This is a genomic window from Enterococcus sp. AZ035 (genome assembly GCF_050548325.1).
GTDB classification, from domain to species: domain Bacteria; phylum Bacillota; class Bacilli; order Lactobacillales; family Enterococcaceae; genus Enterococcus; species Enterococcus faecalis.
In genome coordinates, this window is sequence record NZ_CP172958.1 from 1,973,429 (window position 1) to 2,031,099 (window position 57,671).

51 protein-coding genes, 1 tRNA gene and 2 other annotated features (1 of these 54 cut by a window edge) are annotated in these 57,671 nt (G+C 36.0%); of the genes, 9 read left to right on the top strand and 43 right to left on the bottom strand.

Annotated features, from left to right (window positions below; genetic code table 11):
- Together IGL32_RS09425 and IGL32_RS09430 are read right to left on the bottom strand one after the other, a co-directional pair.
- On the bottom strand, positions 1-1,160 hold the beginning of the coding sequence (locus tag IGL32_RS09425) for a SpaA isopeptide-forming pilin-related protein (RefSeq protein WP_156210121.1). 3,376 nt of this gene lie to the left of the window's left edge; 1,160 of the gene's 4,536 nt are visible here — the first part of the coding sequence; it begins with the start codon at positions 1,158-1,160; the stop codon falls past the left edge of the window.
- Entirely contained in the window at positions 1,144-1,497 is a 354-nt protein-coding gene (locus IGL32_RS09430) for a hypothetical protein (protein WP_002356669.1), read from the bottom strand. The genes IGL32_RS09425 and IGL32_RS09430 overlap by 17 nt, the downstream gene beginning before the upstream one ends.
- Positions 1,498-1,594: 97 nt before the next feature.
- Here IGL32_RS09430 and IGL32_RS09435 point away from each other — a divergent pair, with 97 nt between their 5' ends.
- Entirely contained in the window at positions 1,595-1,927 is a 333-nt protein-coding gene (locus IGL32_RS09435; RefSeq protein WP_002356667.1) for a helix-turn-helix domain-containing protein, read from the top strand.
- Positions 1,928-2,007: 80 nt separating this feature from the next.
- On the opposite strand, the gene IGL32_RS09440 is transcribed toward IGL32_RS09435, so the two are convergent.
- The 7 genes from IGL32_RS09440 to IGL32_RS09470 form a co-directional block, all read right to left on the bottom strand.
- Positions 2,008-2,508, bottom strand: coding sequence for an HD domain-containing protein (locus IGL32_RS09440; RefSeq protein ID WP_002356666.1), 501 nt, complete (start codon positions 2,506-2,508; stop codon positions 2,008-2,010).
- A gap of 155 nt (positions 2,509-2,663) precedes the next feature.
- A complete protein-coding gene (gene argS / locus IGL32_RS09445; protein ID WP_002370456.1) occupies positions 2,664-4,355 on the bottom strand; it encodes an arginine--tRNA ligase in 1,692 nt (563 codons plus the stop codon).
- A gap of 73 nt (positions 4,356-4,428) precedes the next feature.
- Positions 4,429-4,632: a binding site (T-box leader), on the bottom strand.
- Between the two features lie 42 nt (positions 4,633-4,674).
- Complete coding sequence (gene tsaD, locus IGL32_RS09450; RefSeq protein ID WP_002370457.1) at positions 4,675-5,721, bottom strand: tRNA (adenosine(37)-N6)-threonylcarbamoyltransferase complex transferase subunit TsaD; 1,047 nt, start codon at positions 5,719-5,721, stop codon at positions 4,675-4,677.
- Positions 5,718-6,182 (bottom strand): ribosomal protein S18-alanine N-acetyltransferase, encoded by a 465-nt coding sequence (gene rimI / locus IGL32_RS09455; protein ID WP_002370458.1) that lies wholly within the window; start codon positions 6,180-6,182, stop codon positions 5,718-5,720. Before rimI (IGL32_RS09455) ends, tsaD begins: the two co-directional genes overlap by 4 nt.
- 7 nt (positions 6,183-6,189) lie before the next feature.
- Positions 6,190-6,744 (bottom strand): ribosomal protein S18-alanine N-acetyltransferase, encoded by a 555-nt coding sequence (gene rimI / locus IGL32_RS09460; RefSeq protein WP_002387121.1) that lies wholly within the window; start codon positions 6,742-6,744, stop codon positions 6,190-6,192.
- Positions 6,716-7,435 (bottom strand): tRNA (adenosine(37)-N6)-threonylcarbamoyltransferase complex dimerization subunit type 1 TsaB, encoded by a 720-nt coding sequence (gene tsaB, locus IGL32_RS09465; protein ID WP_002356660.1) that lies wholly within the window; start codon positions 7,433-7,435, stop codon positions 6,716-6,718. Before tsaB ends, rimI (IGL32_RS09460) begins: the two co-directional genes overlap by 29 nt.
- Positions 7,436-7,550: 115 nt before the next feature.
- On the bottom strand, positions 7,551-9,593 hold the full coding sequence (locus IGL32_RS09470) for a penicillin-binding transpeptidase domain-containing protein (RefSeq protein ID WP_002356658.1): 2,043 nt from the start codon (positions 9,591-9,593) through the stop codon (positions 7,551-7,553).
- A 207-nt stretch (positions 9,594-9,800) separates the two neighbouring features.
- Between IGL32_RS09470 and IGL32_RS09475 the strand changes: the two genes are divergently transcribed.
- The 4 genes from IGL32_RS09475 (at position 9,801) to IGL32_RS09490 (ending at position 14,051) form a co-directional block, all read left to right on the top strand.
- The gene (locus IGL32_RS09475; RefSeq protein WP_002356656.1) at positions 9,801-11,033 is read left to right on the top strand and encodes an SPFH domain-containing protein; all 1,233 of its coding nucleotides are present in this window, start codon (positions 9,801-9,803) and stop codon (positions 11,031-11,033) included.
- Positions 11,034-11,136: 103 nt separating this feature from the next.
- Positions 11,137-12,276, top strand: a complete 1,140-nt coding sequence (locus IGL32_RS09480; protein ID WP_002362218.1) for a hypothetical protein — start codon at positions 11,137-11,139, stop codon at positions 12,274-12,276.
- The gene (locus IGL32_RS09485; protein WP_430600035.1) at positions 12,273-13,085 is read left to right on the top strand and encodes a TPM domain-containing protein; all 813 of its coding nucleotides are present in this window, start codon (positions 12,273-12,275) and stop codon (positions 13,083-13,085) included. Before IGL32_RS09480 ends, IGL32_RS09485 begins: the two co-directional genes overlap by 4 nt.
- 222 nt (positions 13,086-13,307) lie before the next feature.
- Positions 13,308-14,051, top strand: a complete 744-nt coding sequence (locus IGL32_RS09490; protein WP_002379690.1) for a DUF3862 domain-containing protein — start codon at positions 13,308-13,310, stop codon at positions 14,049-14,051.
- A gap of 360 nt (positions 14,052-14,411) precedes the next feature.
- On the opposite strand, the gene IGL32_RS09495 is transcribed toward IGL32_RS09490, so the two are convergent.
- From IGL32_RS09495 to IGL32_RS09615, 25 genes are all read right to left on the bottom strand, one after another.
- Positions 14,412-15,143, bottom strand: a complete 732-nt coding sequence (locus IGL32_RS09495; protein WP_002379691.1) for an HAD family hydrolase — start codon at positions 15,141-15,143, stop codon at positions 14,412-14,414.
- A gap of 147 nt (positions 15,144-15,290) precedes the next feature.
- The gene (locus IGL32_RS09500) at positions 15,291-15,518 is read right to left on the bottom strand and encodes a hypothetical protein (protein WP_002362220.1); all 228 of its coding nucleotides are present in this window, start codon (positions 15,516-15,518) and stop codon (positions 15,291-15,293) included.
- An 87-nt stretch (positions 15,519-15,605) separates the two neighbouring features.
- A complete protein-coding gene (locus IGL32_RS09505; protein ID WP_002372215.1) occupies positions 15,606-16,256 on the bottom strand; it encodes a diphthine--ammonia ligase in 651 nt (216 codons plus the stop codon).
- Positions 16,257-16,918: 662 nt separating this feature from the next.
- Positions 16,919-17,731: an ABC transporter permease gene (locus IGL32_RS09510; RefSeq protein ID WP_002362627.1), complete on the bottom strand. Its 813-nt coding sequence runs from the start codon at positions 17,729-17,731 to the stop codon at positions 16,919-16,921.
- On the bottom strand, positions 17,731-19,116 hold the full coding sequence (locus IGL32_RS09515) for an ATP-binding cassette domain-containing protein (protein WP_002387127.1): 1,386 nt from the start codon (positions 19,114-19,116) through the stop codon (positions 17,731-17,733). Before IGL32_RS09515 ends, IGL32_RS09510 begins: the two co-directional genes overlap by 1 nt.
- Positions 19,100-20,239, bottom strand: coding sequence for a UDP-galactopyranose mutase (glf, locus tag IGL32_RS09520; protein ID WP_002376666.1), 1,140 nt, complete (start codon positions 20,237-20,239; stop codon positions 19,100-19,102). Before glf ends, IGL32_RS09515 begins: the two co-directional genes overlap by 17 nt.
- Before the next feature lie 58 nt (positions 20,240-20,297).
- Positions 20,298-20,696, bottom strand: a complete 399-nt coding sequence (cpsH, locus tag IGL32_RS09525) for a lipoprotein CpsH (RefSeq protein ID WP_002387128.1) — start codon at positions 20,694-20,696, stop codon at positions 20,298-20,300.
- 17 nt (positions 20,697-20,713) lie between these two features.
- Positions 20,714-23,167, bottom strand: a complete 2,454-nt coding sequence (gene murB, locus IGL32_RS09530) for a UDP-N-acetylmuramate dehydrogenase (RefSeq protein WP_002359685.1) — start codon at positions 23,165-23,167, stop codon at positions 20,714-20,716.
- A 26-nt stretch (positions 23,168-23,193) separates the two neighbouring features.
- On the bottom strand, positions 23,194-24,045 hold the full coding sequence (gene cpsF / locus IGL32_RS09535) for a casular polysaccharide biosynthesis protein CpsF (protein WP_156210119.1): 852 nt from the start codon (positions 24,043-24,045) through the stop codon (positions 23,194-23,196).
- 23 nt (positions 24,046-24,068) lie between these two features.
- Positions 24,069-26,579 carry a glycosyltransferase family 2 protein gene (locus tag IGL32_RS09540; protein ID WP_156210118.1) on the bottom strand — a complete coding sequence of 837 codons (2,511 nt, stop codon included), beginning with the start codon at positions 26,577-26,579 and terminating at the stop codon, positions 24,069-24,071.
- Between the two features lie 69 nt (positions 26,580-26,648).
- Entirely contained in the window at positions 26,649-28,115 is a 1,467-nt protein-coding gene (locus tag IGL32_RS09545; RefSeq protein ID WP_156210117.1) for a glycosyltransferase family A protein, read from the bottom strand.
- Between the two features lie 18 nt (positions 28,116-28,133).
- The gene (locus IGL32_RS09550) at positions 28,134-29,303 is read right to left on the bottom strand and encodes a CDP-glycerol glycerophosphotransferase family protein (RefSeq protein WP_010823873.1); all 1,170 of its coding nucleotides are present in this window, start codon (positions 29,301-29,303) and stop codon (positions 28,134-28,136) included.
- Between the two features lie 472 nt (positions 29,304-29,775).
- Entirely contained in the window at positions 29,776-30,576 is an 801-nt protein-coding gene (locus IGL32_RS09555; protein WP_002359680.1) for a phosphatidate cytidylyltransferase, read from the bottom strand.
- Entirely contained in the window at positions 30,573-31,388 is an 816-nt protein-coding gene (locus IGL32_RS09560) for an isoprenyl transferase (RefSeq protein ID WP_002356646.1), read from the bottom strand. The genes IGL32_RS09555 and IGL32_RS09560 overlap by 4 nt, the downstream gene beginning before the upstream one ends.
- Before the next feature lie 347 nt (positions 31,389-31,735).
- A complete protein-coding gene (locus IGL32_RS09565) occupies positions 31,736-32,554 on the bottom strand; it encodes a MetQ/NlpA family ABC transporter substrate-binding protein (protein ID WP_002359679.1) in 819 nt (272 codons plus the stop codon).
- A 14-nt stretch (positions 32,555-32,568) separates the two neighbouring features.
- On the bottom strand, positions 32,569-33,255 hold the full coding sequence (locus tag IGL32_RS09570; protein WP_002356640.1) for a methionine ABC transporter permease: 687 nt from the start codon (positions 33,253-33,255) through the stop codon (positions 32,569-32,571).
- Positions 33,248-34,285: a methionine ABC transporter ATP-binding protein gene (locus IGL32_RS09575; RefSeq protein WP_002356639.1), complete on the bottom strand. Its 1,038-nt coding sequence runs from the start codon at positions 34,283-34,285 to the stop codon at positions 33,248-33,250. Before IGL32_RS09575 ends, IGL32_RS09570 begins: the two co-directional genes overlap by 8 nt.
- A gap of 113 nt (positions 34,286-34,398) precedes the next feature.
- Positions 34,399-34,646 (bottom strand) — a binding site (T-box leader).
- A 53-nt stretch (positions 34,647-34,699) separates the two neighbouring features.
- Entirely contained in the window at positions 34,700-35,014 is a 315-nt protein-coding gene (locus tag IGL32_RS09580; protein WP_011109554.1) for a glycine cleavage system protein H, read from the bottom strand.
- 5 nt (positions 35,015-35,019) lie between these two features.
- Entirely contained in the window at positions 35,020-35,379 is a 360-nt protein-coding gene (locus IGL32_RS09585) for an arsenate reductase family protein (protein WP_002359675.1), read from the bottom strand.
- Positions 35,380-35,403: 24 nt separating this feature from the next.
- Complete coding sequence (locus IGL32_RS09590; RefSeq protein ID WP_002356636.1) at positions 35,404-36,591, bottom strand: FtsW/RodA/SpoVE family cell cycle protein; 1,188 nt, start codon at positions 36,589-36,591, stop codon at positions 35,404-35,406.
- A gap of 243 nt (positions 36,592-36,834) precedes the next feature.
- Positions 36,835-38,271: a helix-turn-helix domain-containing protein gene (locus IGL32_RS09595; protein WP_002356635.1), complete on the bottom strand. Its 1,437-nt coding sequence runs from the start codon at positions 38,269-38,271 to the stop codon at positions 36,835-36,837.
- Positions 38,272-38,973: a bacterial Ig-like domain-containing protein gene (locus IGL32_RS09600; RefSeq protein ID WP_002379695.1), complete on the bottom strand. Its 702-nt coding sequence runs from the start codon at positions 38,971-38,973 to the stop codon at positions 38,272-38,274. It abuts the gene before it with no gap.
- A 198-nt stretch (positions 38,974-39,171) separates the two neighbouring features.
- Positions 39,172-44,127, bottom strand: coding sequence for a fibrinogen-binding MSCRAMM adhesin Fss2 (gene fss2 / locus IGL32_RS09605; protein WP_430600036.1), 4,956 nt, complete (start codon positions 44,125-44,127; stop codon positions 39,172-39,174).
- Between the two features lie 175 nt (positions 44,128-44,302).
- Positions 44,303-45,634, bottom strand: coding sequence for a hypothetical protein (locus IGL32_RS09610; protein WP_002367110.1), 1,332 nt, complete (start codon positions 45,632-45,634; stop codon positions 44,303-44,305).
- Between the two features lie 112 nt (positions 45,635-45,746).
- Entirely contained in the window at positions 45,747-46,298 is a 552-nt protein-coding gene (locus IGL32_RS09615) for a helix-turn-helix domain-containing protein (protein ID WP_002362234.1), read from the bottom strand.
- Between the two features lie 213 nt (positions 46,299-46,511).
- Between IGL32_RS09615 and IGL32_RS09620 the strand changes: the two genes are divergently transcribed.
- Complete coding sequence (locus IGL32_RS09620; RefSeq protein ID WP_002356628.1) at positions 46,512-47,219, top strand: AzlC family ABC transporter permease; 708 nt, start codon at positions 46,512-46,514, stop codon at positions 47,217-47,219.
- On the top strand, positions 47,206-47,532 hold the full coding sequence (locus IGL32_RS09625; protein WP_002362235.1) for an AzlD domain-containing protein: 327 nt from the start codon (positions 47,206-47,208) through the stop codon (positions 47,530-47,532). Before IGL32_RS09620 ends, IGL32_RS09625 begins: the two co-directional genes overlap by 14 nt.
- A gap of 49 nt (positions 47,533-47,581) precedes the next feature.
- On the opposite strand, the gene IGL32_RS09630 is transcribed toward IGL32_RS09625, so the two are convergent.
- Positions 47,582-47,654 (bottom strand) — tRNA-Thr (locus IGL32_RS09630).
- Positions 47,655-47,812: 158 nt separating this feature from the next.
- Here IGL32_RS09630 and IGL32_RS09635 point away from each other — a divergent pair.
- The gene (locus IGL32_RS09635; RefSeq protein ID WP_002381528.1) at positions 47,813-48,049 is read left to right on the top strand and encodes a hypothetical protein; all 237 of its coding nucleotides are present in this window, start codon (positions 47,813-47,815) and stop codon (positions 48,047-48,049) included.
- Between the two features lie 73 nt (positions 48,050-48,122).
- Here the strand turns inward: IGL32_RS09635 and IGL32_RS09640 are convergent, their stop codons facing one another.
- The 8 genes from IGL32_RS09640 to IGL32_RS09675 form a co-directional block, all read right to left on the bottom strand.
- Positions 48,123-48,395: a membrane protein gene (locus IGL32_RS09640; protein ID WP_002362236.1), complete on the bottom strand. Its 273-nt coding sequence runs from the start codon at positions 48,393-48,395 to the stop codon at positions 48,123-48,125.
- A gap of 105 nt (positions 48,396-48,500) precedes the next feature.
- Positions 48,501-49,130 (bottom strand): uracil phosphoribosyltransferase, encoded by a 630-nt coding sequence (upp, locus tag IGL32_RS09645; protein ID WP_002356624.1) that lies wholly within the window; start codon positions 49,128-49,130, stop codon positions 48,501-48,503.
- A 131-nt stretch (positions 49,131-49,261) separates the two neighbouring features.
- The gene (glyA, locus tag IGL32_RS09650; protein WP_002356623.1) at positions 49,262-50,500 is read right to left on the bottom strand and encodes a serine hydroxymethyltransferase; all 1,239 of its coding nucleotides are present in this window, start codon (positions 50,498-50,500) and stop codon (positions 49,262-49,264) included.
- Positions 50,501-50,575: 75 nt separating this feature from the next.
- A complete protein-coding gene (locus tag IGL32_RS09655; protein ID WP_002356622.1) occupies positions 50,576-51,598 on the bottom strand; it encodes an L-threonylcarbamoyladenylate synthase in 1,023 nt (340 codons plus the stop codon).
- A 43-nt stretch (positions 51,599-51,641) separates the two neighbouring features.
- Positions 51,642-52,475, bottom strand: coding sequence for a peptide chain release factor N(5)-glutamine methyltransferase (gene prmC / locus IGL32_RS09660; RefSeq protein WP_002379699.1), 834 nt, complete (start codon positions 52,473-52,475; stop codon positions 51,642-51,644).
- Positions 52,468-53,541 carry a peptide chain release factor 1 gene (gene prfA / locus IGL32_RS09665; RefSeq protein WP_002356619.1) on the bottom strand — a complete coding sequence of 358 codons (1,074 nt, stop codon included), beginning with the start codon at positions 53,539-53,541 and terminating at the stop codon, positions 52,468-52,470. The genes prmC and prfA overlap by 8 nt, the downstream gene beginning before the upstream one ends.
- An 11-nt stretch (positions 53,542-53,552) precedes the next feature.
- Entirely contained in the window at positions 53,553-54,137 is a 585-nt protein-coding gene (locus IGL32_RS09670) for a thymidine kinase (protein WP_002356618.1), read from the bottom strand.
- A 226-nt stretch (positions 54,138-54,363) separates the two neighbouring features.
- Positions 54,364-55,881 (bottom strand): flavocytochrome c, encoded by a 1,518-nt coding sequence (locus IGL32_RS09675; RefSeq protein WP_002356617.1) that lies wholly within the window; start codon positions 55,879-55,881, stop codon positions 54,364-54,366.
- 369 nt (positions 55,882-56,250) lie between these two features.
- On the opposite strand from IGL32_RS09675, the gene IGL32_RS09680 reads away from it, so the two are divergent.
- Entirely contained in the window at positions 56,251-57,666 is a 1,416-nt protein-coding gene (locus IGL32_RS09680) for a Ktr system potassium uptake protein D (RefSeq protein ID WP_002385738.1), read from the top strand.
- Positions 57,667-57,671: the final 5 nt, after the last annotated feature.

Here is a 57,671-nt window from a genome sequence, read left to right on the forward strand (position 1 = left end):
CCAGCTAAACGAATTTGACCTGCTTGATTGGTGGTTAATGTTTCTTGAACAACTTGTTGTGTTTTTGTGTTCACGACTTTGAAAACAGCACCTTCTAAAACTTTAGCAGTTACTGCATCAATTTTTTCTAAAACGACACCCCCTCGACCTGTTCCATCACTACTCTCGTCTGCTGTGATGTAGGCAATATCATCATCTTCCCAAGCATCGAATCCCTCACTAGAAATACGCATATACGTGTAATTTGATAGCACGGCATCACTTGGAATATTTTCATTTGGAATCGTTTCTAAATAAATATAATAGGCATTTTTATTGGAAAGATAACTGCCCGTGGCTGTTGGTATTCCTTCAAATTTCTCTGCTTCATAATTAAATCCAGATTCAGAGGCATTTTTTTGGAAAAATTGACTGGCATCATAGCTATATTCGTCATGTTCCAAATTCCGAATCATTTCACCATTTGTTTCTAAAATAGGCTGCTTGGTGAGATATGCAGCAATACTGTCAATAGCTAATGTTTGGTTTGGACCTACATTATCTAAAAATTTAAAGGTTGTTTTTTCTGAACCTGAAAGACCTGCTTGATTATAGTTAAAATAAATGACCCAAGCAATTCTTCCCTCTGAGGTAAATCCTAACGGGACTTTTCGAACCAGTTCAGTTGGCGGAACTTTCTCCACGTATTGCCCGATATTAATTTTGACAATTTTTTGTGAATCCCCAAAAGTAAAAACGACTTGATCTTCAAAATCTTCTGATAAATTTTGATTATATCGTAGCTTCAGTTGCAAATCTGCTGAGTAATCTGTAAGCGTTTGTAAGGCTTTAATCGTCCAAGTACCATCATCGTTTGGAATCACTTGAAGTGCGTCTCCAATTTCAAAAGGTGTCATTGAATAGGAATATTTTTCGCTAGCCATCCTTAATGTCATCGTCTCTCCGCTTGCTAATTCAGAGATTCCTAATGACAAAGAAACTGTCGCCCAATCTTTTGTAGCAACAATTTCCGTTTTTTCCCCCGGATATTCAACAGCTATAGACCGGATTTGTGTGCCACTTTCATTATCCATTGCATAAGAAATAATACTTGTATTAGATCCTATAATAGTAAAGATAATTAAACAAATCGAAAATAACTTATTAATACTTTTTTTCATTCATCACAATCCTTTCAACACTAATATGTGTCTTTTTAGACACTAGCTCACTAAAAAAAATAGTCATAATTTCTTCATTATTAAAATCCAACAATTGTGAAATCAATTTAATATCCGATGCTTTGAAAACAACTTCTCCTTTTAATTTTTTGTAAATCGTTGAAGCGGATATTGGTTGCCCGTATGCAGTCATTTCATTTGCCAACCACTCAACATTTTTTCCTTTCATTTTCAATTTTGAGTGAATTAAATTTGATTCCATTTTACTCTCCCCCTTTTCAGTGTCTAATAAGACACTGAAAATTATATCATTTTGTGAAAAAAACGTCAATATCATTAAAAAATGCTGATTTTTCTATTATATTCGTTACTTTCATTTTGAAAAAAACATGTTTCTTTTGCGACACTTTTTGTGCTAGAATGTTTTTACGGAGGTGGTTTTTTTGAAAGAAAATTTTTTGAAGCAAAAAAGGATGGAGAAAAATCTTACATTAGAACAAGTTGGAAATTTTGTTGGTGTTGGAAAAAGTACCGTCAGGAAATGGGAAACTGGAATGATTGAAAATATGGGGAGGGATAAAATTGTCGCCTTATCTAAAATTTTAGATGTATCACCTCTTGAAATCTTAGGTATTCCTGAAACGGAAGAAACGCCATTTGTTGTCCCAACCAATATTATGAACATTTACAAACAGTTAACAACTGAAAATCAAGAAGCAGTCTTTCGATACGCTCAAAAGAAATTAACAGAACAAAATTACTTTTAATATTTATTTTAAATAGATGAATGCTAGACTTTTTAGTCAACGTCAAACAAAAAAAGCTTATCCTTACGGATAAGCTTTTTTTAGATTGACTGTTGACCAAAATACTGACGCCATTTGGTTTTCATGGCTGTCGTCATCGGCAACGCCGCTTCTTTGACAGCACAATATTTGTCAACAAAGGTTACAATGTAGCTTTCTTTGTATTTTGGTGGTGCAATAGTTGCGCCCCACATATGTTTAATAATAATGTCTCGTTCTAAATCAGACAACTCTGTAATTTTTTCAGCATTTTTGGCTGCAATTCGTGGATGAACATAGGCATGAGAGCCTTCGTCAAACTTTGTTGTGCGCCAATCATAGTAAAACAAATCATGCAATAAACCAGCACGAGCTGTTGCACGAGCATTGCCGTTCCAACGCTTTGCTAATTTATAGCTATGATAGGAAACACTAATTGAATGTTCTAAACGAGTTGAATGCATATGTTGTGTGTATTCTGCTAATTTTTGGACTTCTTCGGTTGCTAATAAATCTTCTACATAAGAAAGATATTCTTCGTCTTCACGCCATTTTTCTGTCATATAATTGGGTGCCACCTTTTCTAATCCTTTTATAACTTGACTCGAGTATAGCACCCCAGCTATTTAATTACTATGAATTTCTCAATCTGTAACTTAACTTTAATATTTGCTTAATAAGTTTAGCGTTCAACGCAGTAAAATTTTCACAAAAACTTCTACATTTCTTCTGGTGCATGTAACCCTAGTAAACGTAAATCTTCTTTTAGAACAGTAGCTACTGCATAAACTAACGCTAAGCGTGCCTCTTTTTGAGCATCTTCATCCAAAATCCGAACATGGGCATAATATTTATTGAACGCTTGTGCTAAATGAATGCTATGTTTCGCAATAACAGATGGTTCATATTTTTCAGCAGCTTGCATCACAGTTTCAGGGAATTTTTGTAACAACTTCACGACTTCCCAGCTATCCTTGTCATTTAGTGCATAACGTTGTGTAGCGTCTGGTGTAAAGTTTGCTTTACGTAAAATACTCATCGCACGAGCATGTGTATATTGAACATATGGCCCAGTTTCTCCTTCAAAACGAACAACTTCATCTAATACAAAATCGAAATTATTTAGACGATCATTTTTAAGGTCATGGAAAATAACTGCACCTACACCTACTTGTTTCGCCACTTCTTCACGATTTGCTAAGTCTGGGTTTTTCTCGTTAATTTGATTTCCTGCTAAAGTAACAGCTTCATTCAATACTTCTTCTAATAAAACGATTTTCCCTTTACGTGTGGATAATTTTTTACCGCCTTGAGTAATTAAACCAAACGGAATGTGTTCCATATCATCTGACCAGTCAAACCCTAGTTCTTTCAAGACTGCTTTTAATTGTTTGAAGTGATTGCTTTGTTCGTTGCCGACTACATAAAGCGATTTGGCAAAATCATACGTCCGTTTACGGTAAAGCGCAGCAGCTAAATCCCGTGTGATATATAACGTCGCACCATCTGATTTACGAATAAGTGCTGGATTTAAATTATATTCTGTCAAATCAACAATTTCTGCACCTTGATTTTCTGTTAATAAATGTTTTTCTTCTAATAAAGTAACAATTTCATCCATTTTATCATTATAAAAGGCTTCGCCATTATAAGAATCAAATTCAACTTCTAACATGGAATAGATTTTATCAAATTCTTTTAGAGACTCGCTACGGAACCATTTCCATAATTCATTAGCTTCTTGGTCTCCTTCTTCTAATTTTTTAAACCATGCACGTGCTTCGTCTTCTAATTCTGGTTTTTCTTCTGCTTCTTCATGAAATTGCACATATAAGCGCAATAATTCATTAATTGGTTGTTGGCGGACTGCTTCTTCAGAACCCCATTTTTTATAAGCTACAATTAACTTACCAAACTGTGTACCCCAGTCACCTAAGTGGTTAATCCGAATTGGCTGATACCCAATTTTTTCTAAAATAAAGGCAATTGAATTCCCGATTACCGTAGAACGTAAGTGCCCCATAGAAATTGGTTTAGCAATGTTTGGTGAAGACATATCAATAGGAACATTGCCATTATTGCCAAAGGTACTGTTTCCGTAGTTATTTTTTTCTTTGACTACTTCGCCAATGACAGCTTGACTGACTGCTTCTTTATTCATGAAGAAGTTTAAATAAGGTCCCACCACTTCAATTTTTTCAAAATTTGTGCCATCAATTTTTTCTGCTAATTCTGCTGCAATTTGTTGTGGTGCTTTACGATAAATTTTAGCTAATGAAAAGGCTGGAAAAGCAACATCTCCATGATCAACAGATTTAGGATTTTCCAATAATTGTTCGATTTGATCCATCGTTAATTCTTCATTTAAAACATCATGTAACGCTTTTGCTACGATTTCTTTGTTGTTCATAAGAACCCTCCTGATTAATTTGTAAGTATTAAAAAAACAAAAACGTCTCTGACAAAACAAAATAATTTGTTTTGTCAGAGACGAGAATTTACCCGCGGTACCACTCTAATTGTCTATACTACTTGGATAGACCTGCTTCATCGATAACGGTGATTGCCGTCTGCTTTCAGCAGAATTCTAAAAGTGCGCTTCCTCATTCCGATCACTCTTGGCTCCCACCTTCCCAAGATCGCTAAGCTGACGTTGAAATAAGTACTCTCTTTATCATCGAATGTCATTGTTAAACTGGCTTCATTATAGCAAATTTTTGTCTAGCTGGCTAGCCTTCTTCACTAATTGTCATAAAACTAACGCCAGGTTCTGCATTTAAGTTATACGAAGCAAAGTGATTCTTTTCAGCTTCGATAAAGGCGGCAGCGCCAATCATCGCCGCGTTATCCCCACAAAGTTTTAATGGCGGAATAAGTAATGTCACTGCTGGTAATTGTTCACTGATTGCATGTCTCATTGCTTCTCGTAATCCTTGATTCGCAGCAACGCCCCCAGCGATTAGCAATTGCTTAACAGGATATTCTTGACAAGCACGAATGGTTTTAGTCACTAATACTTCTACCACACTCGCCTGAAAACTTGCGGCTAAATCCTTTGTAGACAGTGCTTCACCACGTTGCTCTGCATTATGAACCGTGTTAATAAACGCACTTTTCAAACCACTAAAGCTAAAGTCATAGTTATCCTCTTTTAGCATCGCCCGTGGAAATTGATAGGTATCTGTGCCTTCATGGGCCAAAGCATCAATCTCTTTGCCACTAGGATAAGGCAACCCTAACACACGTCCGACTTTATCATACGCTTCACCAGCTGCATCATCACGTGTTTCACCAACAATTTCGAAAGAGCCATCTTCTTTCATGTAGACCAATTCCGTATGTCCTCCACTAACGAGTAAGGCCATCAATGGAAATTCGAGCGGTGCCACAAAACGGGCAGCATAAATGTGCCCAGCCATATGATTGACTGGAATAAGTGGTAATTGGTGCGCCCAAGCAAATGCTTTTGCTGCAGAAAGTCCTATTAATAAAGCACCGACTAACCCAGGCCCATAGGTCACAGCAACGCCACTGAGTTCTTCTGGTGTGACTTTTGCTTCTGTTAATGCTTCTTCAATACAGATCGTCACTTGTTCAACATGATGACGACTCGCAACTTCCGGAACGACTCCGCCAAAACGTTGATGGCTCTTAATTTGCGAAGCTACGATATTGGAAAGAATTTTGTCGCCATCTTCAATGACAGCCACACTTGTTTCATCACAGCTACTTTCCACAGCTAATAATAATTTACGTTCTTTTGTAAAAATTGTCATTGGGCTTCCTTCCTTAATTTCGCACACATTACAAAGGCATTTTCTTGCGGTTCTTTATAATAATTTTTTCGAACAGCTACTTTCCGAAAACCTGTTTTCTCATAAAGTTTTTGAGCTAGTATATTCGATTCTCTGACCTCTAAGAAAATTTGTGTAATGTCACGACTTTTAACATATTCTTTAAAAGCTTTCATTAACTGACAACCAATTCCTTGGTGTTGTTTCTGACCATTCACAACAACGTGACTAATTTCTGCTTCATCTAAAATAAAATGATAGGCAATATAGCCTAACCACTGGCCATTTTCAACTAAAAAAAGATATTCGCTATTTTCCTGAGCAAAATCTTCCGCGAATTGTGTTTCTGTCCAAGGGGAGCCAGTTGTATAAGAAGAATTACTAAAACGCCATAATTCTTCACCAATATTTGCTACAGATATTTCTTTTTTTGTTACTAACATTTTTTCTTCACTCTTCTTTTAAATCAATTATCATTTCTAGTGCGTCTTCATTATTTTCGTCATAATAGCCTTTTTTCACCGTCTGTGAGACAAAGCCAATTTTTCGATATAAACGTTGGGCTTTAACATTACTCATTCGTACTTCTAGCGATAAGGTTTCACACCGATTTTTCTTGGCAAAAATTCGCGTTTCTTCTATTAAAGAACGACCTAAACCTAAGCCTTGGTATGCTGTGTGAACAGCGACATTCGTAATGTGTGCATCCGTTCCTTGAATCCGACAACCAATAAAGCCAACTGTTTTTCCGTTAATTGCCGCTAACAAATAGAGATGCGGCGCTTTTGAGCCAAGTTCTGCCATGAAAGCAGACATCGTCCAAGGAAGTTCCCCAGCATAAACTTCACGTTCAATTGCTAGTAAATCCTTAATATCTTGGTAGGTGATTTCACGCAATTGAAATTCTTGCTGGTTCATTGCAATGGTTTTAGTTATATACCGTTGCCGTCTTTTTGTAAAGTATTTTGTCACAAAATTAAAGTTTTTCCACATAGCTTTCTCCATTAGGCGTGTGTGTCTTCAACCAATTTTCTTCCGCTTCTACTTTTTTCAAATACGCAGGTAAGAACCCATGAACATTCTCAACAGGTTCAGCCACACTACCTAACGCAGCCAAAACTGCGGCATTAGGAATTTGCCATTGTGGAACATCACAAATTTCTCCATGAGGAATGATTTGAGCTATTTCTTCAGTGAATTTTTCAACATCTTCACCAACAAAAAAAAGATTTGGTTCATTTTTTAGTTGTTCTAATAACTCCCGCAGGGAAATATGTTGGTCCGGTAACTCATTTTGCCACACGCCATTGACAAACCGATAAGCACCAGCATAGACGTTTTTACGACGCGCATCAAAAAGAGGCACAATTAAACCAGTTTGTCCAACACAATTGGCAGCTAACGTTTGTAGACTGGAAATGCCTACTAGCTCTTTCTTTAAAGTATAGGCCAATGTTTTGGCAGTCGTCACGCCTAAACGTAAGCCAGTGTATGATCCAGGTCCTTCTGCTACGACAAAACGATCAATTGCCGTTGGCGCCAAGTTCAATTGGCTCATCAAATAGTCAATTGCCGGCATTAATGTTAAGCTATGATTTCTTTTAACCGTTGCTGTATAACTTCCCAGAATTTTTTGATTTTCACACACAGCAATACTCAATGTTTGGTTAGATGTATCTATTGCTAAAATTCGCACACGAATCCCTTTCCTTCTACAATTTAGTCGCTTCATTGTAGCACACTTTCCTTTTTCTAAAAAGGGAAAACGAGGTTTCTTTTTACAGAAACCTCGTTTCGTTCATTTTCTCTTTTTATTTAATGGTTGCTTCTAAGTAATCAATTAATGGTTTACTGATATCTGTTGCAGAACCATTTTCTCCTGAATTTTCAACCATAATCATTGTTAAGAATTTATTGTTACTACGATCTAACGTTAGAAGGAAACTGTTTTCTTTGCCATCTGTATCTTGTTTATCTTTTATTTCAGCTGTTCCTGTTTTAGCAGCCAATGAGAAGTTCGGATTGTACATATTATAAACATAACCTGAAGGATCTTCCACACTACCTAAAAGATCTGTGGCAATTGTATTCGCTGCGTTGGCGCTGATTACATTGTCTTTTTTCTTCGTTTCTTTGTCTAAAACTAGTTTTGGATAGACTAATGTTCCATTATTTTGGAAAACACTATACATGGTAGCTTGCTGGATTGGCGAAATTAACAATTGGCCTTGACCGTAGCCCGTATCTGCTAAAAGAATTTCAGAATTAAATTTATCTTCATTTGAAATTTGAGCAGGCGTCATGGCAATTGGTAAATCTAGTTCCTCACCGAAAATGAATTTATTAAGACCCGCTCTAAATTTGTCTTCCCCCATACGTAATGTTTGTTGGGCAAAATAAATATTATCTGAATTAACTAAAGCGGTACGCAGATTGACTGGACTTGCTTCTTTTACACGTGTCGCAAAATAGCCGCCCCAAGATTTATCTTTTTGCCATTTCAAACCATTAATTTCTAGCTCTTCATCTGGCTTCAATGTCCCTGCATCTAAACCAATGGCACCGGTAATTGTTTTAAAGGTAGAGCCTGGTGCATAGCCTGTCGCAAAACGTGCTGTGAATGGTAAATCTTTGTTGTTATTGTAAGCATCATATTCTTTTTGAGAAATGCCATTGGCCATTTTATTAGGATCATACGAAGGTGAACTAACCGTTGCTAATAAATCGCCTTTTTGAGGATCGGTAATGACCGCACTACCAGGGCGTTTGTCAAATATAGCAAAAGCTTGTTGTTGTACGCCACTGTCAATCGTTAATTTAATCGTTTGACCATCTTTTTTCTCTTTGGTTTGTAAAGCTTTTTTGACATTCTCTTTGTCATCTAAAATAACTAGTGAGCCACCATCTTGCCCTCTTAATTCTTTATCAAACGCTCGTTCTAAGCCAGTTTTACCAATTACGCCCGTACTACTTAACTCTGGATTTTTTTCAATATCTTCTGCAGTAATGGTGCCCGTATACCCGATTAATTGCGCAGCTGCTTCCCCCAGCGGATAATAACGTGACTCTGTATCTTTTGTCGCAGCCCCTGTTGGTAATTCTGTCACTGGTTCAGAAGCGACTGTGATTGGTACAAAGGAGTCTGCTTGGACCCATCCTTGGCTTAACTTTTGATTGATTTCATCAACAGAAACGCCGAATTTATCACTAAAAGCTTTGATATTGGCTGTTTTTTCTGCGCCAGAACCGAGTTTGCCAGGCACTACGCCCACTTCGTCAAACACTTTGTTAATTGCTAGCCCACTACCATTACGATCGACAATTTCTCCACGTTTGGCATTATCTACTTGAATCGAAATTTTATCATTTCCTGACATATCTGGAAAAATTAAAGACGGCTTCCAAGCGATTTGGTAGGTATCGCCTTTTTTGGCGATACTTGATTGATAAGACAAATCTTTCATTTCGCCTAAAGGGGTACTCATCGATAATTTATAGGTAAATGTGTATTGATTGTCTTTCGCCTTTTTGACTTGAACATCACTAGCTTTGACTCCTTCTGCTTGAATCCCTGAATAAATTGCTTGGTATTTTTCAACAACAGATTTAGTATCATAGCCATTTTTCTTTAAGCTAGCTTCTTGAACAACGGACGGTAACTTATCAAATTCCTGTTTTGACAATACGTTTAAAAATGTAGTAGCTGTTTTCTTCGCTTCGGCTAATTCTTGTTTGGCTTGCCATTGACTATAAGCATAATACCCGCCACCGGCAGCAGCGATTAGAACCAAGGCAGAAACACCAAGAATAAGTGGTTTTTTTGAAGACTTTTTATTACGATTGCTTCGTTCCATTCAATAATCCCCTAACTATATAATATGTCTTTTCTTCTATTATACGTAACTTTTTTTAAAATGCTTGTGTTTCACCTATACTTTTTTTAATTTCTTAATAAAGTTTGATCAATTTTTTCCATTTCATCAGGCTTTCGTTGGATTTCTCTGCATTCATTGTGTGGTATACTAGCTTTAACAATTAGTTTTTTATTAGGAGGAATGAACATGGGACTTATTAAAGCAGCAACAAGTTCAGTTGGCGGTGGCTTGGCCGATCAATGGCTAGAGGTTATTGAACCTGATAATATGGGGGACACAACCGTCATGACAAAAGGTGTTTTTGTGCGGAAAGATGATAAACGTGGTTCTAATCGTAAAGGAACGGACGATGTTTTAACAGATGGTTCTGTTGTACATGTCTATCCCAACATGATGATGCTTCTTGTCGATGGGGGCAAAATCATCGATTACACTGCTGAAGAAGGCTATTATACAGTCAAAAATGATTCTGCGCCTTCAATGTTTAACGGTTCTTTAAAAGATGCGATTGCAGAGACCTTCAGTCGTTTCAAATTTGGTGGCGTAACTCCACAAAAACAACAAGTTTTTTATATTAACTTGCAAGAAATTAAAGGCATTAAATTTGGAACACCTGCGCCATTAAACTATTTTGATAATTTTTATAATGCCGAACTTTTCTTACGTGCACACGGAAATTACTCAATTAAAATTACAGATCCTTTGCTATTTTATACTAATGCGATTCCTAAAAACCAAACGCAAGTAGATATTAATGATATTAATGAACAATATTTGGCAGAGTTCATTACAGCATTGCAAGCAGCAATCAATCAAATGTCTGCTGATGGGCAACGTATTTCTTATGTTCCCTCAAAAAGTGTTGAATTAAGCAAATATATGCAAACTGCGCTTGACGAGGATTGGCGCACCAATCGCGGCATGGAAATTGTTTCTGTAGCAGTTGCAAGCATTTCTTATACAGATGATTCAACAAAATTAATCAACATGCGAAATGAAGGTGCTATGCTCAGCGATCCAGGTGTTCGCGAAGGCTATGTTCAAGGTTCCTTGGCTCGTGGTATGGAGGCTGCTGGTAAAAATGAAGGTGGCGCAATGAGCGGCTTTATGGGCGTTGGTATGGGCATGAATGCGAATGGCAACTACTTTGCGCAAGCATCTCAAACAAACCAACAACAAATGCAAGAAAAACAAAACCAGCAAAATGCACAAGGGGCTACAGACACTTGGACTTGCCCACAATGTGGGACTGAAAACACTGGGAAGTTTTGTTCAAACTGTGGTACACCAAAACCAACAAACGAGAAACCAAAATTAGAAATGAAATGTAGTGAATGTAGCGAAATTGTTGACTTAAGTAATGGTATTCCTAAGTTCTGTCCACATTGTGGTAAACCATTCCAAGGGGTTCCTTTATAAGCAAGTAGTGAACAATTAAAGAAAAGGGTCAGGCACAAGTCTACCCTTTTTCTTTGAATCAGATTCCTGTTATTTACTCACTCTATTAGAAAGGACGGTTGCAATGGAAACAACATTTACCCATAAATGCCCCAACTGTGGCGGCCCGCTCTTATTTAATCCCAAAGATCAAAAATTTCATTGTGAATATTGTTTAAATATTTACACGGAAGAAGAAGTGACTCGTTATGAGCAACAGCAACATGAGGCGCATTTAGAGAATCCCTCAACAACGACTGCCGAGGAAAATTTGACTTTCACGGCGGAAGAAGAAGCCTCCGCTACGCAACAAACAGAGACCACTGAGAATGAAGCAGCTGCAGGCACAATGGAAATTTTTAATTGTCCAAGCTGTGGCGCTCAAATTGTCACCGATGCAACAACGGCTGCCACATACTGTTATTATTGCCATAATCCAGTTGTCTTGGCTGGTCGATTAAGTGGCGAATTTTTACCAGAAAACGTCTTACCCTTTACAATTGAAAAAGACGAAGCGATTGAAAAATTTCTCGCTTGGACCAAGAAAAAATGGTTCATTCCCCGAGATTTTTTCAGCAAAAATCAAATCGATAAATTAACTGGGGTTTACTTCCCCTATTGGGTCGTTGATGCAGAAGTCGACGGACAACTGCAAGCTACTGGCACAAGTATTCGCATTTGGCGCGTAGGTGATATTGAATACACCGAAACAAAACGTTTCAATGTGGGACGTTCAGGAAAATTATCGTTTAAAGAATTAGTTAAAAATGCCTTGTCAAAAAACGTCCAACAAAAAATGGTGGAAGGCGTTCAACCATTTTTAATTGATCAAGCGGTGCCTTTCAAAAGCCAATACCTAGCAGGTTTCCAAGCAGAAAAACGCGATATTGAATATGAAGCAATCAAAAAACACGTCCAACAAGAATTACAAGATTATTCGGAATCATTGTTACGGGACTCTGCTTCTGGTTATACTACGTTGACAAATGTTCGCACGGATATTTCTCTAAACCAAGAAAATAATCACTATATGCTTTTGCCAATTTGGTTAGTCACCTATCGCAGTCAGGAACAATCAAAAAAAGTTTATTATTATGCCATGAATGGACAAACAGGTAAAGTAAGCGGTGTACTTCCAATTAGTTACACTCGTTTAGGGCTAGCAACGTTAGGCATTTTCGCTGGACTCTTAGCACTCTTTTTATTAGGAGGTTATTTCCTATGAAAAAACGACTTTTACCTATTTTTTTCCTAATACTTCTTACCTTTGGCCTTGCCCTACCCGTTTCGGCGGCTGAAAATTCAATTGATGATGGCGCACAATTACTGACACCTGATCAAATCAACCAACTAAAGCAAGAGATACAACCTTTAGAAGAAAAAACAAAAGCCTCTGTCTTTATTGTAACCACAAATAATAATACCTATGGCGATGAACAAGAATATGCAGATCATTATCTTTTAAATAAAGTTGGCAAGGACCAAAATGCGATTCTTTTTCTCATTGATATGGACTTACGGAAAATCTACATCTCTACTTCTGGAAACATGATTGATTATATGACAGATGCACGAATTGATGATACCTTAGATAAAATATGGGATAATATGAGTCAAGGAAATTATTTCGCGGCTGCTCAAACCTTTGTTCAGGAAACTCAAGCATTTGTTAATAAAGGGGTTCCTGGGGGGCACTATCGTGTGGACAGCGAAACAGGTAAAATCACTCGTTATAAAGTCATTACCCCGCTGGAAATGGTAATTGCTTTTGCTGCTGCGCTGATACTCAGTTTGGTCTTCTTAGGCATTAATATTTCTAAATATCAATTAAAATTTTCAAGTTATCAATATCCCTTTAGGGAAAAAACAACTTTAAACTTAACCTCCCGCACAGATCAGTTAACCAACTCTTTCATCACTACGCGTCGTATTCCTAAAAACAATGGCGGCAGTGGCGGAATGGGCGGTGGTGGTGGTAGCACCACCCACTCAACTGGCGGCGGCACATTCGGTGGCGGCGGTCGAAGTTTTTAGATTTTTTATCTTTTTTAATTATTTCATAAAAATAATGGTGTTATTTTTATGAAATAATGATAAAATAAGTATACTGTGGTGTGTTATTTTTACACATGGCGGTATACTTATTTTCATTTAAACTAAGTGATTTGTAGTCCAAAGTTATTTAATTGGGGATTGTTTTCAACTATTTAGTAAGCGCTACAAATCATTAACTAAACTATGGGAGGGAAAGTGAAAATGAAAAAAAATGATTCAAATGAAGGAAAAGTAAAAAAACCATTTTATAAGAAAATTTGGTTTTGGGTTGTAGTAGTTATTGTACTGGGGATTGCTGGTAGTGGTCTTGGCAAAGAGGATAAAAAAGCAAGCAATGATACCAAAGAAGTGAAAACAGAAGCCTCTTCTTCAAAAGCTACGAATAGTTCAAAAAATGATACAAAAAAAGAAAGCTCTGAAAAGAAATCAGAAGATAAATCGAAAGATAACTCTGATTTAAAAGCAACTTACGATAAAATTAATGTCGGTGATATTATGAACAGCAGCGAAGGCGGTTCTACAGAAGATGAAGTAAAAGCAATTTTAGGTGAACCAGCCTCTTCTTCTACAACAGATATCCAAGGCATCTCTACCACTACTCTATCTTGGACAAATGTCAAGGGTGGTGATCTTCTTGCATCTATTACTGTTTCATTCTCTGATGGCAAAGCAGCGAGCAAATCTGTAAGTGGCTTGAAGGTTGCAAAACATGATAAAGTTACTGCAGACCAAGTAAATAACATTGCTACTGATGGTTCATATTCTGAAGAACAAGCTAGAAAAGATTTAGGAGACCCAACAGGGATTACTTCTACAAATATCAATGGTGAAAAAAATGATACTTTAATCTGGATGAAAAACTTAGATGGTGATTTAGGTGCTACTGTTACTGTTTCTTTTTCTAATGGAAGTGCAATTTCTAAATCAAGTTCAGGATTAAAATAAGAAAAACTTGTCATTGTAAAATATTAACAACGAAGTCAGGACAGAAGTGTTTAACTCCGAGCACCACGTAGGTAAGGATTAAGATATCCCGAACACTTGTGTGAGAAAGTCACTTTCGGCTTATTTCCGAAAGTGTTGCTTCTGTTCCCGCCGTTTATCAGTTTTTGAGCGTGGGACAAAAATCCAAAGTGATTTTTGTCCCACGCTCGTTTTCTATTTTAGTTGTAATTTTTTTCTTATTGAACAAAAATCTGTGAGCTGAAATTATAAAACCTATGAACATCATGGTATTTTATTGAAATACACTAGTATGCTTGCTTAGATACTCGAATAAAAGAAACGTTTTTCACAATACATATATCAAAAATAATAGATTTTTTTCTTCTTGGTATTTTCCCATAATTCTTGATAAGGTATTTCATGGATATCACGGAAATAGGCTACTTCAAACTTTTCAAAATCAGTTGACTGGCAGTTGCCGGTTAAAACACCAATTCCTGCTTTGCCATGACACGTTCCCATAAAAACATCCACGAGCGAATCACCTACCATAATTACTTCTGTCGCCTTCAATTGACATGACTGACAAAAGGCTTGGAGCATGTCCGCATCTGGTTTCGGTAAGTAACGATCTCCTGTCGCAATAAAATCAAACATTTCTGTTAAACCAAGATATTCCATAATCAACATAGTCGCTGGCAAAGTATCTGAAGTTGCTAATCCAATTTTATAGTTCTTCCGTTTCAGCTCAAGAAATAACTGTTTTAAATCACCAATCGGTTCGATCTTTTTCAGATTTTTTCGTAAATAATCATAAAAAAATTGCTCCAGCCATCGACTGCTGATTCCCTGTTCGACTAATTCCTCAAATTGCGCCAATTCCTGATAAAGTTCCTGATAAAGGACTTCATCAAGTAAATGTTTTTGCAAAAAACGTTGCTCCTGAATAGCTAATATCTTTTTTATTTCTGCTGAATGATGAGGGGCTAACATACTTAGTGTTTCAAAACAAGCTTGCAAACCTGCTTGCCAAAGAGTGTCAAAACGAATACACGTACCATCTTTATCAAATAAAATTCCTCGATTTTCCATGAAAGAACACCTCAAAACGTTTGCTTTGCTTCCTATTTGTTTCTTCAAGTATACTAATCATTTATTTGATTTTGATATTCTTTTTGTATCATTTGTGTAAAAAAATATAAAAAAGCAACGAATTTAGAAAAATTCGTTGCTTTTTTATTAATCAATCACTTTTTTCACTTTGAATTCTTTTGTTTCAGCAGACGGTTCTGTTTGATCAGCTAATTCAAATAAAATATGGGTACCATTTTCTTCATCTTCAACGATAATCAGTTTTCCTGGAATCTTTCGAGTATCTTTCGCAATTTGGGCTTCTTTAATTAATTCTTTTTGATCTCTTTTTGAAGCAAGGGCATTTCCTAAATTAAAAAAGACAGTTTCTTCCATAATTAACCACTCACTTTCTCTACTTTTCTTAAGTCAATTATAGCATATCCCTAGAAAAAGTGGCAGCTTGTGTCCTTTTACTTTCATTTAAGCATCAATAATCAAAGAATAAGCATAAGGACTTTCATAAATTCCTGAAGTATAATAATTGAGCCTCTTTTTAAATAGCGGGCCGTCAATTACCAACGTATGGTACTCCCCGTTTTCTCCGCAAATATCTAATTGATGCTCTTTAAGGTACGTGATAAATGTTTCATTTAACGGTTCTCCTAAAAATTTTATTGGAATGCCTGCCTCTTTGCTGACCGTTTTGATAATTGCTGTGTACCCTTTTGCCAAGAATTCTTTCACAAGTGCTTCGCGATTTTCCTGCCAAAGAGGTAATTGTGGTTCAAGTCCAGCACTTAACGCAACTTGGCGATCCCAAGCACCATTTTGTTCAATATCTATATCGCCAAAACAAACCGTTTCTGCACCTAATTTTTTGGTTTCCTGCAGTGCCTCAACCACTTTTTCTGTGTAATTTGTTTCATTGTTATGTGATATAACAAGTGGTAAATCTAACGCTTCGGCTGCTGCTTCTAAGACGGAGATTGGTATGCCGTGAAACCAAGAACGATTAATTTCATCACTTAATGTTGTCACTAACGCAACTGGCTGATTTCCTGCTTGTACCAATCGATCCATCGCCAATAAACAATCTTTACCAGAGCTATAACTTAAACAAAATTTTTTCATAAACGTTCCCTCTTTTCTCTATGACTATACCTCAAAACAATACATCCGTATACATATTTATTATTTAAGTATAACTAATACTGAATAGTTATTTGAATCAAAACATGGTATAAAATAGAGGTAAAGCAAGCTTTATTCACTTCTTTATATCTCTTTTCAACGGATGATCAGCTGGCGGAAACCAGCTGATCTTTTTTTCAAAAAACACAGCTATCTTTTGCAGTTTTCTTTTCCTCATGTTATAAAGAGATAGTAGGAAGCATTTATTCACTTCTTTACAAATCTATCTTAATCTTAGACAGTCGGCGGAAAACGGCTGTCTATTTATCTGGAAAAATTATGAACTCGTCAGCTAGTGGTCAGTTGACGAGTTTTATGTTATAATAATTAGAACACGAAAAATATTTTTAAACGAACCATTCAATTGTTTTGATGATTTTATTCAAAACTGGCGTGTCTAGAGAGATACAAGGATGTATTAGAGGTAGGGAATACATCGCTTAAATGAAAAATACTTGAATACTAGAAATAGTCTGATCCAACTTTAAAATAATAATATTGATTCGTTAGATAGCCTTCTCTTTAAAGAGAAGGCTATTGTCAATTAAAGAGTAAAACCACCGTATTCTTGTCAGTATACGGTGGTTTTACTTCTTCACATGTTACATATAATCAACAAATTTACTTCTGAACTTAACATGTAAATGAGCTCCTACGATAAATATTACTAATGTTGTTAGCCAAAAAACAACAAGCTGGGGCTTATCTTCAAAAAACCATCTTTTATAGAAAAATGTATCTCGAAATCCATTAATAATATATGCGTAAGGATTCAACATAAGAATTTTTGATAACCAAGACGGTAAATTCTTTGTACTCAAATCCCAAAAGACCCCTGACATATACATTAATACTTGGATAATAGAATTCAAGAAAATTTGATAATCCCTAATTAATGCAGCAATAGTTGAATTAATTAGACTAAAACTATATAAAAAGATAATCATCGCTACAATATAGTAAGGTAGCTGAATCCAATAAATAGAAATCTTTTCACCTGTCGAGATTGACACAATCGCTGCTAACGTAGTGAATGCAAAATAACTTGGTAACTCAGAAAATATTTTAACCATTGGCAAAATACTTATTGGAAACTTCATTCTAGAGACCATGCCAACTTGCATATAAACAGAACTAGAAGCTTGTTTTGTTACTGTACTTAAAAAAATCCATGTACTTAATCCTACCATCAACCAAGCAATATAGGATACTCCTCCTTTTACGGTTCGAGCACCACCAAGGGCAATCCCAAAAGCAAAATAATAGACACCTAACTGAATTAAAGGACTTAAAATTTGCCATAAATTTCCTAAGATGTGGCTTTGATATAATGCTTTATTACTGTATTTAGCAATTCGTTGTGCAACGCCTAAGTATGAAAACTGTTCAGCTAAAATTAATTTTACCTCGCGCATTATTCAGTCACCTCTTTCAATTTCAACACTTGTCCAGGATAAATAGGTACCTCAATGATTTCTGGATTCAAAGTTTGAAGTTGTTCTATAGTGAGTCCGTGATTTTCAGCAATCAAACTGACTGAATCTCCAACTTCCACAGTATACGTTGACACAGCTTGTTCGCTATTATTATTTTCTGGTACGTTCGTTGGGCTAGGCTGAACTTCCTCCTGCTGCCTAGATTCTTTTGTTGAAGCTGGTTTAGTTTTAGTCGTTTTCACAGCATTTGTATCCTTCCCTGCTACTTTCTCAGGAACAAATATACGTTGAATTGTTTCCGCTGGATGAATGAAAGCTGTTGTTAATGAAATACCCTTTACAAAGGTAAGACTTACATAAAAAATCATACAAAGTAGCAAAATTAACAAGCTCTTCGTACCAAGAGTCATTTTATCTCCAATTTTATTTTTAGTAGTAAATTTAATGACTTCTTTAGTCGTCCGGCGACTGCCTACTTGTTGATTGGCTTTTTCAAGAATTGTTTCTTGAAGTTGTTCCAAAGAAAAATTTCTCTGTTTGGCCTTGCCATCTCTCTGATACGATTCTTTTTGCGGTTCAGTGAAATGATTATAACGGTGCAAGAAAGCACGATATTCCTTTAAAATATGCTTAGTTTCACCAAATGCACGTAGGTCACCATAATGCATCCAAGCGACACGATCACAAATTTGCTCTACTTGTTGAATAGAATGAGAGACAAAAAAGATAGTTTTGCCTTGCTCTTTAAATGCAAGCATTTTTTTTAAGCCTTTATTATAGAAGGTTTGATCTCCTACAGATAACGCTTCATCGATCACTAAAATATCTGGATTTTGATGAACCGCAATTGAAAAACCAAGCTTAGCACGCATACCGCTAGAATAAGTTTTAACAGGCTGGTCGATAAAAACGCCTAATTCTGAGAATTCAATAATATCATCGATTTTGGCATCAATTTCTTTATTCTTTTCCCCCAACATTAAACATTTCATTCGAATATTTTCTCGTCCTGTTAAATTATTATTTAGTCCTGCACCAATCGAAATAATTGAAACTTCACCATTTATTTCAAGTTCTCCTGACGTTTGAGGGGTGATGCCTGAAATAATATTTGATAAAGTGGATTTGCCTGAACCATTTAAACCAATAATACCAATTGTTTCTCCAGAATATACGTCGAGGCTAACACCTTTTAACGCCCAAAATGTGGGAACTTTGTTTTGAAAAACACTAAAAAGTGTCTTCAATTTGTCAATACGTGTTTGCGCTAAACTGTATTCTTTGGTAAGTAATTTTGTTCTAACTTTCAGTTCTTTTTCCATTTGTTCCTCCGAGTCTAACCGTTCACTAGTTGGCCATTTCACCAAATTCTTTAGCGACTGCTTTCAAAGCTGCTCCGAAAACTTGGTCCATATCATAGTATTGATAATTGGCTAAACGTCCACCAAAAATAACTTTTTCTTGAGCGTTTGCTTTTTCTTTGTATTTTCTAAACAAAAGTGAATTTTTCTCATCATTAACAGGATAATAGGCTTCTTTTGAACGATCCCAATCTTGTGGGTATTCTTTCGTCAAAATCGTTTTGTTTTCATCGGCCTTTTGATCAAAATGTCGCCATTCCATTATCCGTGTATAGGGAGTTTCCGCATCTGTGTAATTAATTACGGCATTGCCTTGTGCATTGTTTGAATCAACTGTTTCATTTTCAAAACGTACTGAACGATATTCTAATTCGCCATAAGAATAATCAAAGAATGCATCAATCATCCCTGTATAAACAATTTTTGGAAACTCTGATAAGTAAGTTTCTTTCTCTGCCAAAAAGTCTTTATTCAATTGAATATCAATTAATTCACTCTCTAACAATTTATCAAACATAGCTGTATAACCGTCGACAGGTACGCCTTGATAGCGATGGTTAAAGTAATTATTATCAAAAGTAAAACGAGTTGGCAAACGGCGAATAATAAAACTTGGTAATTCCGTAGCCTTACGTCCCCACTGTTTTTCTGTATAGCCTTTAATTAATTTTTCATAGATATCCGTTCCTATCAAACGAATCGCTTGTTCTTCTAAATTTTTTGGAGCTCCTTTAATTCCAGCTGCCTCCCGCTGCTCTGAAATTTTTGCTTGTGCTTCAGCTGGTGTTTTTACCCCCCACATTTGGTAGAACGTGTTCATATTGAATGGTAGGTTGTAGAGCTCCCCTTTGTAATTAGCAACTACTTGATTGATGTAGCCATTGAATTCCGTCAATTGATTGACATAAGACCATACTTCTTTATTGTCAGTATGAAAAATATGGGCACCATAGTCATGGACATTAATCCCGTTTTCTTTATGTGTATACATATTGCCACCAATATGAGCACGTTTCTCAATAACTAATACTTTTTTTCCTCGTTTAGCTGCTTCACAAGCAAACGTTGCCCCAAAAGGTCCCGAACCAACAATTAAATAGTCATAATTTTTCGTATTGTATTTCATTTACTAACTTCTCCTAACAAAGTTACTTTCAATTTATTTCAAACACCAAATGCATTATTTATTTTTTCACTAGAGTAGCTAATACTTTTTTCCCAACGCCTTCTTTTGTGTAAGAATATAAGTTGATTTTTTCGTTATCTTTTTCTATTTTATAAACTACAAGTGATTTCAAATTTTTTCCCTTTAAAATCACAATATTATCATTTGTAGTGGAAACATCATAAATACGTTTGCCATCCAATGTCCACACATTATCTTTAACAACTAATGTTTTCCAATCCCAATTAGCTGTTACTTGATACTCTCCATTTGTAATCAAAGGTTGTTCTGAGTTAGTACTTTTGGAAATAGTTGTCTCTTGGTTTTCTGAATATTTTTTACTGATGTAATATCCTGACCAAAAACCACAACCGATACCAATTGCTAAAGACACAATTATTGTGATTATTTTCTTCATGTCACACACTCCCCTGTTTATTTAAAAGTTAAACTTGCTTCCCACATATTTGCACCTAAAATTCTCACTTCTGGTTTTAATAAAAATCCAGAAAATTCATAAACTTTTGCAATAATTAAATAAATTAATGCTTCATAGTCTTGAGCAGAGGCTTGTTCAACATTGATAAAGAAACCTGGATGTTTTTCAGATACTTTTACTCCGCCAATTCTAGTACCAACTAAGCCAGCTTGTTGAATTAATCGAGGCGCCCGTCCCCAAGTAAAAGTTGACCCATGATTTGGATGTGTTAGTGGGTGCATCCTTTCTCTAATTTCGACAGTTCCTACCATGTCATTTACCATATTTTCTAAATTACCTTCTGAAATCTGTAATTTAGTTTCTAGAATAATCCACTCAGGATGATCCATAAATGAACTATAGCGATGACTAAATTGAACATCTTCTTTATTTAAAACTTTAATTTCTCCATTTTCATCTACAATCGTAGCTTCAAGAAACATACTATTAATATCCTTAACTGTCCCAGCATTCATATAAACTGCGCCACCAATGGTTCCTGGAATATTATCTGCCCATTCTAAACCGCATTTCAAGTGTTCTAGTAGATAATAAGATGTTTCAATTAAACTTGCACCTGCCGAAACTGTTAAAACATTCCCCGTAATTTTACGATAATTCAAGGCAGTCATATTTAAAGTAATCCCACGGATACCACCATCACGGACTAAAATATTTGAACCTTTACCGATAACAGTTAAAGGAATCTGATTATTTTTAGCATATTTTACAATTAAAGCAACTTCTTCTATCGTTTTTGGAAAAATTAAAAGATCTGCTGGACCACCAACAAAATTCGAAGCATATTCTTTTAATTCACGACCTACAAATAACTCTAAATCTGGTAATTCTTCTAAAAGATCTTGTTTCCACGAACGAATTCTCTCATTTTGCACAATTTTCATAATTAATTGTTTTCTTGTTAAAAGATTCTCGGGAATTGCTAATGCTTTTTTTTCTGTGCCTTGTTTCGGTTTAGGCTTAGGTTTTTGTATCGGATGCAAATACATAACATGTTCGATTTTTTCATCTTTCACATATTTACCGACGATTCTAAAAGGACTGAACGTTTCCTTTCCCTTAAACTTTTCACGATTAAATCTTGTAGTGACTTCACGATGATTATTCATAAAAATTAATTCTTTATCTGTTAGCTTCCAAAAGCTTTCATTAGGATTGGAATTTTTTATCGTACCATTTGGCGATAAAACAATTGCTGCGGAAATCGGAACAGTTGTTTTAGCTCGATAAAAATCCAAAGGTTTATTGATAATATATCGTCTAAATTCATCATATACTTCGTCTTCATCTGGGCTAAATTTACTTGTCAACGCATCGGTTAACCACTTATCTGAAATCTCTTTTTCTCTAGCAATCTTTCCAGCGGTCTTTTGATAGTCAAGTGCTAAACTAATATTTTTATTTTCTTCAATTTCTTGTTTTGTGTTTTGCTCATAGACACGTCTAGTTTCGCCAAGCTCAAACAGGTTCATCAAGCTATTAAAGCGGTCAATTCCACGTTGTTCATTATAAAAAATTGAAAACGGTTTTTGGAAAATAGTCGCAAAAACAGTGCCATGAAACGAATCAGTAATAATATATTTTGCTTCTCGATAAACAGATAAGAAATTTTCTGGCGTATCTTCAGAAACATATTCTACTGTATTAGGAAACGTTTTTTTCGCTAGTTCACGTCCTTTTAAAGGATTAGGCAAGACCACTAATTTCAGTCCCAATTTTTCTGCGATCGCTAGTGCTACACGAACTTTTTCCTTGTTAATATCCAAGAAAAAGACAGCCATATAATCTCCTGATTCTTGTCGTTTAAACGTAGCTTGATCAGCTAAAGAATCATATTCACTTCTTTCAACAAGATAGGTTGGATCCAAAGCCTGAATAACTTCTTCTTGAAAAATATCTTTCATAATTTGTACAGAAAAATCTTCTCTCATAGAAACATGATTAAACTGTGTAATATCTTTTTTGCGGTTTGCAACCCATTTAGGATCATATTTACTTGTATCTGCTTTTCCTAATGAAACAGAATAAGCAATTGTTTTATTACGAGGATAAACAAAATCTAAGAAATCATCGTCGTCTACCCAACCATTCCACGGATTCCACATTTGATCAGAGCCTAAAATAAAGGTATCTAGATTTTCTAAATCGTTCAATGTCGGTAACGTTTCTTTTGTTAATTGCTCAGTATAGGGCATATTATTTTTCTTAAAAAAATTATACGCTAAAGGCATCCATGCTCGAAAGTTACTTCTGTTTTTATAACCTAGTGGTCCATCAATCATAACCGTCTCGTACCCTTTATTCTGTACATATTTGTTTAGAGCATAGTATGTTAAGATTGATCCATAATTTTGGTTATACCACCAGCCCATAATTGCTGCTTTTTTCATTTTTCCGCTCCTACTTTCTCTGTTACTTAATCAAATAAATAATTATTTATTAACGCTAATTGTAAATGAATACTTTCCATTATCGTAAGGCCGTGTATACCAATTGTATTTTCAGAATCAATCATTAATTCTAATTTTTTCAAGGTAAAACCATTAGATAAGGGGTAAATTTTCTCATACATTTTTTTATTTGCTTCAGAAGCAATCACCGTAATGTTTTCTAATTCATAGTTTGACTGTTCCATCTTATCTTTTATTCGGTTTGAAAAATCCATTTCTACGAAATCAAACATTAACTGGCGATCTATTCTACCATCCGCGCTGTTTACCCAAGGCTCTCGATCAATTACTGGATCTACACTAACTGTTTTGTAATTACCTGTAATACCTAATAATAACGCTCCCATTCCGCCTCTAGAGTTTCCATAGAAGATTATATCTTGATGCTTCAGTCCAAATTCTGTTTTCTTTGCTTCAATTAAATCCAAAATTTCTTGCTCAAATAATGTGTAATAGGATCCTGACACAAAGCCAACATCAGCTATTCTAAGAATGATAGTATTTTTTCGAACAGATTGAGACAGGGTATTCCATTGTCTCAATCCAAAATATCTTTCTTTGGCGCCAGAGTGTCCCACTCCATCCGCAGGAACAAAAAGTACTACCATCTTCTTACTTAGTAATTCATTAAATTCTGGGATTTGGATACTATAATGAATATTTCCAAATTTTTCCAGACCAATAGACAGAGTATCTAGAGCAACAAAATTAAGTTGATCATTTAAAATTCCATCAACTGTATAACCTTGTAATGCTTTTGCCTTTATCAATTCTTTCTCTTCAGGATGATTATCTAAAAAATTCCATAAATCGTTCATTTTTAATCTCCTTTAAAATCTTTCTATTTCAACAACCCTTTTGCTTTTTTAAGACTTTTTGATACAGCTTTTTTAATTGTTGTAGGTTCATTTCCTTCAATTTTATTGATAGGTGTTAATTCGTTACCAATACTTGTCATTGTATCTTGGATATAGCCTTGGTTTTGTCGAACGACACTAAAATGTGTTTCCCCTTCTCGAGAAGTCAAAATTCGAACATTGTAATCAAATGCTGCATATTTTTGAGTATAGCCCGCCCAAATTGTAAAAACATTGTCTACGAAAGTATAATACATATTTTCTTGTAGTAAGGTATAGCCTTTTTCCCACTCGGCTTGTAAAACAATCGATTTTAAAGTAGTACCTTCTTTTTTAATTAATAAAGATACTAATAAACTATCATGAATTATTTTTGTATTGTCACCCATATAAACGAAATCAATCACTCCGCTGGCATTGCTTGTATCGTTATCTGCAATAATAATTGAAAACATTTCAATTGCCGTCCCATTCCCCTGGGTCTTCTCTTGTCCAAAAATTACTTTACCTCCACGCTCTTGAATATGAACATTCGGGATAATGAAGGTTTTTTTCATCCCAAAATCTTTATAAATATTTTGATATATTTCTAAATTGTATTGTAAAATATTTTGGATTCGAGTGATACGTTCTACTTGTTCTGGGTCATTAGAATATTTTTCTTTTTTCACTAAGTCTAGCCCTAATTGTTGGATATATTTCTCTTTTAATTCTTGATAGAAACGTTCTTTAAATGCTTGATCAACACGATTCATATCAAAAATAAACCAGTTTAATGTATTAATAATTTTTAAACGATATGCTTCAATCCGATTTGGAGCATGTTGTTTTAAGTACTCCAACATTTTGTCATGTAAATTGAACTCATCACGATAATTCATTCCGTACGTAGACATCAAACCATCTTGTCTAACAATTCGAGTCAGCAAATATTTGTTTAGTGCAACAATTTTTTCGGTACCTAATAATGCTGTATAAGTGAAATAAGCATCCTCGCCAACAAATTGTTCTAAGTTTACCAAGTTATTTTCTTTGATGTATTCTAATAAAAATAATTTATCATATAAATAAGGGGTTACTTCATCCAATGAAATTTCTTCACCAGACATACGTCCGCCATTAGTTAGTAATGGATTGTGAACAACGTGCACTTCTCCATTTGGTAACTTTTCTTTCATGCCAAATAACAGAATATCTGTTGCACTATCATATGCACGATAATAAGCGTCTTGTAATAAATTCACTTCAAAATGATCATCTGCATCTAAAAATTGTAAATACCGGCCTCGTGCCATCGAAATGCCCACATTTCTTGCGTGTCCAGGATTACTTTTACCAATAGAAATCCCCATAATTCTCGGATCTTTTACTGCAAATTCGTTAATAATATCCATTGTATTATCCGTAGAGCCATTCTCTACTAAAATGATTTCAATCTCACGTAAAGACTGCTCACAAACAGTTTCTAATGTTTGTCTTAAATATTTGGATGCATTGTGAATCGGCATGACAACACTAACTTTATACAGATTTTTCAAGTAGTCCTCATAATAAGCTACTGGATCATTCGCAATTTGATAAAATTGTTTGATATATTCAAAATCGATATCATTCAGCTGGTCTATTTCTATAGCTTGTTTAAAATCTACTGCCACTTCTTGAATCACTTCATAAACCGACTCGTCACGTAAATGGGTTAATTTTTCAATCGCCCAAAAGTATTTTTCGAACATTTGCTTATAAAAATAACCTTTGTAGCGTTCAAATTTATTTTGTTCAATTAAATTTGAACGAATTAGTTTAAATTGTTGAAACAAGAAAGGAACCTTTGTTGCCACATTATTTACTGTCGAATTCGGGTTGTCTTGTCTATAAAAATACAAACAATCTTTAATAAAAATAACATTCTGAGATGCTGAATTGATTTTCCAAAATAGACCAGTGTCCCCATAACTTTTAATTTCCTCATCCCAAGTTACGTTTTCTTTCTCAATCATACTTTTTTTATAAATAGCATTCCAAGGATAAACTTGTACAATTAAATCTGTCGTTTTTAAGTCAATCAATTGATTGTATTTATCGGGATATTGCCATAATATATCTCGCTCAACCTCTTCTTCAGAAGAAAATTCAACCCAATTACAACGGACAACATCTGCATGATGACTTTTAGCCGTATTGTATAAACGCTCATAGGCATGCAATGCTACATAATCGTCACTTTCAAATTCAGCAATATACTCACCTTTTGCTTCTGAAACACCCAAGTTAAAGGCTTTTCCAATTCCCCCATTTTTAACATTGAAAACGCGAAAACGTGGATCATCTTGTGCAATTTCTTCAATAATTTTTTGACTATTATCAGTAGAGCCATCATTAATAATTAAGAATTCAATTTCTTTCAATGTTTGGTTTTTCAAACTCATTAATGCCTCTTCTAAATAGGTTTCTACGTTATAGACGGGTACAATGACTGACACTTTCACATTTTCCATAAAACAAATTTCCCTCACTTATCATTTATAGTTGTATACTCAAAATATCCTGATTTAAACGGACAAAATTTAAGCAAAAAACTTACTAAAATCTTTAACCCCAATTTCTAAATAATTATCAAAAACTATCGTAAATCTACTTTCTTTATTTGAAAATTTTTCTGGCAACTCTACCTGATAACTAGTTTCACTAATTTTTTTAAACGCCAGCCTCTGTCTTGTTTCAAAAGGATTTTTCAGCTCTTTTATTTCAAATCCTGTAATTTTTTGGTGTGTATACACATTTAAAGAAAGCGTATTGCCTTCACGTTGCGTTGCTTCTGCATAAGCATTTATGCGAACTGCTGGGAATCGTTTCAATAATCTGGGATAATAATAACTTCTCTCTGTTTTTGAAACATAACCAAAGCGATTGACTAACACCCAACGAATGGACTGACATTGAATAAACCAATACAAACCATCAATATCGTTAGTTTGTAAAAATGTCCAAATGATTTGGCGCACATCACTTCTAAAATACGGACTAGGATCAAAATTTAATTCACCTAAATACTGATCCATCTGTACTTTAAAGTCTTGTAATCGCTTTTTACTAAATGGATACCCAGTATCCCTCCGAATACAAAAGTCATAAATTAGCCATTCTAAACGGCGTGCTAACATCCGTTCTTTAGACAAATCATCTGGAAACTGTTGATTGATATAACTTAACGCACGCAACCAAGAAAGCATAAATGTCCGATTAATTGATTTGCTTAAACTTTCATTATCTGCATCTCGATTTAAATAAGTCGTTAACCTTTCCCCTTGTGTAATGGTTTTTGAAAATCGCATGGCTTCATAAAAGAACAGCACATCATCAGCCACCCGTTGATTAACAAAGTGTAAATTATTATTGTGTATCAGTGAAGTTCTTAACATGATAGCTTGCGGTCCTAACCAACCATAAAATTCAGCTGGCAATTCTTGGATAGACCGATTTTTAAATGACCCATCCACATAATATGGCTTACTTTTTAACATTAAGTGGCCATCCGTACTCTGTATTAGACCAGAAACAGCAAAATCATCGTGAGAGTCATCTAGTAGATCTGATAAATATTTCAATGCATTTAAATCATACCAATCATCTGCATCTAAGAAGACACTATACTCACCACGTGCATTTACAATCCCTACGTTTCTTGGGCCGTGAGCGCCTCCAGTGTTTTCAAGTAGCTGATAAATTTCAATATTCGGATATCTTTCAATATATGGCTCTATTACTTTTAACGAATGATCTGTGGAACAATCATCAATAAACATCACTTGCAATTGCTTGATCCCAATGGTTTGTTGAACAAGAGAATCCATCATCTTTTTAAGATATGGTGCATTATTGTAATTAGCAATAATGATTGAGACTTTAGGATTTTTTGATATTTTTTCTGAAGAAAACAGCTTAAATTGACTTAACTCCTTTTTCCACGTTTCAGTATCTAACATATATTGATACTCTTCATATTCTTTTTGGACTTCTTTTTGTTTTTCCAACCTACACCCTCCGGCTTTTTATCTCTTTAAAATTTCTGAAATCAGCTGTCTAGTGGCATCCTGATTTTCAAGGCAAAATTCACGAAAAAACTGCACATATAAACGTTGTTCCTGTTCCGTTTTAGAAAACAATACGTTTTTTACAGACGTTACTAGGCTATCCGTATCTGTCACAATTTTCCCAGGCAAAATTGCTGTTGGGTCAAAATAGAATCCCCTTGTACTATTTTGATACTTTTCCTTATCATACATAAAAAATAGCATCGGTTTTTTTGTTAATGCAAAATCAAACATAACCGATGAATAATCTGTAATTAATAAGTCAGCGATTAAATAAAGTTGATTGATATCTGGATAAGAAGAAACATCGATTACACGTGAACCAAATGCACTTATATCAAAACTTTCTGCAATTAAATAATGTAATCGTGTAAGTATTACAATAGAAGAATCAATTTCTAAAAGTTGTTCAACTGGCAAATGATTGGTAAAACGATAGGCTCCTTTTCGGATAGACTCATCATCGCGCCATGTTGGCGCATAGAGAATAATTTTTTTGTTAGCTGCAAGACCTAGCTGATTGCGAACAGAAAAAGCTATTTTGTCCTTATTTTCACAAACTAACAAATCATTTCTTGGATAACCTATTTCTAATATTTCCCCTTCATAATGAAAGGCTTGTCGAAACACTCTTGTACTGTATGCATTAGGTGAGATGAGATAATCCCAACGCTTTGCTTCTTGAATGACTTCTAGTTTATAGCTCTCTGTTTCATGCTCTGGCATTTTGACTGTTTCAATATCTAACCCCAGTTTCTTTAGAGGGGTCCCATGCCACGTCTGTATATAGATTGTTGTTTGATTCTTATACATCCAGGCTGGCATCCGTGTGTTAAAAACCCAATACTGAGCTCTTGGCATCAACCATAGCCATCTCCAACTTAATCGTTTGACGAAAGGAACATTCTCTTCCACAAAAGGCATCTCATATCCTTTTTTGACTGCCCAAATACATTGATATTCAGGACAGTTATCTCTTATGTACTCAAAAATTGCACGTGGATTATCACTATACTGTCTTCCATGAAAACTTTCAAAAATAAATAACTTCTTTTTAGGTAGTTTACCTAAAAAGAAAAAACAAGCTTTTACGGCTTGGTGCATACTATTCTCTAAAAATTTTTTCATTGAATTAATCCTTTACATTAGATTATCAAAAATATAATCCTAATCTATAATTTTGTATGAAGAACGCGTTCACAAATCTCTAAATTCTCTTCTCTTTACTTGCTTAAATTTATGAATAACTCTCACCACGATTGAACAAGCATGTAAAATACATTATTTTGCTTTTCTTCTTTTAAGTATAAATTTATCTATGCTAAACGTCAATGGCTTTATTGAAATAAACATTCCAGTGTTATTCGATTGTTATAATTTAATTTTTAACAATCGAATAACACTGGAATGTTCAGATATTTAACATCCGATCACCTATTTAATTTTTTAGAAACTTTAGCCATCTTTATACAATTACTCTTATAAATTAAATAACTCACAAGGTACCTAAACTAACCCAATAAACAGCAAAAATCCAGAAGAGTCTCTCTTCTGGATTTTTGCTTATTTGACGATACTTTTTTAAATTTTGTTAATCAATTTAAAATAATCCACATAAGTGCATAATTGGGAAAACAAATAATAAACTATCAAAACGATCTAAAATACCACCATGTCCTGGCAAGATGTTACCAGAGTCTTTCACGCCATAATGACGTTTGATAGAAGATTCAACCAAATCACCGAATTGCCCTACTATAGAAAATAGAACCGTCAATACAAGCATCACCGGCATTGGATAAGGAAATAGCCCTTTATTAGCTGTGAAAACTAAAAACAACGCTGCTACAACGACGGCTGATAAAATACCACCAAGTGCACCTTCTATTGTCTTGTTGGGTGAAACATCTGGCATCAATTTATGACGACCAAATCGGCGTCCAAATAGATATGCACCAATATCCGTTGCCCAGACAATGAATAAAGCAAATAACAAGACTTCAAAACCTGCGGAACGGGCACTAATAAAGTTCTGGAACCCCATCCCTACATATAAACTGACAATAACTGGAAAGCCAGCTTCTTCAATCGTATATGTATTTTTAGAAATTACCGAAGCACCTAACAACAACATTACAGTGACATAAAATAAAATGAAATTTGTTTGCATTTCCGGCAAAAAGTTTAACCATTTAATTGTCGGGATAACTAAAAAAACGGCCCCTAATGCTGATAAAACACCTTCAAAACTTAATAACGTTAATCCTTTCATACGGAATAACTCGTACACGCCGACTACTGCCAAAGCAACAGCGGCAATCTCAATTGCAAAACCACCATACCAGATAATTGGAATAAAGATGATTAATGCGACGATAGCTGTGATGACACGTTGTCTCACTGCGGATCGCTCCCTTCTGTTTCTGTAGTTTCTTTTAGACCACCAAAACGACGATTACGATTTTGGAAAGAAGCAATCGCGGTTTCTAAAGTGTCTCCTGAAAAATCAGGCCATAATGCTTTTGTAAAAAACAACTCGCTATAAGCAATTTGCCATAGCAAGAAATTACTAATTCTCTCTTCCCCACTTGTTCGAATCAACAATTCTGGATCACGAAGTTCCGTGGGTAAAAAGCCAGTCATTAAGTGATCTGCGATCGTTTCTTCTGTAATCTCATCTGCCGTATATGTTTTTTCTGAAACCTCTGCAGCAATCTGTTTCATGGCAGTTAGTAGCTCCGCACGCGCCCCATAATTTAAAGCAAAGTTCAAAACCATGCCCGTATTGTCCTTGGTTTGCTCAATGGCGCGCTTAACAGCATCTTGCGTATGGCTTGGTAGAAACTCTTGGTAGCCCATTACATTGACTTTAACATTTTCCTTAATTAATTCAGGCACGAATGTATCAAAAAAATCAACAGGCAATTGCATTAAGAAATTGACTTCATCTGTTGGTCTCTTCCAATTTTCCGTTGAAAATGCATAAAGTGTTAAAACTTTAACGCCTAAATGACTAGCATGCTTCGTTATTTTTTTAACCGTATCCATGCCTTCTTTATGTCCAGCAATTCTCGGCAGTCTTCGATTCTGTGCCCACCGGCCATTTCCGTCCATAATAATGGCAATGTGCTGCGGAATTTGGCCTTCTTTATCAAAGGCGTACTGGCTTGCTTCTTCTACATATTTATTTTTTTGCGGAAAAAAACGTAACATCTTTTTCCCTCCATTCCAAAAAATCTATCTTAATTATTATAACAATAACTAATGCAAATGCCTATGCATAGTCCCTGAATTTTCCTGATAATTAAGAAATTCCTTGTAACTTTATCATTTATGGTCCTTTTTTAAAAGAAAAAAACTTAGACTTGGCAAGTAAATCAACATGATGTATCTGCCTAGCCCTAAAATTTTAGATAAACAACGGGACAGGAGCAGCTTCTTCGGAAATAAGCTGAACGTCCTTGAGAGACAAAAAGCATCTTTCAGAACTTTCTTCTTATTTCTTGAAGCTTAACACGCCTGTCCCGACCTCAAGTTTTTATTCTATTGTCTTTTTCTTTTTATTCATTGACTGGAACAATGGCACCGTTCCATTTTTTCGTAATCCAATCTTGGACTTCTTTGCTACGTAACACTTTGACTAATTTTTTTACATTTTCGTTGTTTTCGTCTTCTTTACGAACCGCAATAATATTGGCATAAGGTGAACTTTCTTTTTCTAAGGCAATCGCATCTTTTTTCGGATTTAATCCTTGATCCACGGCAAAGTTTGAGTTAATTAAAACCGCAGCCCCTTCTTCATTGTCATAAAGAGTGGTCATGATTGCTGGATCACTTTCATGATTGAATTTCAACTTTTTAGTATTTTTATCAATATCATCGAAAGTAGCAGTTGTCCGGTCTACCCCTTCTTTCAGCGTGATTAAACCAGCATCTTCTAAGATAGTTAATACGCGTGGCCAATCTGAAACGGAAGAGCTAACGTAAATCGTTGAACCATCAGGAATTTCTTGTAACGATTTGTATTTTTTCGAGTAAAGCCCAACTGGTTCTAAATGAATCGCACCTGCATTCACAAAGTCATAATCATTTTCTTTAACCGCTTCATTAAAGAACGGCACATGTTGGAAATAGTTGGCATCGATATCGCCACTTTCCAACGCCTTGTTAGGTAGCACGTAATCTGTATAAGTCGTCACTTCTAATTTTACGCCTTCTTTTTCTAATAAAGGTTTTACATGTTCTAAAATCTCTGCATGTGGAACTGGTGAAGCTCCAACTTTCAAGACCGAGTCATCACTCTTTTTATTGCCGCAAGCCCCTAAAACTAAGACAGCTACTGCTACAGTAATTACTGACCATAATGTACGTTTTTTCATCTTATTCCCTCCATTTATCGTTTATCTATTTTTTTAGCGACTGTATCCCCAAGCCATTGAATCGCAAAGACAATAATTAAGATACAAATCGTTGCTACTAAGGTAACTGTATTTTGACCACGTTGGAAGCCATCTTGATACGCCAAACTTCCTAAACCACCCGCTCCAATAGCAGCTGCCATTGCAGTGTAGCCCACTAAAGAAATGGTTGTAACGGTTAAGCCAGAAACAAGCGCTGGCAGACTTTCTGGTAATAGAACTTTCCAAATTATTTGGAAACGATTGGCCCCCATTGCTTTGGCTGCTTCAATCACGCCTTTATCGACTTCACGAAAAGCGATTTCGACCATGCGAGCATAAAAAGGTGCTGCGGAAATAATCAATGCTGGTAAGGAGCCTTTGACACCAGACATACTCCCTAAAATAATTTTTGTAAAAGGAATTAACAGAACGATTAAGATAATAAACGGAATCGAACGGAAAATATTTACAAAAATGGCCACTAGCCAATACAGTAATCGGCTCAAAATCCCTTTTCTGCCTGACGTTTCAAAAAGTAGTAGTCCTAAAATCAGCCCTAAAATGGCGACCACTATGATTGAAATCCCTGTCATATAAAGTGTTTCAATCGTTTTTTCTTGTAGTTTACTTATATCAATTTGGGAAAAATCAAAGAAACTTGCTAAGCCACGATTATTCATTTCCAATCACCTCTGTTTCTACACGAAGTTTACGTAATCCTTCAATGGCTGCTAGAATATTTTGCTCTTCGCCTAATAATTGAATATAAAGAGAACCCACTGCACCCTGCTTTGTTTGCTGAATGTTCCCTTGAATAATACTAACTTCTACTTGATATTCTTGGACAATATGCGAGATAATTGGCAATTTCGCTTGTTCACCGTGGAAAAGCAGGCGAACAATTTTTCCATTCGGATATTGTTCCAACATTTCTTCAACAACCAGTTCCGTTTCTTCAATGTTTTTATCCGCTTCTTGTTGGATAAAGCGTTTCGCAATTTCTGTTTGAGGCTTTTTGAAAATATCGATCACTTTACCTTCTTCAACAATTTCACCATATTCCATCACAGCTACGCGATTACAAATTTTACGAATCACGTGCATTTCGTGGGTAATTAATACAACCGTTAAATTTAATTCTTGGTTGATTTTTAGTAGTAATTCTAGCACTTCATCAGTTGTCTGCGGATCCAAAGCACTCGTTGCTTCATCACAAAGCAAAATGTCAGGATTGTTAGCTAAGGCACGGGCAATCCCCACTCGTTGCTTTTGCCCACCAGAGAGTTGACTTGGGTAGGCGGTTTCCCGTCCTTCTAAACCAACCAACTTGATTAACTCTTCTGCGCGGCTTTTCCGATTTTGTTTTGGAACGCCAGCAATTTCCAATGGGAGCATGATATTTTCTAGGACCGTCCGTGACCATAATAAATTAAAATGTTGAAAGATCATCCCAATTTTTTTACGGAAGTTTCGTAGTTCTTTATTTGGCAACAATGCAATATCTTGTCCTTGAATTTCTACTTCACCTTCTGTAGGTGTTTCAAGTCCATTCAATAGGCGAACCAACGTACTTTTTCCTGCACCTGAATAGCCAATAATGCCATAAATATCACCTGATTCAACTGTTAAATCAATATCTTTTAAAGCCGTGACTTTACCCGCTTTACCGGAAAACTCTTTTTTTACATGACGTAATTCAATTAATGCCATTTTGTTCTCCTCTTCTTTCTGTTCTACTTTCTTATTTTGAAGGTTTCGCACTTTTTATGAAACGAATTTGCTTAATAAAAACAAAAAAACTTCCATCCTTTTGCTATTACAGCAAAAAGGACGAAAGTTTGTCATTTCGTGATACCACCTTAATTCGCTATTATTTCTCAATAATAACCTCATACGGTACTTGATTCTTCGCATACCGTTGGCTGTAACGGGCGCCCCGTAGTAAGTTCACTGCTTCGCTCACTTACTCTGCTCAAAGACCATCTTCCATCTTAAATCTGTTACCCATTCTCAGCAAACAGGGCTCTCTTCAAACGTCCTTAACATGTACTCTTCTTTTCAAAGCTTTCTTTTGATTAGATTGAGAAAATTATAGCAATAATCATTGGCCTTGTCAACGTAAGACTAAAGATTTTCAAATTCTGTTGGTTCAACATCTGCTAAAACAGCAATCCAGGCATTTTCTTCATCTAATGCACTTGGCTCTTGATCAGCCGCTTCATTAATCGCAACTACCTTACCAGATAATGGACTACTGAATTCACTGACTGCTTTTTCTGCTTCTAATTCAATTAAAGAATCACCTTTAGCTAATGTTTGTCCGACTTTGGGAAATGTCGCAAAAGTAATCTTCCCTAAATCCTCTTGGGCTTCGGCGGTTAAACCAATTTTATAACCTGCTTCTGTTGGTAAGATCCATAATTGATCGATTTGTTTCATTTCACTCATTTTCCAAGCACTCCTTCGTAATCTGCTTCTTTAAAACCATTCGTTAGAAATGTATTGTCTTTTAAGAGAATTGGACGCTTAATCAACATGCCATCCGCAGCTAAACGCTGACTTGCTTCTTCAATAGAAAAACTGTCAACAAGATCTTTTAAGCCTTGTTCTCTATATAAAACCCCGCTTGTGTTAAAAAAACGACGAACAGGCAAGCCGGTCTCTTTCATCCATTTTGCTAATTGTTCACTACTAGGCGGTGTTGCTTTAATATCAATTGCTTGGTATTTAACGCCTTGTTGGTCTAACCACGCTTTCGCTTTTTTACAAGTTGAGCATTTAGGATATTCATAAAGTGTGTACATTTCTACCCCTTCTTTCTTCTTTCTTTAACGACCACTTCTGGTACGAACCGTTTCTTGTTGGTAACGCATGGACATAATTAAGCCCACCCCAATCATGTTACCTAAAATGGAAGAACCACCTTGACTAATAAACGGTAATGGAATCCCAGTTAATGGTAGTAAACCAATATTCGCTCCAATGTTTTCAAAAACATGGAACAAAATCATCATGATAATTCCTGTGGCAATGTAGGCATAGAATTCATTATTTGTATCAAAACAAACGCGAATCATGCGGTAGATTAAAATAAAATACAACAAAATAATGAAACAGCCACCAATAAAGCCAAAGTTTTCACCAACAACTGTAAAAATCATATCTGACTCACGAACAGGGACATACACATCACTCACGTTAAAGCCTTTTCCGAAAAGGCCCCCAGAACCAATTGCTGTTAATGCTAGCGCTGGTTGGAATGAGCGGTCTGGATCTGTATGGAAAGGATTTAGCCATAAATCAATCCGATCAAATTTATAGGCTTCGACCCCTAACTTAGACAATAAATCTCTACCTGTTTCTGTTGTAATCAAGTAAATAGTTCCTGCCCCCACTAGAGCAGCTAAAATAAAAACTGGCACAATAATTTTCCAAGTAATGCCAGACATTAAGAAAACTCCCCCAAAAATGGCTAAGAAAACTAACATCGTCCCGAAGTCTTTTTGTAAAAGTACTAAAACAATTACCGGAATCGCCACTAATAGCATTTTAGCGATTAGCCAAAAGTCGCTTTTGAGTGTTCGGTCCACATATTTAACATTATGCATGGTCACTATATAGGCCAACATCAAAATAAACGCAATCTTCATCAATTCCGATGGTTGGAATGTGGTGCCACCAAAGCGAATCCAGTTTTTAGAACCTGTTTGCTCTGCTAGCACGGGGTCATAGAATTTCAGTAGTAATCCCATTAATACTAATCCAAGTGCATAAAAAACGGGCGTTAACCGCCAGAGTAATTTTGAGCTAAAATGCATAATAATGACAATACTTAATCCTCCGACTAAATACCACAGTCCTTGTTTCATTAACAAGCTACCAATTTTAGGTTTGCTTGGATCATTGTAAAGCGCTACGTAAAGCGATAGCATACCAATTAGTGATAAAAGAAAAACTGGTAATATCACGCCGTAATCAATTCGACTATCTAAATTTGTTTTCTCTTTTCTATTCATTCGTCATCCCTTTTCCTTTGTTCATACGTTTTTTATTATATCTTTCTCACAGAAGAAAAGAAAGGAATTCTACTATATTTGAGAAAAACTTTAGAGAATTGGTCCTTCACTAGCAATTTTTTCTTTTTCTTCAATCCTATTTGGCTTTTATTTAAAATTTTTTACATCAGTGATAATGAGAAAGTTTACTATAAACATTCAGTAACAAAAAACAGTCGCAACTAAAACACGTTGCGACTGTTTTTATTCGCTTTTTCTTTGTTTCGTTTGTTGTAGCTCTTTATTAATTCGGACAATTTCGTTGCCAAAATTTTGCCAGTCACTGGCTCGCGGGGGCGCTAGCCAAATTAAACATTTTACTGAAAATAACGTTTTTGGTAAATAATCCGAAACTACTAAATCAGTATCTGGTCGAATCGCTGAATGAAAGTGAATGCTGAAAGATTCGAATATTTTGATTTGTTCTTTGATAAACTGAGTATATTTTTCTCCTTGCGTAAAATTCACATAAAGATTGATCGTGCTTTTTTCATTCCTTTGGTCATAAAGACGGGATAACACTAATAGCAAATCAAAAAATAAAGAAAGCTTACTAAACTCAAACGCCGAGCAATCCAACGCAAATAAAAACTGACGACAGCTATTAAAAACAATTGGGTAGCGTTCCTGAAAAAATTCTAAATCCATAATTCGTAAGGTGATATCGATGAACGGCGTAATAAAACGATGTTGATAAATAATCGGAACAATTTCTTGATAAAATTCTTCGTCCGAAATTGTAAACGGCATATAAGAAAAGAATAATGTTTTCGTAGCCGTAATTGCCTCATTGTGAGAACTCAGCAAATGTTCCGAAATAAGTTCACTTTGATAGACCGATAAATTGCCGATAATTCCTTGAATTTCTGCGTTTTTCTCTGCATGAGTCGCCTTCATCACTTCGTTGATCCAACTTTGAATTTCTTGATAAATCGAACTTTCTTCATCAAAAGCGAATGGATTTTCTTCTTGGGATAAAAAATAATTAGCTTTTCTTTGCGTTCGTTCTAACGCCACCAATACATAATGTTTAAATAAATGAAAATTAGTGATATTTTCATAAGAGCCTTTCAATTGAGCCAATAATTGGTTCACTGCGCGAAGATCTGTTTGATTATATAATTCTTCAGAATCTTTGTAAATTCGGTAATAAAGCATAGTAAAATATTGTCTAATCGCCATTTCATTGCCGCTAAGTTGTAAATTTTTGGATAACTTAATACCGTATTGACCTAATTCTTTCCGGATATGGTCAACAATTTTATATACAACCGTTCGACTCATCCCGTGCTTTTCACCGTATTTTTTGATTGAGGTAAACTGATGAAAGAAAATCGTTTTTAATAGATTAAATTCTAACGAGTCTTTTAAATAATATTCTTCAATAATACTTGAAGAAATACGAAGGCTTTGAGATAACAAAATTTCATTATTTTTTTCACTGATTTCCATCTCATTAATCAGACCAAAGCGTTGCAAATCTGCATTGATTTCTGTTATGTTCCGTTCTAGCAAATAAGGAGAAATAGCTAATTGCTTACATAAACGATCTTTTCGTTCAGAAAATGAATATTGTTGCTCTAACTTTCTAATAATCGCTAATTTTAAATTTTCCCGATCATCTAATAACAAGAATTCCATTTAAACTCTCCTTGTTCCATACAAAAGTGAGCCTGACAGGAAGCTTAAAGTGGTGCCAAATTGAGAGGACCCACTTGCCGCTCCTCCAGTAATTTCCACTGGGGCTATCGTATCTATTTTTTTCAACAACTCATCATTTAACAGCACCTTTTTATTTACTCGTTCCTGTTCAATTTTATTTTTCTTTTTCTCCTGTTTTGTTTGTTGCTCCTTGTCCTGTCTCGAGGCAATAATTGATCTTTCTGGGCCAATCATTGCTTGACTATAAGGAAGCTCTGCAAGCATATTCCCCTCTGCAGCAAAATTAGTAGGGTTGACATACACCTTCGCAATAGAAAGGTATGACTCGTAACGGAAGGTTACAAAATAAAGGCCTACTTTTTGAGTATTTACATTATTTTCTATAATTACATTTTCTAAATTTAAAGGGCGACCCTCTTTATCTTTTAGAAAAACGACATTGTCTAATGGTGACCATGCTTGATTAACTCCTAAAAACGTGTCTTTTAATTTAAGTTCCGTTTGATTTTCTTTGACCGTAATGGTTGCTGTTTCAATTTTGCCATCCACTTCATAAGTCACGGTGTATTTGCCTGGTGTTGTCGCTTCGTTTGCATAGCTATTCACTGAAGCAATCAACATTCCTGAAGAAAGAAATAAGGCTGTGCCGATACTACCATAATAAATAGTTCGCTGGTTCATCTCGTTTATTATTCCTCCAAACTATTTCATAAAAATAACTATCTTAACAGAAAAACCTGCTAATAGGTGTTCTTAAAATAAAAGTCACTTGTAAAACTTCCTATTTTCCAAGGAAACAGCTACCCTCATTCATGCACTTATTCATCTTTTAAGCGTGGAACAAAAGTTACTTTAAACTTTTGCCCCACGCTCATTTAATTATTTTCGTTTCTTCTTGATGACTATACCACTAATAATCACAATAAGTAATACAACAAGTCCTAGCACACGATATAGACCATTAGTTTGTTCTCCCGTTTTGGGATAACGTCCTTGCTTGTCAGGTTTCACAATGTGTGTGACATACTGACTACTTTTTATCGTGGTTTGATTCGTTGAAGAACTAGTCTGGTTGTTCTCATTTTTATCTGGTAGCGGTGTAGGATTACGATCAATCACATGAACAGTTGCTACTGTCGTTAATTGACGAGGTGTTTCGTTTGAAAACATTGAGAAAAGTCGTGACTGCACAGCTGGTTTGGTTTCATTAACTGGCTCAGTGGTATAGGAAATCTGGTACTCTCCTGTTTTCTTTGTATCAACTTCCCCTTTTACTTGAACCTTATCAAAGGATATAGCATGACCATCACGATCTGTCGCTGAAACGAAATTATCTTCTGGTTTCCACGAATCACCAACATAAATCGTTGTATCTTTAACCTCTAACTTAGATTGGTCGGGTTTGACGGCCACATGGGCTGTTTCTTCTTTACCTTCGTAACTGTATATGATTGGATAAACGCCTGCTTTGCTAGTATCAACTTGACCTGAAACAGTGATTTTTTCGAATGGGACATCTTGACCTGTTTTATCTGTTGCTGAAACAAAGTTCTCTTCTGGTTTCCATGAATCGCCGACATAAATCGTTGTATCCTTGACTTGTAAACGACTATCATCACGGACATGAACGATTGCTTTCGCTTCTTTTGTGCCATTTTTATAGACAATTTCATAATCGCCTATTTTATCAACATTCACTGTTCCCTGAACATCAATTTTTTCAAACGGAACGTCTTGACCTGTTTTGTCTGTCGCGGAAACGAAGTTATCTTCTGCTTCCCATTTATCACCCACATAAATTGTTGTATCTTTGACCTCTAACTGACTGTCATCACGGACATGAACGATTGCTTTCGCTTCTTTTGTGCCATTTTTATAGACAATTTCATAATCGCCTATTTTATCAACATTCACTGTTCCCTGAACGTCAATTTTTTCAAACGGGACATCTTGACCTGTTTTGTCTGTTGCTGAAACGAAATTATCTTCTGGTTCCCATTTATCGCCCACATAAATCGTTGTATCTTTAACCTCTAACTTAGATTGGTCGGGTTTGACAGTCACATTAGCTGTTTCTTCTTTACCTTCGTAACTGTAAACGATTGGATAAACGCCTGCTTTGCTAGTATCAACTTGACCTGAAACAGTGATTTTTTCAAACGGAACGTCTTGGCCTGTTTTGTCTGTTGCTGAAACGAAATTATCTTCTGGTTTCCACGAATCACCAACATAAATCGTTGTATCTTTAACCTCTAACTGACTGTCATCACGGACATGAACGATTGCTTTCGCTTCTTTTTTGCCATTTTTATAGATAATTTCATAATCGCCTATTTTATCAACATTCACTGTTCCCTGAACATCAATTTTTTCAAACGGAACGTCTTGACCTGTTTTGTCTGTCGCTGAAACGAAATTATCTTCTGGTTTCCACGAATCACCAACATAAATCGTTGTATCTTTGACCTCTAACTTAGATTGGTCGGGTTTGACGGTCACATGGGCTGTTTCTTCTTTACCTTCGTAACTGTAAATAATTGGATAAACGCCTGCTTTGGTGTTATCAACTTGACCTGAAACAGTGATTTTTTCGAAGGGAACGTCTTGACCTGTTTTATCTGTTGCTGAAACAAAGTTCTCTTCTGGTTTCCATGAATCGCCGACATAAATCGTTGAATCTTTGACTTGTAAACGACTGTGATCAATTGTTTTCGTTAATGGAATTTTTAGTTGGTTGTCTCCTTTGACCAGCTTAATGGCTTTTCCTGTCAAATACTCTTCATCCACGGAATATTCCTGCGGTACATTCGTTACTCGCAAAGTATAATCACCTGTCATGATGGCATCAAAGGAGTATTGACCTTTTTCATCTGTTGTAAATTCGGTTGCTGTATGCGTGACATTATCAATTAGTTCAAAAGAAACCTTCGCAATTGCTTGGTTTTCATCCTCTACGTTATGCGTGTAGAATGTGGCAGTTGCTAAATAAACAATACCTTCCGCATCACCTTCTGAGAATTTCAATGTGATTGGCGCAGTGGTGACTTTTTTCTTGCTAGCAGACATCTGGTTCAATGTTTCAGAGTCGATTGTTGTTTCTGTATAGATTTGGCCAGCGTTTGCAGAGACCGTATTGTATTCAATCGTAATGTTTTCTGTCAATGTATAGTCTTTAAAAATAATTTTCGCACCGTTTGTAGTCTTCTCTAATGAATAAGCATCTTCTGGCACACCTTTCACGGTAATAGAATTCAAATCGATTTGAGCATTGGTTGTGCCTTTGGGTGTTAATTCAATCGTTGGATTTTTCACACGATGTGTTTTATTATCAATATTTTTTGTTGTTACTGTCGTTTTTGTTACATTTTTTAATGTTGGATTCGCCGCTTGTGTTGCACTCAAAATGTCTAACGCTTCATTTTGAACAGAAACCGTAGCAGACCCTTCATTATTATTCGATTGTGGTTCTTTAGCTGTCCCTGTTATATAAAGAGTTGGCACGTCGATCCAGCCATTGGCATTTTTATACTCAATAATGTAACGTTTGTTGGTTTTTCCAAAATCAAACGTGTAACTATTGGTATTTTCGTCAAAAGTAATCGTTGGGTATCCAGGACTGTCTGGTGACATTGGTTTATCAAAATAATAGCCACGATCCCAGTATTGTGGATAAATTGAATCTACCTGATCGTTTGAAACATCATAAATGTCAAAAAGAACATCGGCGCCAGCTGGAATTTTTGTGCGGACGCTTAGTGAGTCAAAAGAATCATTTCGTGCATTGACAAGGAATTGATTTTTACTACTTTGAAGTGTTCGTTCAGAACCACGCTTACTATTAGTAGTTACTGTCGTATCAACTGGAGTTAAACCTTCAGCACTCATTGTTATCGGTATCGTATCGACTGGGATACTTTTATCTTTTGGCAAACTATCGGGCACATAATTAAAACCAATTGGAATTTGGATTTCATTGGTTATTGGCGTAGTGAACTTAATAACTGAGCCATCTGACGTTGGCGTTACTGTATAATCCGTTCCTAACTTGTAATAAAAATAAATTTCTTTTGTAGCTCGTAATGAAAGATAATTAGGATGCTTTACTTTAATTTCTAAATTTTGAATCGGTGTCTCTTTGCTTCCCATAACTGAGACAGTTGTTCTTGATGAATAGGCACCATTTTGATCATAATTACCCCAAGCAGTTTCAGCATTCAAAGGATTAACAACACTAATTGGTTCAATATATTGATCGGATACTAATTGAATGGCTTTATTGGGACCAATTACAGGGGTACTTAATGATAGATTAATGTCCTTCTTGTCAAAATCCATTGTTAAATCAGAAATATTTATTCTTAAATAGCTATCTTTTGTAGCCGTTAAGGTAAGCTTGCCACCTTCAGTTTTAATATCAAAATAGTCTTCCAATTTTACATTTTCATATAAAGGACCATACGCCGTAAATTTAGGATTCTTAATTTCTTGACCATTTGTACTCTCTAATACGATTTGTTGACCCACTTTTGTTTCTGTTAATGTGCCATAAATTGTTACATAATATTTCCCTTTGCTTTGAAAACTGATATAGGACATACTACGCATTTCACGATCAGCAATTACTTTACTTGTTTGACTCGTCTTAGCAGTAAAATCGGTTGTTTGTTTAGTTCCTGTCGTACTTTTCAAAGAAATTGACCCAATTTTTGTTGTTGGATACTGCTGCGAATATAAGTAGTTATAGTCCGAAGCACTCTCTAAATAAATTGTTCGATTAATCGATAAGGAATAGGCTTTTTGTTGATTCATGTTTGGAACAGTTACAGCAATCCGCCCGAGTGAATTATCGCTTAATGTATAATCTTTGCCAGGTGTTAACAAGGTTTGCGTTTCTGGTAAAATTTGACCATTAATGTCGACATCGTAACTGAAAACTTGAGGTTCCAAGTTATCTTGTTTTCCAAAGACAGCGCCTGGCGTCTCTGTTGTTAATAATTCTAATGTTTGATTGCCAGTTAACGTCCGGTCTAAATTATAAAAAATTTCGCCATCTAACCCCGTGGTTCTGGTTCGTTCTTTATATTGAATTGGTTCCACTTGTTCATATAAATCAAACGAGTAAGTTTTTTTATTTTTTCCTGGAGTTTCAATTTTGATTAATGGTTCCGCCTCTGTTGTTAGATAACTTTTTAGTTCTACTTTAAAGGAAGTATCTGAAACTCGTTGATTAAACGTAATACTTAATGTTTTGGTCGCCGCATCGACTGCCCAAGTTGCGCCAATGCCCGTCACATCTCCGCTAACAGTTGAATAACCTAAATGTTCTGGTAATTGAACTGTATAAACTGATCCAGGTGCATAACCTGTGTTTCCAACAGCAAATTGGAACGTAGCGGTTACCGGTGTTGTATTTAATTCGCGGTGAACCTCTGTTTGGCTGTATTCTGTTCCACCAATCGGCGCAAGACTCATACTGTCAAGTAGTTCATCTGTAATTGGCGCTTGAACATCTGGTAGGGCTTTTTCATTAAGTGAGGTGTCCTTTTCCTCCGTTGTTTGTTGTTCAGATGGTGTAGCAGCATCACTGGAAGCTGTTGTGCTCGCCTCTGTGGTTTGCGATTCAGTTGTTGCAGTTGGTTGATTCATTTCTGAAGTATTCGTTGTTGCTAAAGGTAAAGCTGGCGTTGTGCTCGATAACTCTGCCTCTTTTTTTGCTGTATCAGTGGTCTCTGTTTGTGCTTCTGTCGTTGTTACAGCATAGGCATTTACGGCAAACCCGAAATTTTGTGCGAGAAGTATACTCAACATCACAAAAGAAAAAGTTTTTTTCTTCATACTAATCCCCTTTCAATAAAATTCATATAACCTAATAATAGCTTGTTAAAAATGAAACAATTGATTAATTTTTTTTGAATCTTCGAAAAAAAAAAACAGCTTTTCATAAAAAAATACTTGGAAAATCAGCCACAATCACTGTTTTTCCAAGTATTTTTTTATGAATATTTGTAAATTATCGTTTCTTTTGGCGAAAAACGACCACGAAATAAACTGCAATAAACAATAACACTAAGAGCGAGTTACTATTTTTAATGAAAGTTAAAAATTGACTTGTTTGCATTGAAATGCCTTTGCCGCCAGTCAATTCTAATAAAAATTGTGTCGTGCCACCTTTGCCTACTACAGTGACTAACATAAGCGCCATCAAAATAAATTGATGGAATAAACTCCCTTTTGTTTGTGTTGTATATTTGATAAGGATGCGGCTATCTTTTGGCAAATCTGTCTCTTGATAATATCGCCTAGCTAAAAAGCTATTCAATGTGCTTTTGAAAAAACTCAAGAGAAACAGGCCTAAAATAGTCCACGAGGTAAGAAGTAATATTCCCAAACTTCCCGCCAGACCAATCATTGGTATGTTGTTTGACCACTGTTTCGTTTTACTAGCTGCAATCATTGCAAAAATCATCCCTAAAACATAAGGTAAATAGAGATAGATGCCCATATGAGCTCTGCCATAAACCCCTGCAACATAAATGGAACCAAATAAAAATAAATAGTTCCCGACAATCCCGTTAATCAAGGTCGCAAGATTCATTTCTAATGATACTTTATACGCACCGCGTTTGCCATAATGACTAACGAAAAGGACAGCCACCACAAAGAAACAGCAGGCGCCAACAATCGCGTAATCAAATTCCACCGCATTCGTTAATAAGCGACCACTTCTTAATAAAAGTAATAACACAAAAAAGATAACAAACAGAATTAATTCTTTTCGTGAAACTTCTGCTGATTCTTCTTCTAGCTCGTTTAATGAAACAGGATAGCTCTTGATTGCTACTAAAGCAACCAGAAAATAGAGCGCGTACACCAATAACGCCAGTCCAATCTCAGTCGCTTTAAAAAATAAAGCGCCAAATAAAACAGCGGTCAATAAGACTGTCGTTAAAAGATTGCTGTGACTAATTTTTTGACCTTCTTCTTTCAAGAAAAAGCGAATTGTTTGATTACTTGGTGGCAACAACGCCCCACTAAGTCCTAATAACATTCCTGAAATACTATAAAGTGGGAAAGAAAAAGCGCCGGCAATCCCAATTAAGGAGCCTGCCAAGCCTAACAATAGAGAAATCTTTAGTAGACCTAGACTAGTTAAAGACAAATTAATTCCTCGAACCAGAAAAATGCCTGTCATACGCAATGTATAAAATAAGACAAATGGTAAAATTGTTAAAAGGTTGTGTCCATCACTCAATTGAATGTAAAGTAAATAAGGCACAACAATAATCGTATTACTTAGTAAACTTAATGCTGTATTACCAAGACTTTCAATTTTTTTATTCATTTTGACCTCTTCTTTTATCTTTCATTTTCTATTATTTTTAGGGTAGCATTGTTTACTTTTTTTGTCCATAAAATAACAGATGCAGCAATTTTCTAATGTTTATTTTCCACTGTTACGTATAATAGTTAATGACGACTGCTTGGACTTTCTCTGTTCCGTCATTTATATACGTGTGTACTTGATTAGCATCAAAATACATAGCGGCGTCTTTTGGAAGAAGGTATCTCTGACCGCCCACTTCAAGAGCTAATGCTCCTTGAATAACCATGACATATTCTGTCGAACGTTTTGAATGCCCAACAGCTTGATACTTTTTCCCTGGATCTAATTCAAACTGAAAGAGTTCAAAGTTTCTTTCCTGGTTGTCCGAGTAGTAATTAAAGACTCGATAGGAGTGATCTTCAGAATGTTGTGTTACCGTCTCAGTTTTTTTAACCACGGGATTTTCTTTAACATAGTCATCTTCTAATAAATACGTATATGGAACATTGAGTCCATTACTTATTTTCCAAATTGTATTTATGGTAGGATTGGTGGTTCCTTTTTCAATCTGCGAAAGCATCCCTTTACTCACTCCGGTTATCCCAGCTAGTTCATCTAACGTAAGTTTTTTTTCTTGTCTAATTTTTTTTAAATTATTGCCAATAATTGTATTAATCTCCAAAATAGTTGCTCCTTCTGTTTCTTTTTATCATCCAAAAGTTTAATATATTGAACAAAAGTATTCTTTATTGTATTATACAATATATATCTTAGTTGTTCAAAAGGAGTGGTTAATAATGAAAACGCTCATTCGCTCGTTGTGTCTCATTATCGAAGGTCTAGATTTTCATACACACGTGTTTAAATTTTATACAGAAAGAAGGAAAAAAAGAGAATGAACCACCAATTAGATGCACGCACTGGCATTCGTGAAGCCTTGCCAACGGTTTTTGGCTATATTGGTATTGGCATTGCTTTTGGTATCGTAGGACAAGCAGCAGGTTTTTCCCCTCTTATTGTTAGTGCGATGTCGTTTTTTATTTTTGCAGGATCTGCTCAGTTTGTAACAGTTAGTATGTTGACTGGCGGCAGCCCTATCTTATCTATTGTGTTAGCGACTTTCTTAGTAAATGCGCGTATGATTCTTATGGGAATGACCATTGCGCCTTACTTTAAAGCCGAATCTCTCGGTAAAAATCTCTGGTTGGGAACCTTACTGACGGATGAAAGTTTTGCACTAGGAATGAATAAATTAAACCACACCAAAGGACGTTTAAGTTTTGAGTGGTTTAATGCTGCCAATTTGATTTCCTATGCGACTTGGGTTTTTTCGACGATCATCGGTGCCTATCTAGGGCGCTTTATTGCAAACCCTCAAGCATTAGGTCTTGAGTTTGCGGTCGTGGCTATGTTCATTGGTTTACTCTATCTGCAGATAATTAGTGATCGTTCCATGAAAATCGCTTTACAACTCATCATGGTCCTGATTACTTTTGGTTTGATGTCTATTGGTCTAATTTTTATTCCCAGTAATTTAATTGTCTTAGTTGTCACGTTAATCGGGTGTGGAATAGGAGTGATGATAAAACATGCCTTCTTCTGAGTATCTCTTTTTAACAATTTTAGGCTGTACCGTTGCAACCTGGCTTTCAAGAATACTGCCATTTTTACTTTTAAAAAAAATCAGTCTGCCACAGAAATTATTAGAATATCTAAGTTTTGTTCCAATTGTGATTATGTCCGCCTTATGGTTTAGTAGCTTATTTGAACAAAGAATTGGGCATTTACCAAGCCTCAATCTTCCTTATTTATTCGCTTCATTTCCTACCATTTTAGCCGCAATACTTACTAAAAACTTATTGCTTATTGTACTGGTAGGCATTGCTTCATTTGCACTAATCCAAAATTTTATCTAAAAAAACAGACAGGCACTACCAGATGGTAGTGCCTGTCTGTTTTTTTAGATGCCAGCTGCAGGGATCGAACCTGTGACCTACGCGTTACGAGTGCGTTGCTCTACCAACTGAGCTAAGCTGGCCTGAAACAAATCTATTATAGGACTTTCTACTTTATTTGTAAAGTCTGTTTGTTATTTATTTATGCAAAATCTCTTTAAAATAAGCCAAATAGCGACTTTACAAACTTTTTTCTGAAAATGTGGTATAATAGAGATATCAAGAAAGGATGGTTTTTTGTATGTCAAATTTTAATGGTATGGTTACTCCTGTTGTTCCATCGGATGCTGGTAAGGATTTCGCCGTTGACACCCATGTTACTTTTCTTGTTCACGGACAGCCACAAACAGGCGTTGTTACGAAACAATTAAAAAATGCCGCTGTCGTCGAAATTGACGAAACGCAAAAAAACAATCACTTAATGGTGCACAGCAATGGTGTGATTGTTATTAATTACAAACAATTGAAAAAGATTTAATTCTTCAAGCGTGGGAAATTTCCCCCGCTCTTTTTTATGTACAGAATTGGAATACTTTCCAATTCGTCGGAAACTATAATGCTGTAATAAACGCAAAAAAACCAAAAATAATTCCGGGCACATTAGCAAAAATAATGGACTTATCTCGTGTTTCTCCATCGTCTCCATATAACCCATGAATCGTCCAAAAAATACAATTAATCATTGCCACTAATGGTTGCGTCGGATTGCCTTTTTCCCCATGTAAATTTCCATAAATTTGCGGAATATACGAAACATACATCAAAACTGACATCACACTAGCAATCACAGCGATAGCGTGTAAGGCTTTTTTATTCTTTTTCATAGCTCCTCCTTTGTTTTTTTATTTTTTATTATACACCTAGAAAAGTTCTTTAAGCAAAAGAAAACCGTTAGTAACCATAATCGGTTACCTAACGGTTTTTTGTTATTATTTTGTTCCGAATAAACGGTCACCAGCATCCCCTAAACCAGGAACGATATAGCCGTCTTCGTTTAAGCGCTCATCTAAAGCTGCTGTATAAATATCTACATCTGGGTGCGCTTCTTGTAAAGCTTTCACACCTTCTGGAACGGCCACTAGACATACAAATTTAATGTTGCTAGCACCACGTTCTTTTAATGAATCGATGGCCATAATTGCGGAACCACCTGTTGCTAGCATTGGGTCAACAACAAATAATTGACGACTTGCAATGTCTTCAGGTAATTTCACGAAGTATTCATGTGGTTGCAATGTTTCTTCATCACGATAAAGTCCAACGTGTCCAACTTTCGCTGCTGGAATTAATTCTAAAATCCCATCAACCATGCCAATGCCGGCACGTAAAATAGGAATGATTGCTACTTTTTTCCCTGAAAGTGTTTTTTGTGTTGATTTACCCATCGGTGTTTCGATGACAACATCCTCTAAAGGCATATCCCGTGATACTTCATAAGCCATTAACATAGCAATTTCGTTGACAACTTCGCGGAAAACCTTTGTCCCACAGTTCTTTTCGCGAATCATTGTTAGTTTGTGTTGAATTAGCGGATGATCAATTACTTGAAATTTTCCCATATCTATTCTCCTTCATTATTTTATTCTTTCTTATTGTAAAACAAAAGAGCCTAGGACACAAGTTGAATTCCTTAAATCCTAAGCTCCGACTCTTATTTGTACAGAGAATCGCGCTTCAGCTATCCCTGATGTTAGTTATATAATGGATATTTTTTAGTTAGCGCTGCTACAGCTGCTTTGACTTCATCATGAACTGCTGTATTTTCTGGATCTTTTAAGACTTGAACGATTAATTTAGCAACTTCTACCGCATCTTCTTCTTTAAAACCACGTGAAGTAATTGCAGGCGTTCCAATACGGATACCACTTGTTTTAAATGGACTTAATTGTTCAAACGGAATTGAATTTTTATTGACAGTAATATTTACACTATCTAAAATAGCTTCTGCTTCTTTTCCATTTAAACCAAAACCTGTCACTTCAATCAGTAATAAGTGGTTATCTGTTGCCCCACTAATTAAACGAGCTTCTGGCGCTTGATTGAAAACTTTCGTCATCGCTTGCGCATTTGCAATCACTTGCTGACTATATTCAGCAAAACTTGGATCCAATGCTTCTTTAAAAGCTGCGGCTTTTCCGGCAATCACATGTTCCAATGGGCCACCTTGAATGCCTGGGAAAATACTACTATTTACTTTTTTCGCCAATTCTTCGCTATTTGTCAAAATTAAACCGCCACGAGGACCACGCAATGTTTTATGGGTCGTACTTGTTACGATATCAGCATACGGAACTGGATTTGGGTGCAACCCTGAAGCTACCAAGCCTGCAATATGCGCCATATCAACCATTAACTTGGCATCTACTTCATCAGCGATTTCACGGAAACGTTTGAAGTCAATCGTTCGTGAATACGCACTTGCGCCTGCAACGATTAGTTTTGGACGATGTTCTCTTGCTAAAATTCGCACGACATCGTAATCGATTACTTCTGTTGAAGGATCCACTCCATAACTGACAAAATTATAGGTTTTTCCACTAAAGTTAACGGGCGAACCATGTGTTAAGTGACCACCAGCTGATAAATCCATCCCCAAAATGGTATCACCTGGTTCAACCAATGAAAGGTATGCCGCTGTATTGGCTTGAGAACCTGAATGGGCTTGTACATTCGCGAATTTTGCACCAAATAATTCTTTGGCACGATCGATAGCTAAATTTTCTACGATATCGATAAATTCACAACCACCATAGTACCGTTTGCCAGGGTAACCTTCTGCGTATTTATTCGTTAAAATACTTCCTTGGGCAGCCATAACTGCTTTTGACACGACATTCTCAGATGCGATTAGTTCCAAGTTATTTTCTTGGCGCTCTTCTTCTCTTGCAATTGCATTCCATAAATCTGGGTCATACGTTTTGTAATCCATTCAAACAACACTCCATTTTGTTTTCTTTTGTCTGATTGTATCATACTTCTGTGTCAGCTTCGTTACAAATACCTCTTATTTTTCAAAAAATTTTTGATTGGCTGATTTTTTCAAGCGATTCATGTAAGCAGTGCCTAAACCAGTTTCTGCAAATCCTTGCGCAAAAATCGTGGTAGCTCCTTGCTCATCTAACGCTCTTAACCCTGCAAATAGTTCTTTTGTGGCATTTTCAACCGTTTCTGCACCATAAGAATAAACAAACGCATTTTCTGTATCTAGTTGTGCTGCCTGTTCATCACTTAAAAATAAGCCGATTTTTTCCTGTTGTTCTTTTGCTTGCTGAATCGCCGCTTGCCATTCTGCTGTTTGACCGCTTATAATCCAAACTTCCGCATCAGGAGAATAGTGTTTGTATTTCATCCCTGGCGCTTTGGGTGCTGCAGTTTCACTAATCAAATGTGTATCGATTTTCACTTGGGGAATAATGCTTTCCAACTGCTCTTTGGTAATTGCTCCTGGTCGTAAAATAACTGGCACACCATCTTCCGCCGTTAAATCCAAGACCGTTGATTCCACCCCAATCTGCGTTGGGCCATCATCTAATATGGCAGCAATTTTCCCCTGCAAATCATGATAAACATGCTCTGCAGATGTTGGACTAGGCTTGCCAGAAGTGTTCGCACTTGGTCCGACCAACGGAACATTGGCTTGTTCAATCAAAGCTAAGGTCGCTTGGTTATCTGGCATACGAAAAGCGACTGTCTCTAAACCACCTGTTACTGTTTTAGAAAATGTATCGCTAGGCACATTAAAAATTAAAGTTAATGGTCCCGGCCAAAAGGCAGACACCAATTTTGTAGCGACTTCTGGTAAGGTCGCCACGTATTTTTTGACCATCTCAACGTTGTTCACATGAACAATCAATGGATTATCACTGGGGCGGCCTTTTACTTGGTAAACTTTTTTTACTGCCGCTTCATTTAAGGCATCGGCACCTAAGCCATAAACAGTTTCTGTTGGAAAAGCCACTAGCTCGCCTGCTTGAATGGCTGCTGCTGCTTGGGCTATTTCTTGTTTGGTTAATTTTTTTGTTTCCATTGCAAATCGCTCCTTCTAGAAAAGTGGCGACGAAGAACCTTAGTTACTCGGCTATCGCGAGGCGATCGTTGCCAGATAAATCTTTTTCAATTTTAATTGTTTTTTGTGGATAGGCGGCGCTCAATAATTCTTGGAGGGCCGCGCCTTGTTGAAACCCTATTTCAAAATAAATTTTACCGTCTGCTTTAAGCATCGTTTGACTTTCATGAATTAATTGTTGGTATAAAGCCAAACCGTTATTTTCAGCGAATAAAGCGGTTTTAGGTTCATACGTTCGGACACTTGCATCCATTAAATACCATTCTTGTTCACTAATATAGGGCGGATTAGAAATAAGCAGATCAATTTTTTCAGAAGCAACTGGCTGTAAGCCATTCCCATGATAAAATTCGATGCCAGCACCTAATGCTTGCGCGTTTTGTTTAGCGACAGTCAACGCTTCCTCTGAAAGATCAATGGCAATAACTCGCCAGTTGGGCCGTGCCAGTTTCAAGCTAACCGCAATGGCACCTGTCCCTGTTCCGACATCCACGACCGTCAAAGGAGTATCTGGATTGGCTTTTAAGCAACGCTCGACTAATTCTTCTGTTTCTGGCCTAGGAATCAAAGTATGTTCATTAACAATAAAGGAATGTCCATAAAATTCAGCTTGTCCTAGTAAATATTGTGCTGGGTAATCTGTCAATAATTGGGCTAAATCCGTTTTTAATTGTTCCTCTTCTTCTTGGGGCATTTCTTCTTGCATATGCAGGAGCCACTGCGTTTTATCCCAACCTTTACGTTCTAAAAAAACATAGTGAATAGCGTAGCCTTCTTTGCCTTGCGCCTCTAAAAAAGAAGAAGCCCAGTTAAGGACTTCAAAGTAACGTTTAGCCATTTTGCATCTCTTCTAATTTCGATGTTTGATCATATAAGACTAATGCATCAATGATTTCATCTAATTTGCCAGCAAGAATCTGGTCTAGTTTTTGGATGGTTAAACCGATACGATGATCCGTTACTCGATTTTGCGGGAAGTTATACGTTCTGATTCGTTCTGAACGATCTCCGGTCCCCACCGCCGATTTACGGTTAGCATCATATTCACTTTGTGCTTCTTGTTGAATTTGGTCATACACACGAGCACGCAAAACTTTCATTGCTTTTTCACGGTTTTTTAGCTGTGAACGTTCATCTTGCATTGCGACTACGATTCCTGTTGGTAAATGGGTTAATCGAACAGCCGAAGCGGTTTTATTGACGTGCTGTCCACCAGCGCCACTTGCATGATAAATATCGACACGGATATCTTTATCAGCTAATTCGATTTCGACTTCTTCCGCTTCCGGCATAACTACAACGGTTGCTGTCGATGTATGAATCCGTCCTTGTGATTCTGTTGAAGGAACTCGTTGCACGCGGTGAGCGCCACTTTCATATTTTAATTTTGAAAAGACGTTATCTCCTGAAATCATCATAATTACTTCTTTATATCCACCGATTCCAGTGACGTTCGCTTCTAAAACTTCCGCTTTCCACCCTTGTGCTTCTGCATATTTTTGGTACATATTAAATAAGTCGCCAGCAAAAAGTGCGGCTTCATCGCCACCGGCTGCACCACGGATTTCCATGATGATGTTTTTATCATCATTTGGATCTTTTGGTAATAATAAAATTTTAATGCGGTCTTCTAACACTTCTTTTTCTTTTTTCAAATCAGAAAGTTCTTCTTTCGCCATTTCGGCCATTTCCGCATCTAAGTTTTCACTTAAAAGTTCTTCGGCATCGCTAATCCCTTCAACAACTTGTTTATATCGGCGATAAACCTCAACCGTCTCACGTGTATTAGCTTCTTCCTTCGATAATTCCATGAAACGTTTTGTATCACTAATGACTGCTGGGTCACTTAATAATTCGCCCAATTCCTCATAGCGATCTTCAATAGATTGTAATTGATCGTACATAGTGTCTCTCCTTACTGTTCTTCATTCACTGTTTTTGGATGAAAATAATGTTTGCGACAAACAGGATAGTAGGCTTCATTCCCACCAATTTGGACTTGATCCCCTTCATAAACGGGTTTGCCATCAATATAGTGCAAGTTCATAGTTGCTTTTTTATGACAGAACCAGCAAATCGTTTTTAATTCTTCTAATTTGTCTGCATATAAAAGTAAATACTTTGAGCCTTCAAATAATTCATTTCTAAAATCATTCTTTAGCCCAAATGCCATTACTGGAATATCTAATTCGTCAACAATTCGTGCAAATTCAATGACATGATGCTTGTTTAAAAATTGACATTCATCGACTAATACGCAAAAAGGTTTGTAAGACAAATCATTAATCAAGTCAAAGACATTGGTTTCTTCAAAAATTGGAATAGCATCTCTGCGTAATCCGATGCGACTGGATACTTTCCCAACACCATCACGTGTATCTAGTCCACTGGTCATCAAAACAACTGGTTTGTCTTGTTCTTCGTAATTGTGTGCTACTTTTAAGATTTCAATGGTTTTACCACTGTTCATTGCGCCATACTTGAAAAATAATTGAGCCATGTTCACTACACCTTTCCGTTAGTTCCTTACGTATTTTACTATATTTTCAGCAAAAAAGCAGTATTTTTAGCTAAAATCGTCGTGCATTTTTCTGAAAAAAACAGAATCTACGCCAAAGTCATTTTAGTAGGGCTATTTATACTCCAACTAATGATCCTGCTAGTATGCAATAAAAAAGCCCGAAATTGTAGTTATTTGACTACAATTTCAGACTTTTTAATGCTAGTTATTTTTGAGCAGAGGCAAATTCTGCTGATTGCGTACCTGCTTGACGACCATAAATGATAATATCGGCGATTGCATTGCCTCCGATACGGTTTTGACCATGTAAGCCACCTGTTAATTCACCAGCAGCATATAGACCTTTAATTGGTGTGCCATCTTCACGTAAAACTTCTGTTTTCGTGTTGATTTTCACGCCACCCATTGTGTGGTGAATCCCTGGTGCAATTTTAATTGCGTAGTAAGGGGCTGTGCTTAAGTCAGCTTCCATTCCAGTTGTCCGGCCAAATTGTTTGTCATCTTTGGCATTAACATCTTGGTTCCAAGTATCAATCGTTGCTTTCAATGTATCGGCAGGCATGCCAATTTTTTCAGCTAATTCTTCAATCGTTTCACCTTTTTCCACGAAACCTTTTTGATCATAGAAATCAATGGCTTTTGCACGGTCGCGAACGCCTTGGTCAAAGACTAAATAAGCTGATTTTTCTGGTAAGGCATTGATTGCTGCAGAAACTTTGTCGCGTGTATCTAACTCATTAACAAAACGTTCTCCTTTTTGAGAAGCCAAGATTGCGCCTTCTCCACGAACTGCTTCACCAATTAAGAAAGCATCGCTTTGTTGAACAGTTGGGTGAATTTGAATTTCTTTCATATCCACTAACGCACCGCCAACTTTTTGAATCATTTGGATACCGTCACCTGTTGTGCCTTCTTGGTTCGTTGTAACATAGTTTTTCAATTCTGGTTTGTATTGTGTAATTAATTTTTCGTTGGCACCGAAACCACCTGTTGTGACAACGACTGCTTTTGCTTTAACTGTTTTTTCTTTATCATCTTTCATTTTCACTTTTACGCCATCGATTTGACCGTTTTCTTCAACTAAGTCTGTGACGTCAGCATCAACAAACAATGGAATTTTTTCTTCGCGAACGTTACGTACTAAACCGTCAACTAGATAGCCCCCAATTGCTGATCCGTCAGCAGGTCGGTGTGTGCGTTTTTCGCTCATTCCACCTGTAATCGTTAAATTGCTCAATGTAATTCCTTTTGTATCTAACCAATCAATTGCTTCAGCTGAATGATCAACAAAATAACGTAGTAATTCTTGATCGTTGGTTCCTTTACCGCCTTTTAGTGTTTCTTCAAAGAATTTATCGTTGCTATCTTTAATGCCTTCTTTTTCTTGGAATTTTGTTTGTGAAGCATTCATTCCTGAAGACGATTTAATTGTATTCCCACCTGCAACAGGCATTTTTTCTAAAATAACTGGATTCATGCCAGCTTCTTTGGCTTGTAATGCAGCGGTCATCCCCGCACCACCTGAACCAACAATAACAACATCATAACTGTCTTTTAGTTCACTTGGATCTGTATAACCATTAGCAGAGGCACCAGATGTTGCTTCTGTTTTTTCAGAAGACGCTTTTGTTTTACCAGCGGCTTTTTCTTGATCGCTTGTACAACCTGTTGCTGCACCTAATAATAACCCTAGGGAAAGAACTCCCATTAACACTTTTTTCATTGTTTTCCCACCTTATAAACTATTGATTTCTACCAACACAATTTCTTATTTTTCATTTGAATAAAAATAACAGTTTGTTACATAAAGTGAACACATTCACATATCAACCGAAATAAAAAAGCTACCACTACTTTTTAAAGTTGTATCGTTAGACAAACTGACCAATTATTAATAAGTTGTTTGGGGAACAACCTATTTTTCTATTCTTTCATAAAATATCATGTTCTCGCTTGTTTGTGGATGTTTTCCAATTATTTCTAACGAATTTCTTATTTTTATTTGTCATTTCAAGGATTTTCTGGCAGAATTATTCGTTTGAGGCGAAAAGTTTTGGTATACTTAGTTTAATTAGAATTGGGAGGTTATCTAGTGAACCATACACGTTTGCTGTGGCTGGCACAGCGAAAAAGCGATCGATTTATTCGCAAAAATTTTTCATCTATTCAAATCATCGTCGCTTATTACATATTAATGACGGTTATTTCTTATTTATTGTTTTGCCTCCCTATTTTCAGAGAACCTGACTCGCATGTTCCTTTTATTGATTTATTTTTCTTAGCAATCAGTACAGTCAGTGTTACTGGACTCACCACAGTCGATATTAATTCGGTTTTTAATGATCGTGGGATCGTCTTATTGGAGGTTCTTTTCCAAGTTGGTGGCTTAGGGATTATGATGATTTCAACGGTCTTTTTTATTTTATCAAAACGGCGAATCACATTAAAGCAACGTCAGTTAATTATGACTGACATGAATCAGCCGCGACTGAGCGGAATTGTTCGACTGATCCGCACCACTTTTTTGATTTTAATTTGGTTCCAAGTAATCTTCGGCTCGCTCTTTTCGCTTTATTTTTATATAAGTGGTTATTATACGAACTGGCGAGATGCGATATTTTATGGATTTTATCAAGCTATTTCTGCAGTGACTAATTCAGGCTTTGATATTTCAGGTGATTCAATTATTCCTTTTGCTCATGATTATCTCTTTTTACTGGCAATTATGTTCTTGATTTTTATCGGCGGGATTGGATTTCCCGTTTTACTGGAAATTCATGAGTGGTTACATTTTAAGAAAAAGAACTTTCGTAAGAAGAAACGAGGCTTGCCTTTCCGCTTCTCATTGTTTAGTAAAATTGCTTTGCTAGCGTTTATTGTTCTGTTTATTGGTGGGACTATTTTGATTTACTTATTAGAAAAAGATCACCTATTTTTGACAATGAATGAAAGTGGCCGTTGGGTAAGTTCGATGTTTTATTCGATGACTACACGAAACGCTGGCCTCCAAATTAATGATTTAGGGGACTTCCAAATTACAACGTTGATTATTTTCTCTGTGTTAATGTTTATTGGTTGTAGTCCTAGCTCTGTTGGTGGTGGTGTTCGAACAACGACTGTTGCGATTATTGGCTTGTATTTGTTAGCCTTTTTAAAAAGTGAAGATGATATTAGCGTCTTTAGCCGTAAAATAGATGACGATGATGTCAAAAAATCGATTGTCGTCTTCATGTTATCTTTGATTATGTGCTTTTTCGCTGTCGTCTTTTTGTCAGCCACTGAAAATCTGCCCTTGATTTCAATCATTGTGGAAGTCGCTTCTGCCTTTGGGACAACCGGTCTTTCTTTGGGCATTACAGACGATTTAACAACAGTAGGTAAATTAATGATTGCCTTATTAATGTTTATTGGACGTATTGGTATGCTTTATACCTTAATGATTTTTGTACCAAAAGAAACACGTGACTTAGGCTACGAATACCCTTCAGAAAAAATTATTATTGGATAAAAAAA

Excerpts from the sequence above, each read along its gene's own strand:
- IGL32_RS09565 (WP_002359679.1), bottom strand. The coding sequence starts at position 32,554 with ATGAAAAAACGTACATTATGGTCAGTAATTACTGTAGCAGTAGCTGTC.
- IGL32_RS09490 (WP_002379690.1), top strand. The coding sequence starts at position 13,308 with ATGAAAAAAAATGATTCAAATGAAGGAAAAGTAAAAAAACCATTTTAT.
- IGL32_RS09575 (WP_002356639.1), bottom strand. The coding sequence starts at position 34,285 with ATGGCATTAATTGAATTACGTCATGTAAAAAAAGAGTTTTCCGGTAAA.
- IGL32_RS09500 (WP_002362220.1), bottom strand. The coding sequence starts at position 15,518 with ATGGAAGAAACTGTCTTTTTTAATTTAGGAAATGCCCTTGCTTCAAAA.
- IGL32_RS09485 (WP_430600035.1), top strand. The coding sequence starts at position 12,273 with ATGAAAAAACGACTTTTACCTATTTTTTTCCTAATACTTCTTACCTTT.
- glyA (WP_002356623.1), bottom strand. The coding sequence starts at position 50,500 with ATGGATTACAAAACGTATGACCCAGATTTATGGAATGCAATTGCAAGA.
- IGL32_RS09610 (WP_002367110.1), bottom strand. The coding sequence starts at position 45,634 with ATGAATAAAAAAATTGAAAGTCTTGGTAATACAGCATTAAGTTTACTA.
- rimI (WP_002387121.1), bottom strand. The coding sequence starts at position 6,744 with ATGGAGAAAGCTATGTGGAAAAACTTTAATTTTGTGACAAAATACTTT.
- IGL32_RS09675 (WP_002356617.1), bottom strand. The coding sequence starts at position 55,881 with ATGAAAAAAGTGTTAATGGGAGTTCTTTCCCTAGGGTTATTATTAGGT.
- IGL32_RS09625 (WP_002362235.1), top strand. The coding sequence starts at position 47,206 with ATGCCTTCTTCTGAGTATCTCTTTTTAACAATTTTAGGCTGTACCGTT.
- IGL32_RS09495 (WP_002379691.1), bottom strand. The coding sequence starts at position 15,143 with ATGGAAAATCGAGGAATTTTATTTGATAAAGATGGTACGTGTATTCGT.
- IGL32_RS09480 (WP_002362218.1), top strand. The coding sequence starts at position 11,137 with ATGGAAACAACATTTACCCATAAATGCCCCAACTGTGGCGGCCCGCTC.
- IGL32_RS09510 (WP_002362627.1), bottom strand. The coding sequence starts at position 17,731 with ATGCGCGAGGTAAAATTAATTTTAGCTGAACAGTTTTCATACTTAGGC.
- tsaD (WP_002370457.1), bottom strand. The coding sequence starts at position 5,721 with ATGACAATTTTTACAAAAGAACGTAAATTATTATTAGCTGTGGAAAGT.
- IGL32_RS09595 (WP_002356635.1), bottom strand. The coding sequence starts at position 38,271 with ATGGAATTCTTGTTATTAGATGATCGGGAAAATTTAAAATTAGCGATT.
- IGL32_RS09470 (WP_002356658.1), bottom strand. The coding sequence starts at position 9,593 with ATGGAACGAAGCAATCGTAATAAAAAGTCTTCAAAAAAACCACTTATT.
- IGL32_RS09580 (WP_011109554.1), bottom strand. The coding sequence starts at position 35,014 with ATGAAACAAATCGATCAATTATGGATCTTACCAACAGAAGCAGGTTAT.
- IGL32_RS09590 (WP_002356636.1), bottom strand. The coding sequence starts at position 36,591 with ATGAATAGAAAAGAGAAAACAAATTTAGATAGTCGAATTGATTACGGC.
- IGL32_RS09440 (WP_002356666.1), bottom strand. The coding sequence starts at position 2,508 with ATGACAGAAAAATGGCGTGAAGACGAAGAATATCTTTCTTATGTAGAA.
- prfA (WP_002356619.1), bottom strand. The coding sequence starts at position 53,541 with ATGTACGATCAATTACAATCTATTGAAGATCGCTATGAGGAATTGGGC.
- IGL32_RS09430 (WP_002356669.1), bottom strand. The coding sequence starts at position 1,497 with ATGATATTGACGTTTTTTTCACAAAATGATATAATTTTCAGTGTCTTA.
- IGL32_RS09550 (WP_010823873.1), bottom strand. The coding sequence starts at position 29,303 with ATGAAAAAATTTTTAGAGAATAGTATGCACCAAGCCGTAAAAGCTTGT.
- IGL32_RS09570 (WP_002356640.1), bottom strand. The coding sequence starts at position 33,255 with ATGAATAATCGTGGCTTAGCAAGTTTCTTTGATTTTTCCCAAATTGAT.
- fss2 (WP_430600036.1), bottom strand. The coding sequence starts at position 44,127 with ATGAAGAAAAAAACTTTTTCTTTTGTGATGTTGAGTATACTTCTCGCA.
- argS (WP_002370456.1), bottom strand. The coding sequence starts at position 4,355 with ATGAACAACAAAGAAATCGTAGCAAAAGCGTTACATGATGTTTTAAAT.
- cpsH (WP_002387128.1), bottom strand. The coding sequence starts at position 20,696 with ATGAAGAAAATAATCACAATAATTGTGTCTTTAGCAATTGGTATCGGT.
- prmC (WP_002379699.1), bottom strand. The coding sequence starts at position 52,475 with ATGGCTAAACGTTACTTTGAAGTCCTTAACTGGGCTTCTTCTTTTTTA.
- IGL32_RS09655 (WP_002356622.1), bottom strand. The coding sequence starts at position 51,598 with ATGGAAACAAAAAAATTAACCAAACAAGAAATAGCCCAAGCAGCAGCA.
- IGL32_RS09560 (WP_002356646.1), bottom strand. The coding sequence starts at position 31,388 with ATGTTACGTTTTTTTCCGCAAAAAAATAAATATGTAGAAGAAGCAAGC.
- upp (WP_002356624.1), bottom strand. The coding sequence starts at position 49,130 with ATGGGAAAATTTCAAGTAATTGATCATCCGCTAATTCAACACAAACTA.
- IGL32_RS09620 (WP_002356628.1), top strand. The coding sequence starts at position 46,512 with ATGAACCACCAATTAGATGCACGCACTGGCATTCGTGAAGCCTTGCCA.
- cpsF (WP_156210119.1), bottom strand. The coding sequence starts at position 24,045 with ATGAACGATTTATGGAATTTTTTAGATAATCATCCTGAAGAGAAAGAA.
- IGL32_RS09600 (WP_002379695.1), bottom strand. The coding sequence starts at position 38,973 with ATGAACCAGCGAACTATTTATTATGGTAGTATCGGCACAGCCTTATTT.
- murB (WP_002359685.1), bottom strand. The coding sequence starts at position 23,167 with ATGAAAAAAGCAGCAATTATGGGCTGGTGGTATAACCAAAATTATGGA.
- IGL32_RS09540 (WP_156210118.1), bottom strand. The coding sequence starts at position 26,579 with ATGGAAAATGTGAAAGTGTCAGTCATTGTACCCGTCTATAACGTAGAA.
- IGL32_RS09585 (WP_002359675.1), bottom strand. The coding sequence starts at position 35,379 with ATGTACACACTTTATGAATATCCTAAATGCTCAACTTGTAAAAAAGCG.
- rimI (WP_002370458.1), bottom strand. The coding sequence starts at position 6,182 with ATGTTAGTAACAAAAAAAGAAATATCTGTAGCAAATATTGGTGAAGAA.
- glf (WP_002376666.1), bottom strand. The coding sequence starts at position 20,239 with ATGAAATACAATACGAAAAATTATGACTATTTAATTGTTGGTTCGGGA.
- IGL32_RS09640 (WP_002362236.1), bottom strand. The coding sequence starts at position 48,395 with ATGAAAAAGAATAAAAAAGCCTTACACGCTATCGCTGTGATTGCTAGT.
- IGL32_RS09670 (WP_002356618.1), bottom strand. The coding sequence starts at position 54,137 with ATGGCTCAATTATTTTTCAAGTATGGCGCAATGAACAGTGGTAAAACC.
- IGL32_RS09475 (WP_002356656.1), top strand. The coding sequence starts at position 9,801 with ATGGGACTTATTAAAGCAGCAACAAGTTCAGTTGGCGGTGGCTTGGCC.
- IGL32_RS09635 (WP_002381528.1), top strand. The coding sequence starts at position 47,813 with ATGTCAAATTTTAATGGTATGGTTACTCCTGTTGTTCCATCGGATGCT.
- IGL32_RS09505 (WP_002372215.1), bottom strand. The coding sequence starts at position 16,256 with ATGAAAAAATTTTGTTTAAGTTATAGCTCTGGTAAAGATTGTTTATTG.